This window comes from Egibacteraceae bacterium (assembly GCA_035540635.1).
Taxonomy (GTDB): Bacteria; Actinomycetota; Nitriliruptoria; order Euzebyales; family Egibacteraceae; genus DATLGH01.
Genome location: DATLGH010000012.1, coordinates 1 through 45,220 on the forward strand (window position 1 = coordinate 1; position 45,220 = coordinate 45,220).

41 protein-coding genes are annotated in these 45,220 nt (G+C 73.7%); 17 read left to right on the forward strand and 24 right to left on the reverse strand.

Annotated elements, in window-relative coordinates; all coding sequences use genetic code 11:
* The 6 genes from VM324_02275 to VM324_02300 all read right to left on the reverse strand — a co-directional run.
* The coding region (locus VM324_02275; GenBank protein ID HVL98102.1) for an ABC transporter ATP-binding protein at positions 1–784 on the reverse strand (784 nt) is incomplete at its 3' end.
* 3 nt (positions 785–787) lie between these two features.
* A complete protein-coding gene (locus tag VM324_02280; GenBank protein HVL98103.1) occupies positions 788–1,642 on the reverse strand; it encodes an ABC transporter permease in 855 nt (284 codons plus the stop codon).
* Between the two features lie 59 nt (positions 1,643–1,701).
* Positions 1,702–2,733, reverse strand: a complete 1,032-nt coding sequence (locus VM324_02285) for an S-layer homology domain-containing protein (protein ID HVL98104.1) — start codon at positions 2,731–2,733, stop codon at positions 1,702–1,704.
* Between the two features lie 51 nt (positions 2,734–2,784).
* Complete coding sequence (locus VM324_02290) at positions 2,785–4,377, reverse strand: phospholipid carrier-dependent glycosyltransferase (protein HVL98105.1); 1,593 nt, start codon at positions 4,375–4,377, stop codon at positions 2,785–2,787.
* Positions 4,378–4,387: 10 nt separating this feature from the next.
* Entirely contained in the window at positions 4,388–6,889 is a 2,502-nt protein-coding gene (locus VM324_02295; protein ID HVL98106.1) for a glycosyltransferase, read from the reverse strand.
* A gap of 666 nt (positions 6,890–7,555) precedes the next feature.
* On the reverse strand, positions 7,556–8,983 hold the full coding sequence (locus VM324_02300; protein HVL98107.1) for a glycosyltransferase family 87 protein: 1,428 nt from the start codon (positions 8,981–8,983) through the stop codon (positions 7,556–7,558).
* Between the two features lie 69 nt (positions 8,984–9,052).
* Between VM324_02300 and VM324_02305 the strand changes: the two genes are divergently transcribed.
* Positions 9,053–10,000 carry a glycosyltransferase family 2 protein gene (locus VM324_02305; GenBank protein HVL98108.1) on the forward strand — a complete coding sequence of 316 codons (948 nt, stop codon included), beginning with the start codon at positions 9,053–9,055 and terminating at the stop codon, positions 9,998–10,000.
* A gap of 16 nt (positions 10,001–10,016) precedes the next feature.
* A complete protein-coding gene (locus VM324_02310; GenBank protein ID HVL98109.1) occupies positions 10,017–11,162 on the forward strand; it encodes a glycosyltransferase in 1,146 nt (381 codons plus the stop codon).
* 13 nt (positions 11,163–11,175) lie between these two features.
* On the opposite strand, the gene VM324_02315 is transcribed toward VM324_02310, so the two are convergent.
* The 8 genes from VM324_02315 to VM324_02350 form a co-directional block, all read right to left on the reverse strand.
* Positions 11,176–12,669, reverse strand: a complete 1,494-nt coding sequence (locus VM324_02315) for a septal ring lytic transglycosylase RlpA family protein (GenBank protein ID HVL98110.1) — start codon at positions 12,667–12,669, stop codon at positions 11,176–11,178.
* 111 nt (positions 12,670–12,780) lie between these two features.
* The gene (locus tag VM324_02320) at positions 12,781–13,782 is read right to left on the reverse strand and encodes an NDP-sugar synthase (GenBank protein HVL98111.1); all 1,002 of its coding nucleotides are present in this window, start codon (positions 13,780–13,782) and stop codon (positions 12,781–12,783) included.
* 70 nt (positions 13,783–13,852) lie between these two features.
* The gene (locus tag VM324_02325; GenBank protein HVL98112.1) at positions 13,853–15,172 is read right to left on the reverse strand and encodes a replication-associated recombination protein A; all 1,320 of its coding nucleotides are present in this window, start codon (positions 15,170–15,172) and stop codon (positions 13,853–13,855) included.
* A 56-nt stretch (positions 15,173–15,228) separates the two neighbouring features.
* Positions 15,229–16,083, reverse strand: a complete 855-nt coding sequence (locus VM324_02330) for a glycosyltransferase family 2 protein (protein HVL98113.1) — start codon at positions 16,081–16,083, stop codon at positions 15,229–15,231.
* A gap of 25 nt (positions 16,084–16,108) precedes the next feature.
* Positions 16,109–16,957, reverse strand: coding sequence for a dTDP-4-dehydrorhamnose reductase (gene rfbD, locus VM324_02335; GenBank protein HVL98114.1), 849 nt, complete (start codon positions 16,955–16,957; stop codon positions 16,109–16,111).
* Positions 16,958–16,961: 4 nt separating this feature from the next.
* On the reverse strand, positions 16,962–17,966 hold the full coding sequence (rfbB, locus tag VM324_02340; protein HVL98115.1) for a dTDP-glucose 4,6-dehydratase: 1,005 nt from the start codon (positions 17,964–17,966) through the stop codon (positions 16,962–16,964).
* A 51-nt stretch (positions 17,967–18,017) separates the two neighbouring features.
* A complete protein-coding gene (rfbA, locus tag VM324_02345) occupies positions 18,018–18,887 on the reverse strand; it encodes a glucose-1-phosphate thymidylyltransferase RfbA (protein HVL98116.1) in 870 nt (289 codons plus the stop codon).
* A 14-nt stretch (positions 18,888–18,901) separates the two neighbouring features.
* A complete protein-coding gene (locus tag VM324_02350) occupies positions 18,902–20,587 on the reverse strand; it encodes an LCP family protein (GenBank protein HVL98117.1) in 1,686 nt (561 codons plus the stop codon).
* On the opposite strand from VM324_02350, the gene VM324_02355 reads away from it, so the two are divergent.
* The 5 genes from VM324_02355 to VM324_02375 all read left to right on the forward strand — a co-directional run bounded on the left by VM324_02355 (position 20,586) and on the right by VM324_02375 (position 25,818).
* Positions 20,586–21,905 carry a TIGR03089 family protein gene (locus VM324_02355; protein HVL98118.1) on the forward strand — a complete coding sequence of 440 codons (1,320 nt, stop codon included), beginning with the start codon at positions 20,586–20,588 and terminating at the stop codon, positions 21,903–21,905. The genes VM324_02350 and VM324_02355 overlap by 2 nt on opposite strands.
* Positions 21,906–21,986: 81 nt before the next feature.
* Positions 21,987–23,216, forward strand: a complete 1,230-nt coding sequence (locus VM324_02360) for a magnesium transporter (protein HVL98119.1) — start codon at positions 21,987–21,989, stop codon at positions 23,214–23,216.
* Between the two features lies 1 nt (position 23,217).
* Positions 23,218–24,414 carry a TrkA C-terminal domain-containing protein gene (locus VM324_02365; GenBank protein HVL98120.1) on the forward strand — a complete coding sequence of 399 codons (1,197 nt, stop codon included), beginning with the start codon at positions 23,218–23,220 and terminating at the stop codon, positions 24,412–24,414.
* Between the two features lie 134 nt (positions 24,415–24,548).
* Entirely contained in the window at positions 24,549–24,758 is a 210-nt protein-coding gene (locus tag VM324_02370; protein ID HVL98121.1) for a hypothetical protein, read from the forward strand.
* Between the two features lie 97 nt (positions 24,759–24,855).
* On the forward strand, positions 24,856–25,818 hold the full coding sequence (locus tag VM324_02375; GenBank protein ID HVL98122.1) for a glutathione S-transferase C-terminal domain-containing protein: 963 nt from the start codon (positions 24,856–24,858) through the stop codon (positions 25,816–25,818).
* A 527-nt stretch (positions 25,819–26,345) separates the two neighbouring features.
* Here the strand turns inward: VM324_02375 and VM324_02380 are convergent.
* Positions 26,346–26,822 (reverse strand): hypothetical protein, encoded by a 477-nt coding sequence (locus VM324_02380; GenBank protein ID HVL98123.1) that lies wholly within the window; start codon positions 26,820–26,822, stop codon positions 26,346–26,348.
* Positions 26,823–26,964: 142 nt separating this feature from the next.
* On the opposite strand from VM324_02380, the gene modA reads away from it, so the two are divergent.
* The 3 genes from modA to VM324_02395 are packed head-to-tail and all read left to right on the forward strand — an operon-like array spanning position 26,965 to position 29,650.
* Positions 26,965–27,768, forward strand: a complete 804-nt coding sequence (gene modA, locus VM324_02385) for a molybdate ABC transporter substrate-binding protein (protein ID HVL98124.1) — start codon at positions 26,965–26,967, stop codon at positions 27,766–27,768.
* Positions 27,765–28,601 carry an ABC transporter permease gene (locus tag VM324_02390; protein ID HVL98125.1) on the forward strand — a complete coding sequence of 279 codons (837 nt, stop codon included), beginning with the start codon at positions 27,765–27,767 and terminating at the stop codon, positions 28,599–28,601. Before modA ends, VM324_02390 begins: the two co-directional genes overlap by 4 nt.
* Positions 28,598–29,650, forward strand: coding sequence for an ABC transporter ATP-binding protein (locus tag VM324_02395; protein ID HVL98126.1), 1,053 nt, complete (start codon positions 28,598–28,600; stop codon positions 29,648–29,650). The genes VM324_02390 and VM324_02395 overlap by 4 nt, the downstream gene beginning before the upstream one ends.
* Before the next feature lie 15 nt (positions 29,651–29,665).
* Here the strand turns inward: VM324_02395 and VM324_02400 are convergent, their stop codons facing one another.
* Positions 29,666–30,220 (reverse strand): pyridoxamine 5'-phosphate oxidase family protein, encoded by a 555-nt coding sequence (locus VM324_02400; GenBank protein HVL98127.1) that lies wholly within the window; start codon positions 30,218–30,220, stop codon positions 29,666–29,668.
* A gap of 74 nt (positions 30,221–30,294) precedes the next feature.
* On the opposite strand from VM324_02400, the gene VM324_02405 reads away from it, so the two are divergent.
* The 4 genes from VM324_02405 to VM324_02420 all read left to right on the forward strand — a co-directional run bounded on the left by VM324_02405 (position 30,295) and on the right by VM324_02420 (position 34,673).
* Complete coding sequence (locus VM324_02405) at positions 30,295–30,897, forward strand: LmeA family phospholipid-binding protein (GenBank protein HVL98128.1); 603 nt, start codon at positions 30,295–30,297, stop codon at positions 30,895–30,897.
* Positions 30,898–31,013: 116 nt separating this feature from the next.
* Complete coding sequence (locus tag VM324_02410; protein HVL98129.1) at positions 31,014–32,144, forward strand: UDP-galactopyranose mutase; 1,131 nt, start codon at positions 31,014–31,016, stop codon at positions 32,142–32,144.
* A gap of 98 nt (positions 32,145–32,242) precedes the next feature.
* Positions 32,243–33,562 carry a family 1 glycosylhydrolase gene (locus VM324_02415; protein ID HVL98130.1) on the forward strand — a complete coding sequence of 440 codons (1,320 nt, stop codon included), beginning with the start codon at positions 32,243–32,245 and terminating at the stop codon, positions 33,560–33,562.
* Positions 33,549–34,673: a glycosyltransferase gene (locus VM324_02420; protein HVL98131.1), complete on the forward strand. Its 1,125-nt coding sequence runs from the start codon at positions 33,549–33,551 to the stop codon at positions 34,671–34,673. The genes VM324_02415 and VM324_02420 overlap by 14 nt, the downstream gene beginning before the upstream one ends.
* Here the strand turns inward: VM324_02420 and VM324_02425 are convergent.
* From VM324_02425 to VM324_02460, 8 genes are all read right to left on the reverse strand, one after another.
* On the reverse strand, positions 34,642–35,796 hold the full coding sequence (locus VM324_02425; protein ID HVL98132.1) for an acyl-CoA dehydrogenase family protein: 1,155 nt from the start codon (positions 35,794–35,796) through the stop codon (positions 34,642–34,644). The genes VM324_02420 and VM324_02425 overlap by 32 nt on opposite strands.
* A gap of 116 nt (positions 35,797–35,912) precedes the next feature.
* Entirely contained in the window at positions 35,913–36,077 is a 165-nt protein-coding gene (locus tag VM324_02430) for a hypothetical protein (GenBank protein HVL98133.1), read from the reverse strand.
* Entirely contained in the window at positions 36,077–37,009 is a 933-nt protein-coding gene (locus VM324_02435) for a hydroxymethylglutaryl-CoA lyase (GenBank protein HVL98134.1), read from the reverse strand. The genes VM324_02430 and VM324_02435 overlap by 1 nt, the downstream gene beginning before the upstream one ends.
* Positions 37,006–38,997, reverse strand: a complete 1,992-nt coding sequence (locus VM324_02440; protein HVL98135.1) for a biotin carboxylase N-terminal domain-containing protein — start codon at positions 38,995–38,997, stop codon at positions 37,006–37,008. The genes VM324_02435 and VM324_02440 overlap by 4 nt, the downstream gene beginning before the upstream one ends.
* A gap of 10 nt (positions 38,998–39,007) precedes the next feature.
* Positions 39,008–39,802: an enoyl-CoA hydratase-related protein gene (locus VM324_02445; protein HVL98136.1), complete on the reverse strand. Its 795-nt coding sequence runs from the start codon at positions 39,800–39,802 to the stop codon at positions 39,008–39,010.
* Positions 39,803–39,824: 22 nt separating this feature from the next.
* The gene (locus tag VM324_02450) at positions 39,825–40,061 is read right to left on the reverse strand and encodes a hypothetical protein (protein HVL98137.1); all 237 of its coding nucleotides are present in this window, start codon (positions 40,059–40,061) and stop codon (positions 39,825–39,827) included.
* A 59-nt stretch (positions 40,062–40,120) separates the two neighbouring features.
* Positions 40,121–41,530, reverse strand: a complete 1,410-nt coding sequence (locus VM324_02455) for a cytochrome P450 (GenBank protein HVL98138.1) — start codon at positions 41,528–41,530, stop codon at positions 40,121–40,123.
* Between the two features lie 5 nt (positions 41,531–41,535).
* On the reverse strand, positions 41,536–43,164 hold the full coding sequence (locus VM324_02460; protein HVL98139.1) for a carboxyl transferase domain-containing protein: 1,629 nt from the start codon (positions 43,162–43,164) through the stop codon (positions 41,536–41,538).
* 114 nt (positions 43,165–43,278) lie between these two features.
* Between VM324_02460 and VM324_02465 the strand changes: the two genes are divergently transcribed.
* The 3 genes from VM324_02465 to VM324_02475 all read left to right on the forward strand — a co-directional run.
* Entirely contained in the window at positions 43,279–43,899 is a 621-nt protein-coding gene (locus VM324_02465; protein HVL98140.1) for a hypothetical protein, read from the forward strand.
* Complete coding sequence (locus VM324_02470; GenBank protein ID HVL98141.1) at positions 43,896–44,747, forward strand: LCP family protein; 852 nt, start codon at positions 43,896–43,898, stop codon at positions 44,745–44,747. Before VM324_02465 ends, VM324_02470 begins: the two co-directional genes overlap by 4 nt.
* A 111-nt stretch (positions 44,748–44,858) precedes the next feature.
* Positions 44,859–45,220 (forward strand): thioesterase family protein (locus VM324_02475; protein HVL98142.1); only part of this gene is annotated, 362 nt, incomplete at its 3' end.

The following is a 45,220-nucleotide window of genomic DNA, read 5'->3' on the forward strand; positions in this document are numbered from 1 at the left end:
CCTGGGGGGCGGGCTCCGGCTCGGGGGCGGGCTGGCCGCTCGCGACGATCTCCTCGTAGCGCTCGACGGCCTCCTCGGTGGACCCGTCGAACACGAGACGACCGTGGTCCAGGACGATGGTCCGCTCGCACAGCTCGGTGATCGCGGCGAGGTCGTGACTGACCATGACGACCGTCTTGCCGCGCTGGTTGAACGCCCGCATCCGGGCGAGCGAGCGCTCCTGGAAGGCGGCGTCGCCGACCGACAGGACCTCGTCGACGAGGAGGATGTCGGGGTCGACGTGGACCGCGACGGCGAATCCCAGCCGCACGTACATGCCCGACGAGTAGTTGCGCACCGGCTGGTCGATGAAGTCGCGGACGCCGGCGAAGTCGACGATCGAGTCGAACGCCGCGTCGATCTCCTTCGCGCCCAGGCCGAGGATCGCCCCGTTCAGGTAGACGTTCTCACGCCCCGACAGCTCCTGATGGAACCCCGCACCGAGCTCGAGCAGGGTCGACACGCGCCCGCTCACCTCCACCCTGCCCGCGTCGGCGGGCAGGATTCTCGCCAGGCACTTCAGCAGCGTCGACTTGCCCGAGCCGTTGTGCCCGATCAGCCCGACGCTCTCGCCGTGGCGGATCTGCAGCGACACGCCCTTCAGCGCGTGGAAGTCGTGGTAGTGGGACCGCCGGAACCGGTAGAGGCGCTCCTTGATGCCCGGCGGCCGCTCGGTGTAGATGCGGAAGATCTCGTGGAGGTCCTCGACGACGATCGCCAGCCGGTCGCCGGCGTGCGCGCCCAACCCTCAGACCTCCTTCGCGAACGTGACGGCCAGCCGGTTGAACAGCCAGTAGCCGAGCGCGAACGTGACGACGGCGAGGACCGTGCAGCCGAGCAGCGTCGTCGCGGCCGGCCAGGCGGGTGGCAGGGACGCGGGACCCACGGTCTCCGGCACGTCGGGTGCGACCGCGAGCCCGTACAGCGGCGTCTGGAAGAGCTCGACGAACCACGTCATCGGGTTCAGGCGCACGAGCGTCACGAAGAACTGGTAGGGGGCGGGGACCCCCTCGACGAAGAACATCGGGTAGATGATCGGGGTTCCGTAGAACCAGGCGAGGAAGATCACCTGCGTGAGCTCCTGCAGGTCGCGGAAGGGGACGTTGGCCGCCGCGAACGCCATCGACACCCCGGCGGTGAACAGCGTGAGCAGCACGAGCCCGACGGCCACCGCCGGCAGGTACGGCAGCACGTTGCCGCGCTGCCAGAAGAACAGCGGGGCGGTTGCGAGCAGGGCGAGCAGGAAGTGCACCGCCTGGCTGCCCACGATCGACAAAGGGATGACCTCGCGCGGGAAGTACACCTTGCGGATGAGCGGGCCGTTGCCGACGATCGCGCCCACGGAGGCGTTGACGCTGTTCGCGAAGAACTGCCACACGAGGTAGCCGGCGAGGAAGAAGCTCGCGAAGTGCCGCACGGGGATGCGGAGCACGACGGCGAAGATCGCGGTGAAGATCGCCGTCATGAGTATCGGGGTGAGCAGCGACCACACGAAGCCGAGGGCCGAGTGCTTGTAGCGGACCTTCAGCTCCTTGCGGACAAGGTTGTCGAGGAGCTGGCGAGAGGTCCACAGCTCGCCGAGCTTCGCGGTGGGGGCGGCCATGGTGAGGGCGAGTCTATCCCGCCGGTGCGCCACCCCCCGCGACTGCCGGGTGGCGTGGCTCAGACGAGTCGGAGGGCGCGGGCGAGGAACGAGGCCATCTCCGCGCGGCGGACCGGCTGGCTGGGGCAGAACCGCCCGTCGGCGCAGCCGAGCGTGATGCCGGCGTCGGCGATGGCGTTGATCGCCGGCTGGTGCACGGAGCCAAGGACGTCGGAGAAGCGCTGGTACGTGCTGGTCGGCAGCCGCCACGCACGCTGCAGGAACGACGCCATCTGGCCGCGGGCGACCGGGGCGTTCGGGCAGAAGCGCCCCGGTGCGCAGCCGTTGGCGATCCCGGCGGCCGCGAGCGAGTTGATGGCCGCCTCGTGCGGCGAGCCGTTGTCGTCGCCGAAGAAGTCCCGGCCGGCCGGCGGCAGCTTGAGCGCGCGGACGATGAACGTCGCCATCTGCGCGCGGGTCACCTGCCGCTCGGGGCAGAAGCGCTCGGCGGTGCAGCCCGTGGTGACGCCACGCAGGGCGATCGCCTTGATCGCTGCCGAGTGCGGCCCGGCGGTCACGTCGCGGAACTCACCCGGCGCCAGAGGGGGCAGGCGGACGGCGGCGGCCTGCCCGGCGCCGTGCATGAAGTCGACGGTCGTCCAGAGCTTGCCCGACGCCGTCACCCGCACCCCCACGCCGACCCAGTTGAACTCCGGGCGTAAAACGTTCGCGCGGTGGCCCGGCGAGTTCATGAACATCGCGTGGGTCCGGTCGACGAGCTCGGTCTCCGGCGCGCCCGCCCGCTGGCTCCAGCCGACGTTCTCGCCCAGCCGGCGCCAGTCGCGCTGGACCTGCGCGGCGAGGTTCGCGTTGTGGTACAGGCGGTCCTCGCGCGCCATGACGTCCGTCCAGCCGCGGGCGACCCGCTGGAGCTCCGCGTCGACCGCGAGGGGTGCGAGCCCCGCGGCGCGCCGCTCGGCGTTCATGCTGTCGACGAGCCGCTGCTCCGCCCCGCCCCACGTCGACGCCGAGGCGCTGCCGGCGAGCACGCCGACCGCGGCGAGGGCGACGACGAGCAGGAGACCGAGACGTCGGGTGGTCGGTGACTTCATCGTGGGGCACTCCGGGGTTGGCGCGGCCGGTGGTGCCGGCCCTTGGAGTGCCTATCGACGGCGGCGCGGGGCTCCTTGAGGCGAGCGCTGCGCGGCGGCTCCGTCGAGGAACGCCGGGACGAGCCACGCGACGAGTGCGACCGCTCCGGCGAGCGCGCCGACCACGAAGAGGGCCGGCCACGGCGACCAGGCGAGCACCGCGGCGCCCCGGGCCCCTGGCGGGCCCCAGTAGGTGACGAGCGCCAGGCCGGCCGCCGTGGCCTGCACGACGACCACGACCGCGAGGGCGACGAACGGCAGGCGCCGGCTGCGCGCCCCCAGCAGGGTGAACGCGCCGAGGGCCCCGACGACCGCGATGCCGACCACGGCCCCGTACAGGTAGCGGCCGTGGATGGCGAACGGGGTGCCGGTGCGGGCGTAGACGCGCCAGGCCCCGAACGTCACGATCCCGCCGAGCCCGGCGAGTGGGGCGAGCACGACGGTGAGGTCGGCGGGGCTCTGACCGGTGCGCCGGCAGCCCGCGAACGCCGCGACGCAGAGCATGACGACGACGAGGGTGGCGAGCAGGTGCAGGGGCGGGGCACCGTCGGGGACGATGTTCGGCTCGATCCAGAAGCGGTGGCTCAGCCGCTCGACGTAGAAGGGCAGCCAGAAGCCGACGTCGGGGGTGAACCCCTCCGGTGCCGGCGGGCCCGGCAGGCCGGCCGGCTGCACGGTCCCGTGCACGACGAGATTGCGGATCCACCACCATCCGCCGACGGCGACGGCGGTGGCGACCGACAGCGCCCCGGCGGTCATCCCGCGCCAGCCGGCGCCCCGGAGCACGCCAAGCCCGTACACGGCGGCGAGCCATAGGGGGACGAACAGTGCGAAGCCCTTCGTGAGCAGCGCGAGCCCGCCGAGCAGGCCGGCGACGGCGGCGGTGCGCCAGGACCGGTCCCCGCGCGCGACGGCGAGGGTCGGCAGCGTGAGCAGGCCCAAGAGCAGCACGAGCAGGGTGTCGTTGTTGACCGACGCGCCGACGTGGGTGAGCTGCGGCACGCCGAGGGGCAGGACCGCCGCGGTCACCGCGGCGGGGCGGGGCGCGCCGAGCCGGCCGGCGACGAGGTAGGCGATCAGCGGCAGGGGCAGCACGACGAGCGCGCTGAACAGCCGCAGGAAGCCCACGACCTGATCGAAGGACCAGTCGCCGGTGAAGGGCACGACCGCGGTCACCCCCGACAGGGCCGCCGCGGCGAGGAGGTAGTAGAGCGGCGGGTGCGCGGCCATCTGCTGGCGCACGTCGCCCGCCACGTCGGGGCCGAGGTCGGCGAACCTCGGCCGCTCGCCACGCGCCGGGGCGTCCGCGGCCCGCAGCGGCTGTGCCTCGCCCTCGCGGACGTGCCCGACCACGGCGAACGAGTCGATCACCCGCTGAGAGATCCGCCGCTGCCCCACCTCCGGGTAGCCGGCGCCCTGCGCGACGGCCACCACCATGTCGACGTGGGCGGACTCGTCCGGTGCCCGGTACGTCGGGAACAGCACGCTCGCGAGCACGAGGGTGAGTCCGTGGAGGGCGACGAGCGCCCGCACCGCGACGGGCACCCTGCCGAGCCCCCGGCGGGGCGCTGTGCCCCTCGGGGAGGCGCGGCCCTCGGCCCGCACGCGGCGACCCCTAGCGGCTGAGACGCTGCCGCGCGAAGTTGCGCGCGTGGGTGAGAGCGGTGCGGGGTCCGGCGCTGCGGTAGTAGTCGAGGAAGCGCCGGGCGTAGTACCCGTAGGAGCGGGTGATGACGGGGGGTGCGCCGGTGACGTACTCCCGGGACCGTCCGACGCGGTCGGCAGCCGGCCGCGGAAGCCGGCAGAACTCCAGGATGGGCGCGAGCGCCTTGTCCCACGTCATGTCGGGAGCGAGCTGCTCCACCGCCTGTCGGCAGGTGTCGTAGAGGTCACGGTCGTTGCGCATGCGTCGCAGCGCGCTCGCGAGCGCGCCGACGTCCTCGCCGGGCACGGTGAGGCCGAGCCCGTGGGTGTTCACGAGCCGGGACAGCGAGTCGCCCTCGGTCGCCACGATCGGCAGCCCCGCCCAGAGGTAGTCGAGGATGCGGGTGCGGTAGCTGAACGCCGTCTCGACATGGTCGAAGTGCGTGGACACGCCGAGGTCCGCCTCGAGCAGGTAGTCGGCGCGCCGCTCGTACTCGACCCAGCCGGGGTTGAAGAACACGTGGCGGTCGAGCAGCCCGAGCTCCTCGGCGAGGCGGAAGGCGGCCGACGCCATCCGCATCTTCGGCACGTCGGGGTTCGGGTGCGCCGAGCCGAGGAAGAACAGCTTCATGTCGGGCAGGTCGGCGACGATCTCGCCGAGGGCGCGGATGAGCGTGAGCGGGTCGAACCAGTTGTAGATGCCCCCGCCCCACAGCAGCAGGAAGTCGTCCTCCCCCACGCCGTCGAGCACCCCCTTGACCACCTTGTCGACCTTCTCCGGCGGCTCGCTCGGCAGGCCGAAGGGGGCGACGTCGAGGAGCACGCGCATCGAGGCGTCGGCGTCGTAGGTGGCCGGGTTCACGCGGTTGACCCCCGTCAGCTGGCCGAGCCAGAAGTCGCGCTGCTTCTCGGACGCGCAGACGAAGAAGTCGCCGCGCGCGAGCTGCTCGTTGAGGATCTTCGTGTCGCTGCGCGCGGTCGCGAAGCGCTCGATCGGCGCCTCCTCGCGGCGCAGCTCCAGACCCTCGAGGTGGAAGGGGTCGTAGATGTCGACGAGGACGGGCACCTCCGACGCCGCGATCTGCGGGTAGAAGAACATGATGAAGCCCTGGAAGATCACGACGTCGGTGTCGGGCAGCAGCGCGTCGATGCGCTCGCTGTTGACCTGGACGACCTCGAAGTCGGGATGGGAGAGGTCCGGCGGTGTCGTCGTGCCAAGGGTCACCTGGTGCTCGCGGGACAGCAGCTTGGCCATCTCCCAGCAGCGGATCGCCGGCCCCGCCATGCGCGCTCCCAAGCGGTCGGCGGTGAGGATGAGCACCCGCCCGCGTGGCTTCATGTGCGCGCGCAGGTTCCAGGCGTTCAGCACCGCCTCGAACACGTGCATGAAGTCGGGGTCGGGAACGTTGGGCAGCAGCGCCTCCTCGAACAGCCGCAGGATGCGGCGGTCGTCGGTCCGGCGGCGGGACTGCACGAAGTAGCGCTTCGCGCCGAGCTCGTCGAGGGCGAGGCCCCAGTCGCGGATGGCGGCGAGGTGCGCGCCGGTCAGCGCGGAGACGCGCGCATCGGCGATCGGGCGCGCGTCCTCGCTGATGCGGTAGTCCGGCAGGTCCGTCTTGTCGTCGGCGAGGCCGCGCAGCAGGGCGAGCACGAGCGTGCCGGGCAGCGTCCGCGCGAGCTGGTCGTCCCCGTAGTTCTTGAACACCGTGGCCAGGGCGTTGCGCTCGAGCAGGTAGCGCTCCCTCGCGTAGCCGAAGCGCTCGATGGTGCCATGGTGGCGGTGATAGACCTTCGAGGCGGGGACGTAGACGACCTCGTGGCCGAGCACCCACAGCCGCCAGCCGTAGTCGACGTCCTCGAAGAAGGCGAAGTAGCTCTCGTCGAACCCGCCGCTCTGCACGAACACGTCGCGGCGGGTGATCATCGCCCCGCCGGAGGCGAACAGCGTCGGGCGGTTGCGCCGGTCCTCGCCCATGTCGGTCTGGCGGTTGCCCTTCGCGAACCCGTGGCCGTAGAAGGCCATCTGCCCGCCGGCGTAGTCGATCGTCTCGCGGTCGTCGCGGAGGATCTTGCTCGCGACACACGCGACCCGCTCATCGATCTCGAGCAGCTGCACCGCCTCGACGATCCAGCGGGGGTCGGCCTCGGCGTCGTTGTTGAGCAGCGCGATGTAGCGGCCTGTGGCGAGGCGCGCCCCCTGGTTGACCGCCGGGGAGAACCCCGTGTTCGTGTCGTTCACGACCACCCGGCACTCGGGGAACACCTCCCGGACGTACTCGAGGGAGCCGTCCTTGGAGTTGTTGTCGACGAAGACGACCTCGAGCCGCTCCTGGGGGTACTCGAGCGCCCGCAGGGACCCGAGGCACCGCTCGAGGAAGTCCCGCCCGTTGTAGTTCACGACGACGACCGACACCGTCGGCCATCGCCGCTCCGGCCACCGGGCGGGGGGCGTCGCGGCGGGGTCGACGGGCATGGGCGAAAAGCTCCTGCGGTTCTTGCGTGCCGGGTCGTGTTGTCTACCACACCTGGGTCAGGGCTCCCGACGGTGCGCTGCGCTAGCGTGACCCGCATGCGGATCGGTGTGGCGGCGCTCCTCCTCGTCGGCGCGCTCATGGTGGGCGGCTGTCAGGCGGCGAGCGGCGAGGCCTTCCAGCACTCGTTCAACCAGCCGATCATGCTCGGCGATAAGCCGGTCGGGCAGACGTTCCGCCCGGCCACGAGCCATGTCGCCGGCGTCGACGTCCTCGTGGCGACCTTCGACGAGACCGTCGACCCCGCCGGCCGTCTCCGCGCCGTCCTGCGCGACGGCGCCGGCGGGCCCGTCCTGGCCCGGACGTCCGTGGACGGCGCGGACATCGGCAACAACGAGTGGGCGCCCGTGCGCTTCTCCCCCCCGCCGCCCGCGCCGGCGGTCGCCGCCGTCGAGCTCACGTGGGACGGGGCGAGCCCGCTCGCGGTCTGGGCGAACACGCCCCTCGACGACGGCGGTGGCCTGCGCAACGACCCCTACCCGGGAGGCGAGCTGGTGCGCGGCGGCGAACCGGCGGTCGGCGACCTCGCGTTCCGGGTGGTCGGCACGGGGAGCCCGGCGGACGCGGCCCGCAACCTTCTCCGCATCGCGCGCGACGGTGCGAGCCGGCTAGCGGGCGACCCGCTGTTTGCGGCTCTGTGGCTCGTGCTGGTCGGCGGGGCGGTGTGGCTCGGGGTGGGCAACCTGCGGCGCCCGCCCGGCGAGCTCGGCGAGCGCCGGCGCGGCGAGCAGCCCCGTGAGCACGAGGAAGCCCGTCCGTAGAACGCCGATGAGCTGCTCGGTGAGCGCACGGGAGTTGAGCAGGAGCTCGCGGAGGCTCGGCAGCTCGGTCGCCGCCACGGGCGACAGGGGCTGGAAGAGCCCGAGCACCGTCCGGGGCCCGTTCACCAGGTCGCTGATCGCGAGGATGGTGACGACCTGCAGGAGATGGAGCGCGAGCACGCCCCGCCACCGGGGCCTGCGCGCGAGCGCGAGCGCCACGAACGGCGTGAACCACATGAAGTAGTGGGCCGAGAAGGTCGCGAGGGCGAAGAACGCCGCGTGGACGACGAGCAGCCACACCCACAGCTCGCCGACCCGGACCGCGCCGGCGCCCCACCAGCCGGCGGACCGCCCGAGCAGGTAGCCGTACACGGCGAGGACCGCGGCGAGCATGAGGTAGATGTCCCCGGCTCCCTGGACAGGCAGCGTCAACGCGAGGAAGGCATCGCCCGGGGCGATGTCGCGCAGGCGGGCGAGCTCGCCGGCGGTGCCGCCGAGGATCCGGTTCGTCACCATCGTGAGCGCGAAGGGCAGGAGCGCGAGGCCCGCCCACGCGCCCTGCCGGCGCCAGCCCCGCACGGCGACGAGGGCGAAGACCGGGACGAGCAGGAGCGGGTAGGTGCGCGTGGTGACCGCCAGTCCGAGCAGCAGCGCCCCCGTCCAGGGCCGCCGGCGCTCGCACGCGAGCAGCGCGCCGAGCACGAGCGCGACGGGGAAGGCCTCGTAGCGGGCGAACAGGTAGGTCGCGTAGAGCCCGATCGGGGAGAGCATCCAGAATGCCCACGCACGCCGGATCGCCTGCGGCCTCCCGGCGGCGACGAGAGAGAGCAGGAGCAGGCCGGCGGCGAGGTCGAACGCGAGGTAGGGCAGCTTGAGCACGAAAAGCGTCGAGAAGACGTCCGAGGACGTGGCGAACTCCCGTGTCACCTGCGTCTGCAGCCCACCGGAGTCACCCCACCACCAGGGGTCGGTCCAGACCGCGGCGGGCGGCGGCAGGAGCGGCCCGAGCAGCCGCAGGGCGAGCGCGTGGACATAGTGCGCGCCCATGTTGACGAGGTAGGACCCGAACAGCTGCCCCTCGTAGGCGATGAGGTGGGCACGCCAGTAGACGGCGAGCAGGTCGCTGTGGAACGCGAACGGCATCACCGCGAAACGCACGGCCAGGCCGACCCCGAGCCAGCCGAGCAGCGGGCGGCGCAGCACCGGGTCACGCAGGGGGGCTGGCAGCAGCCGCGAGATCGCCGGGACCCTACCGCTGCGCTGCTTGAGGGTCATTCGGGGACCCTACCGCTGCGCTGCTCGAGGGTCATACGCGTCAGTGTAGGAGTCGGTTAGCCTGACGGGATGCAGCCCTACCTGTCGGCCGTCGTGCCGGTCTACGACGAGGTCGAGGCGCTGCCGCAGCTCCACGCCGAGCTCGTCACCGCTCTCGAGATGCTCGACCGTCCGAGCGAGATCGTCTACGTCGACGACGGTTCCACGGACGGGTCGACCGAGCTGCTCCACAAGCTCCAGCTCGAGCGGCCCGAGCTCGTGCGGGTCGTCGTCCTCCGGCGCAACTTCGGGAAGTCAGGAGCCCTCGCGGCGGGGTTCGACGCCGCCCGAGGCGAGCTCTACGTCACCCTCGACGCCGACGGCCAGGACGTGCCCGACGAGATCCGCGCGCTGCTCGCCCGTGTCGAGAGGGACGGCTACGACCTCGTCGGAGGGTGGCGGCGCGAGCGCGACGACCGCGTCGTGAAACGGCTCACGTCCCGGTGGTACAACGCCGCGACCCGGGCGCTGACCGGGCTCGACCTGCACGACTTCAACACCGGGTTCAAGCTCCTGCGGGCGGAGGTGGCCGAGGAGCTGCCGCTGTACGGCGAGTTCCACCGCTTCGTGCCGGTGCTCGCCCACGACCTCGGGTTCCGGGTGACCGAGGTCGCGGTGCGCCACCGCGCCCGCACCGCCGGCAGGAGCAAGTTCCTGTCCGTCCTGCGGTTCCCGAAGACGCTGCTCGACCTCATGACGGTGCTGTTCCTCACCCGCTTCGCCGACCGACCGCTCTACCTGTTCGGGGGTGTCGGGGCGGCGCTGTCGCTCATCGGTTTCACCGTGCTCGCCTACCTGTCGGGCATCTGGCTCTTCACCGACCAGGGCATCGGCAACCGGCCACTGCTGCTGTTCGGTGTGCTGTGCGTGCTCGTCGGGGTGCAGCTCATCGGCACGGGCTTCATCGGCGACGTGCTGCGGCACACCGGCGCCCGGGACCGCCGGCCCTACCGGGTCCGCGAGATCCTCGAAGACTGACCGGGCCGCCGAGCGGATGCGGATCCTCGCCCTCACCCATGTGTTCCCCCGGAGCGCTGACGACCCGAGCGCGCCGTTCCTGCTCACGTGGGCGCGCGCCCTGCTGGCAGCCGGCGTCGACGTCGGCGTGGTCGCCCCCCACGACGCCGGTCTGCCCGCACGCCAGACCGTCGCGGGGGTGCCGGTCCGCCTGGCCCGGTACGCGCCCGACCGGGCGGAGCGGCTCGCCTACCGCGGCGAGATGCACCAGATCGCCCGGACGCCGGCCGGTCCGCCGCTCGTCGCGTCCCTCGTCGCGTCCCTGGCCGGGCGGCTGCGGGCGCAGGCCCGCCTCGGCCGCCCCGACGTCGTCGCGGTGCACTGGTGGATGCCCGGGGCGATCGCGGCCCGCCTCGCCCGCGTCGACGCGCCGGTGGTGCTGACCGCGCACGGCACCGACGTGGCACTGCTCGAGTCCGAGCCACGCCTCGCGCCGCTCGCCCGGTGGGCGCTCGCGGGGGTCGATCGCGTCGAGGCGGTGTCCTCCGACCTCGCCGAGCGGCTCGCCCGCGCCACCGGGCGGGTCGCCGACGCCGTGAACCCGATGCCGCTCGACGCGGGGTGGCTCGCCGAACCCGCGCCGCCGCGCGCACGGGCCGCCGACCGGCCGTTGGAGGTCCTCGCGGCGGGGCGCATGGTTCCCGAGAAGGGATTCGCCGACCTGCTCGAGGCCGCGCGCCGGGTCCCCGTCCCCGTGCGGGTCACGCTCGTGGGCGACGGCCCCGAGCGAGGGCGGCTCGAGCAGCTGGCCGAGGCGCTCGGTGTCCACGCCCGGCTGCCTGGGCGCCTGGCTCCCGACGCGCTGCACGCCGCCTACGCCGCAGCCGACGTGGTCGTCCAGCCCTCGCACCGCGAGGGGTTCGGGCTCGTGGCCGCCGAGGCCCTCGCCCGGGGCGTCCCCGTCGTTGCCACCGACTCGGGCGGGGCCCGCGACGTCCTCGACGCCGGCGAGCTCGTGCCGGTCGGCGACGTGGCCGCCCTCGCCGACCGCCTCGCGGCCGTCGCCGCGGACCCCCTGGCCGCGCGCGAGCGCGCCGCCCGCCACGGCCCCCGCGTGCGCGCGCTCCTGGCCCCGGCCGCCGCCGCCGAACGCACCCTCGCCGGCTTCCACGCCGTCACCTGACCCGCCCGGCCGCCTACCCTCCGCGGGTCGCCTCCTCGTACGCCTCATCTCCCTCGGGCCGGGCGTCCCCTGCCCGGTCGGGGTGGGTGAGGCCGGGCTTCGTGGAGTCGGGGGGTTCATCACCGGCGGGTGAGCCCGCCGCGGCGGCCCCGTCGAGGATCTCGCCCCGCACCCACGTGACACCCGCGTGGGTGAAGCCGAGGAGCTCGGAGGCGTGGCGCGACACGTCAAGGACGCGGCCGCCGATGTAAGGGCCGCGGTCGTTGACCCGCACGGTCGTCGTCGCACCGTTGTGGACGTTCGTGACGCGGACGCGGGTGTTGCACGGCAGGGTGCGGTGCGCCGCGGTGAGCGCCCCGGGGTCGAACCGCTCCCCGCACGCGGTGGTGCGCCCTGCGAACCGCGCCCCGTACCAGCTCGCCTCGCCCTCGAACGCGCCGACGACCCGCTCCACCGGAGCAGGAGGAGGCGGCGGTGGGGGCGGCTCGGGCGGAGGTGGCCGCGGATCGCCGCGCAGCGCCGCCTCCACCTCCTGGCGCACGAGGTCGCTCACCGCACCCTCGCCGCCGATGAGCACCGCGCCGGCGAGGCGGTGCCGGCGTCCCCGCAGCCACCGGTCGGTGCCGTCGTTCAGCCGGTCCGGGGGCACGAGCAGGACGGGTCCGTGCAACGCAGCGGCGAGCGGGCCGGCGCTCAGCGCGTCGGCGAAGCCTGAGCCCGAGGCGAGCACGAGCCGGAGGGGTTCGTCGCCCATGGCGCCCATGGCGCGCTCGGCGACGTGCACCGACGTGAGGTAACGGCTGGCGCCGGCCACACGCTCGACCGCGTAGCCGAGGCCGCGGAGGCGTTCGTCCACAGCCGGGGAGATCGCGTTCGTGCCACCGACCAGCACCACGGAGAGGGCCTCGAGGTCGCCGAGGGCCACCTCCGTCTCCGGCGGCAGGCGGTCGTGACGGGTGAGCAGCGTGGGCACCCGCTGCGGGGCCGCGGCGAGACTCGCGCCCGCCAGCGCGTCGGGCCAGGCCCGTCCCGAAACCGGATGGCTACCGAGCGCCAGCACGACCTCGCCGGTTGACGAGGGCCCCGCCTCACGCGCGAGCAGCCGCGCCGTGTCGTAGCGGTTGTCGCCGGCGACCCGCTCGACCACGAGGCCCTGCCCCTCGAGCTCGTCGCCCACCGTGGCCGCGATCGCGGCGGGCCCGCCGACGACCCAGACGCGCTCGGTGCCGAGGCGCCGCAGCTCGTCGGCCACCTCGCCCGGCAGCCGACCGGGGTGCGTGAGCAGCAGCGGAGCGTCCGCGCGAGCCGCGAGCGCACCCGCGGCGAGCGCGTCGGGGAAGTCCTGCGCCGTGGCGAGCACCGCTTCGGACGCCGACCCGAACGAGGTCCGCGAGACGGCGACCGCCGTCGCGATCCGGTCGGGCCCGGCGGCGCGATCCACCGCCGGGCTGTCGGCAGCGACCGTGCCGACCGAAGCCCCGGCTATGGCCACGGTGACAAAGAACATCAGGGCAACCCAACGCATCATTTCCTCTCGGATGGGATGGGGAGCGCCTAACCCGTCGCCGGCGCGCCGAAACCTCCGACCGCGTGGCGGCGGGCCGTTCCGAGCGTCGTGTCAGGGGTGGCGCGCGGCGGCCGCGACGGCCTGCCCGTCGCCGAGGACCGCCTCGGGCCCGACCACGGCAGCCACGCCGACCCGGGCGTTCTCGCCGAGGATCGCGCGGCACACCTGCGCCTCCTCCCCCACCTCGACGCCCGCGTGGAGCACGGCGTCGGCGACCCGCGCGCCGGCCCCCACGACGCAGCGGGGGCCGACCACGACGGCGACACCGACGTCGGCGGACCGGTCGACCCTCGCGCTCTCGTGCACCATCGCGAGTCGTCCCACGCTCCGGAAGCCGGCCGCCGCAGGCCACGCACAGCGCCCGTCGAGCACGGCGCGGTGCCCGGCAAGGTAGCGGTCGGGCGTGCCGATGTCCTGCCAGTGCCCATCCGACACGACGCCGCGGAGCACCGCTCCGGCGTCGAGCAGGCCCGGGAAGACCGCACGCTCGAACGACAGCGGGCCGTCGCCGGGGAAGGGGTCGAACGCCTCGGGTGCGAGCACGTAGGTGCCCGCGTTGACCGTGTCGGCGGCCACGGTGCCTGGCGGCGGCTTCTCCACGAACCGGCGCACCCGCCCGTCGTCGTCGCACACGACCACACCGAAGCTCGCCGTGTCCGCCACCCTCGTCAGCGCGATCGTGGCCGCCGCGCCGGCCTCGTCGTGCGCGGCGAGCAGGGCGCCGAAGTCGAGGTCGGTGAGGATGTCGCCGTTGCAGACGAGCACCGGGCCGTGCGCGCGTCCCCGGAGCAGACGTCGGGCCGCGCCGGCGGTGTCGAGCGGCGCCTCCTCGGTGACGACGTCGACGGCCACGCCGGCGTCGCCGAGGCCGCGCCAGGGGGCGGCGGCGTCGCCGACGAGGAAGGTCGCGCGGTCGCAGCCCGCCGCGGCGAGGCGGCGCAGCAGACCGACGGCGAACGGCTCGCCCATGAACGGCAGCAGCGGCTTGGGGCGGGTGTCGGTGAGGGGGCGAAGGCGCGTGCCTTTACCGCCGGCGAGGATGACCGCGTGCATAGGGCTGCTCAGGGTACCGGCGGGCAGTCCGGCGTGGCCGACCCCCGGGCCGCGCCCGGCAGGTGCCAGCTCACCGTTCGGGATCGTCCTCCCGGTCTGCACGCCAGCGGGCGAGGTCAGGCTCGCGGCCGTGGGGGCCGGGCTCGTAGAGCCGTCCGACGCCCTCCGGGGCGTAGGGCTGGGGTACCCAGCCACGCGGGTCGTCGTGGGGGTAGCGGTAGCCGGCACCGTGCCCGAGCCGGGCAGCGCCGCGGTAGTGCGCGTCGCGCAGGTGCGCGGGCACGGGAGCGTTGCCGAGACGGGCCACCGCCTCGCCGGCTGCCGCAAGGGCACGGGTGACGCGGTTGGACTTCGGGGCCAGCGCCAGGTAGATCGCCGCCTCGGCGAGGGCGTAGCGCGCCTCGGGCAGCCCGACGAACTCGAGCGCGTGGAAGGCCGCGACGGCCACCTGCAGCGCCTGCGGGTCAGCGAGGCCGACGTCCTCGCCGGCGAGGACGACCATCCGCCGGGCGAGGAACCGGGGGTCCTCACCGGCGGTGAGCATCCGCACGAGCCAGTAGACCGCCGCGTCGGGATCCGACCCGCGCAGGGACTTGATGAACGCGCTCACCTGGTCGTAGTGGTTGTCGGCGGACTTGTCGTAGCGCAGGTGCGGATTGGCCAGCGCCGTGCGCACCGCGCCGGCCGTCACGGGGTCCCCGAGGGCGGCGGCGGTCTCGAGGCCGGTCAGGGCCACGCGCGCGTCGCCGTCGGCCGCGGCGACGAGGGCGTCGAGCGCCTCGGGCTCCACCGTCACGCCGGGCAGCCCCCGCTCGTCGCTGACGGCGCGGCCGAGGAGCACCCGGATGTCCTCGCCGTCGAGGGGCTCGAGCCGGTAGAGCAGGCTTCGGGACAGCAGCGGCGCGTTCACCTCGAAGTAGGGGTTCTCCGTCGTCGCACCGATGAGCACGACCGCGCCGTCCTCGACGCCCGGCAGCAGCGCGTCCTGCTGGGACTTGTTGAACCGGTGGATCTCGTCGACGAACAGCACGCTGCGCCGACCGGCATGCGCCCGCCGTGTGCGGGCCTCCTCGACGACACGGCGCACGTCCTTCACCCCGGCGGTGACGGCGGACAGCTCGACGAACGCGGCTTTCGTCGAGGCGGCGACGACGTGGGCGAGGCTCGTCTTGCCGGTTCCCGGCGGTCCCCAGAGCAGCACGCTGCGGATCTCGTCGGCTTCGACGGCGGCCCGCAACGGTCCCCCCGGACCCACGAGATGACGCTGCCCGACGACCGCGTCGAGGGTGCGGGGACGAAGGCGGGCGGCCAGCGGCTCACCCGGCAGCGGGCCCTGCGGCCCGGCCGGGGGCGGGGCGGTCCCCGGGTCGTCGAAGAGCCGATCGCTCACGAGGGGACCCTACCGCTCGGTGGGCGCTCACCGCCCGGCCGCCGCCGTCAGGGACGTCAGCCGTGGGCGTGCGTACGGCCCCGGACGATCGACCACGTGATGGTGGCGAGGACCCACCCGGCGAGACCGACCTTGATCGGCAGGCGCAGGACCCGCCGGACGCCCGTGGCGTAGCGGCGGCTGAAGAACCGGTCGAGCGAGCGCGCGTGCTCGACGACCATGCGGAACCGCTTGCGCGACACCGCCCCCCCAATCGCGTGGGTTACCTCCACGACCGGTGAGAACACCACCCGCCACCCCCGCTCGCGCAGGCGGTAGCAGAGGTCGACGTCCTCGACGAACATGAAGTAGGCCGGGTCGAAGCCGCCGACGTCGTCGAACGCCGCACGGCGCAGCGCGATGCAGCAGCCGCTGATCCAGTCGACGTCCCGCTCGCTGCGGTGGTCCCAGTCGGTCAGCCGGTACGCGCGCGTCCACCGGTTGTCGGGCTTCCACAGTCCGAGCACCGCATGCCCCACCGCCTGGCCGATGGACGGGAAAGCGCGGGCGGACAGCTGCAGCCGCCCGTCGGGGAAGCGCACCATCGGCCCCATCGCGCCGACGTCCGGCCGCGCCGCGAGGTGCTCGCCGAGGGTTCGGGCCGACCCCGGCGGAAAGCGGGTGTCGGCGTTCGCGACGATGACGAGCTCCGCGGGCGTCACCGCCACGCCGGCGTTCGCGGCTCTGCCGAAACCGACGTTCGACAGCGCAAGGCGCCGGACGTCAGGGAACGCGGCCGACACCGCGTCGAGGCTCGCGTCCGAGGAGCCCGAGTCGACCACGACGATGTCGTCGGCGTCCGCCTCCGCGAGCGAGCGCAGGCAGGCCAGCAGGTCGTCGCGGGTGTTGTGGTTGACGACTATGACTCCCACCCGCCCGCCTTCGGCGCCTCCGGCGCTAGCTGGCACCCTCGTCCAGCTCCGCGATGAGGCGCGGCAGCGAGACGCGCCAGTCCGGCAGCGGTGGCAGCCCGACGAGGCGCGCGAGGCGGTTGTCGAGCACCCCATAGGCGGGGCGGGGGGCGGGGGCCCCGAACGTCGCGGTGTCCGTGGGTCGGAGGTCGACGGCAACGCCCGCCGCGTCGAAGACCGCGCGCGCGAACTCGTACCAGGTGCAGTGGCCGCTGTTCGTCAGGTGGTACGTCCCATGGCGACCGGACACCGCGAGGCGGCGGATCGCCGGCGCGAGGTCGAAGGTGAACGTCGGCGAGCCGGTCTGGTCGTCGACGACGGCGACCTGGCCCCGGTCGCGGGCGAGGCGCAGCATCGTCCTCGCGAAGTTGTGCCCGTGGGTCCCGTGCACCCACGACGTCCGCACGATGTAGTGCTCGGCAACAGTGCGTCGGACGAGCTGCTCGCCCGCCTCCTTGCTCCGCCCGTACATCGACTGGGGGTTCGGGCGGTCGAACTCGGTGTAGGGCCGCCCCGCACATCCGTCGAACACGTAATCCGTCGACACGTAGACCATGGCGGCGCCGGCCAGCGCGCAGGCGCGCGCGACCCACCACGACCCGACCGCGTTGACCTGCCACGCGGTGTCGGGCTCCGACTCGCAGGCGTCGACCCTCGTGAACGCCGCGGCGTGGACGACGAGCTCCGGCGCATGATCGCGGACCGCCGCCACGACCGCCGGCTCGTCCGTGACGTCGAGCGTGCCGAGGTCCGTGCCGACGACGTCGTCGTCAGCGAAGGCCTTCAGGAGGTCGCGGCCGAGCTGGCCGTCGGCTCCCGTCACGAGCACGCGCATGGGGTCAGCTCACCAGACCGCGCCGGGCGCCCGCGCCGCCGTGCTTGAGGGGCCGCCACCATTCCTCGTTCGCGCGGTACCACGCGATCGTCGCGTCGAGGGCGTCGGCGAACGCGTGCTCGGGCTTCCAGCCGAGCTCGCGGACCCGCGTGGTGTCCACCGAGTAGCGCAGGTCGTGGCCCGGCCGGTCCGGGACGAACTCGATGCGGGCGTCGGCCTCCTCGCCGGTGAACCCGAAGCGCTCGAGGATCGCGTAGGTGAGCGCCTTGTTGCTCATCTCGTTGCCCGCCCCGACGTTGTACAGGCCGCCGGGCTCGCCCTCGGTCAGAACGAGCCACTGCGCGGCGCAGTTGTCGAGGACGTAGGTCCAGTCGCGCACGTTCGCGCCCCGCCCGTACAACGGCACCCTGCCCCCGTCGATGAGGTTCGTGACGAACAGCGGGATGACCTTCTCCGGGTAGTGGTAGGGGCCGAAGTTGTTCGCGGTGCGCGTCACCATGATCGGGTAGCCGTAGGTGACGCGGTAGGCCCGGGCGAGCAGGTCCGCGGACGCTTTCGAGGCCGAGTACGGCGAGTTCGGTTCGAGCGCGTCGCCCTCGACGAACGAATTGGGCTCCGGGATGGAGCCGTAGGTCTCGTCGGTGGAGATGTGCAGGAAGCGTTCGACCTCGACCCGCATGGCGGCGTTGAACAGCGTGTTGGCCCCCGCGACGTTCGCCTGGATGAAGTCGTCGGACGCGGTGATCGACCGGTCGACGTGGCTCTCCGCGGCGAAGTTCACGACCGCGTCGTGCCCGGGCAGCACGTCGGCGAGCAGCGCGGCGTCGTTGATGTCTCCGCGCACGAACGCGTAGCGCGTGTCGTCGGCGAGGTCGGCGAGGTTCGCGAGGTTGCCGGCGTAGGTGAGCTTGTCGTAGTTCGTGACCGCGACGTCGGGCTGGGTGGTCAGGACGTGGCGAATGAAGTTCGAGCCGATGAACCCGGCTCCGCCGGTGACGAAGATGCGCATGGTCCGAGCCTTCCACAATGCAGCCCGGTGGGCGAAAGCGGCCCGCGCTGCTCAACCCTCGGCAGCCAGCCGGCGGACGTACGCGCCGTAGGAGGACGTGCCGTGACGCCGGCCGAGCAGGGCGAGCTGGTCGCGGTCGATGTAGCCCATCCGGTAGGCGACCTCCTCGAGGCAGGCGATGTGCACGCCCTGACGGTGCTCGAGCACCTGCACGAACGTCGCCGCCTCGAGCAGGCTGTCGTGCGTGCCGGTGTCGAGCCACGCCATACCGCGGCCGAGGTTCACGACCTTGGCCCTGCCCGCCCGAAGGTAGGTGTTGTTCACGTCGGTGATCTCGAGCTCGCCACGCGCGGACGGCGAGAGGTTCTTCGCGATCTCGAGCACGTCGTTGTCGTAGAGGTAGAGGCCGGTGATCGCAAGGTTGGACTTCGGCTGTGCGGGCTTCTCCTCGATGGACACGACGCGGCCGTCGGGTCCCGCCTCGACGACGCCGTAGCGCTGCGGGTCGGTGACGGGGTAGCCGAACAGCGTGCAGCCGTCGACGGTTGCGGCCTCCTCCTGGATCATCTGCGGGAAGCCGTGCCCGTGGAAGAGGTTGTCGCCGAGGACGAGGCAGGCGTGGGCGCCGCCGACGAAGTCCGCCCCGATCACGAACGCCTCCGCGAGGCCGCGGGGTTCCGGCTGCACCGCGTAGGAGAACGCGATGCCGAGATCGGCGCCGTCGCCGAGCAGTCGGCGGAACAGCGGCAGATCGGCCGGCGTGGAGATCACGAGGATGTCGGTGATGCCGGCTAGCAGAAGCACCGACACGGGGTAGTAGATCATCGGCTTGTCGTAGACCGGCAGCAGCTGCTTCGACACCGAAAGCGTGACGGGGTGCAGGCGTGTGCCGCTGCCTCCGGCTAGCACGATTCCCTTCATGCATCAACTCCGAGTCAGCAGCGGTCCCTGTGCGCGGTGGCCCCGAGGTACGTCGGCGAGGGCGACGGCTCGGGGCTGGCCGCGCCGCTTTGCGGTGACGGCTCGGGGCTCTCCTGCGCATCCGCCTCGGGAGGCTCGTCGACGGTAGCGGGGTCGAAGTGGCTGCCGACCACGACCGTGAAGCCGTCGTCGGGGTCGCCCGGCTCGAGCACGGCGTCGCCGAACGCGCCGGCGACGAGCTCCGCCTCCTCCCGGAGCCCCGGCGGATGCAGCACGTGGACCCGCTCGTAGTCGAAGCTCTCGGCGTTGGCGGTCGACGCCACCTCGAAGCCCTGCCCCGCGAGGAGCTCCGCGGCGGCTGCCGCGAGCCCGTTGACCCCGGCGCCGTTCAGGACCACGAGCGCCGGCACGTCCTCGGCGACGAGCGCACGCGGTTCCTCGCGGCCGAGGTCGTCCGGGGCGAGCGTGCCCTCGCGGAACGCGCGGAACAGCTCCTCCGCCTCCTCCTCCTTGGCGACCACCATCGCCGCCCCGTTGATCGTCCGGGGCACCGCGGGGACGACCCGCGCGTCGAGCTGCTCCTCGGTGAAGTTGCGGAGGCTGAAGGCGATGCGGCGCATGTCCGCGAGCGACAGCGCCCGGTCGGTCTTCACCGCCCGGCCGGTGGCGTCGACGAGGGCGAAGAGCCGGGGGACGTTGAGCAGCGTGCCCGCGCTCGTGATCTCGTTGACGAGCTCGCGGATGAAGCGCTGCTGGCGGGCCATCCGGCCGAAGTCGTTGTCTATCCTGCGGGCCCGCACGAAACCGAGGGCCTGCGCGCCGTCGAGCCGCTGGCAGCCCGGTGCGAGGTCGAGCCCGGCGTAGCGGTCGCGGATCCCCGGCTTCTCGACGTAGAGCGTCACGCCTCCGAGCACGTCGACGACGTCGATGAAACCGGCGAAGTTGACCTCGACGTAGTGGTTGATCGGGATGCCGGTGAACGTCGTGACGGTCTCGACGAGGCAGGCGGCGCCGCCCACGCCGGTCTCCTCCCCTTTCCCGTACGCGCCGTTGATCCTGCCCCTGCTGCCGTCGCAGCGGGTGACGAGAAGGTCACGCGGGAAGCTCAGCAGCGCCGCGCGCTCCCGGTTCGGGTCGATCTGCAGGAGCATGATCGTGTCGGTCCGGCCGCCCTCGGTCGCGTCGGTGCCGAGCGCCTGCAGCTGCTCGTCGGTGAGCCCGTCGCGGCTGTCGTCGCCGACGAGCAGCACGTTGAGCACCTCGGAGACCTCCTCGACCGCGCCGACGGCGGGACCCCCGGTCACGAGGCCCGGCACGTCCACCCGGCTCACCGCGCGCTCGCCGTACCACAGCAGCGCACCGGCGGTGACCGACGTCGTGATGCCCACGACGATTGCGAACGTCGTGGCGAGCATCGCGACCCGCCGCCATGACCATCCCCCGGTGGGCCGACCGCCGCTGTGCGCCGGACCGAACTGCCCGGGAGGCAGGTTCTGGCCGAGTTCGGACACCGCGACGTCGTCTCTTTCCGTTGGTGCAGCGTTGGTGTGGGGAACAACGGTGCGCGTGCTCACCGCCGGCGTGGCGGCACCCTCGCGTCCCGCGACGGCAACCCCGGAACCGTACACGTTGGCCGACCGGGCCTCCACCATGCCCGACGGGCCGACCGGCCGGTCGAGGCGGCTACGATCGGTCGCCATGGGCTCCCTCGACGAGCTGGCCGGCGCCGCCCGACGGCTGCCCGCAGGCGACCCTCCGGCGGCGAGGAACCTGTCGGCGCTCTTGGCCGAGCGCGTCGCGGCGCGGGGCCACCACCCCTTCCTCACCTTCTACGACGACGCGTCCGGCGAGCGCACCGAGCTGTCCTACGCGACCTTCGACAACTGGGTGGCAAAGACAGCCAACCTGCTCGTCGAGGAGCTCGGGGTCGGACGGGGCGATCGGGTCGCGACGGTGCTCGGCGACCACTGGACGGCCCTCGTCGTCGCATTCGCCTGCTGGAAGGTCGGCTCCTGTGTCGTCCCGCTCACCGCCGGGGACCCGGGCCCGGAACCGGCCCTGGGCCCGGGGCCCAGTGCGGCGGCGGCGTTCGTGCGGGAGAACCTGCTCGGCGGCGACGGTTTCGGCGGCGGCGCCCCGTGCCGCCTCGTCGCCGTCGGCACGGGAATGGGCGCCCGCCTGACCGCTCCCGCGGCGCTGCCCCCCGACGTGCTGCCCTACGGGGAGGAGGTTCCCGCGTTCGCCGACGACTACGACGACCCCGAGGTGCGCCTCGATGACGACGCCCTCCTCGTGCCGGGAGGCGGGGTGTCGCCCGCGAAGGTGCGGCTCACGCAGGGCAACCTGCTCGCGGCCGCAGAAGCCGTGTGCGCCTGGGGGGTCGGGCCCGGCGACCGGGTGCTCTGCGCCCAGCCGGTGCAGCTCGTCGACTCGCTCGCCCTCGGCCACCTCGGGCCGCTGGTCGCCGGGGGCTCCGTCGTGCTCAACCGCGCGCCGGACCCCGCGGGGCTGTGGCGGCGCGCCGCCGGGGAGCGCGTCACGCTGCTGCTCGCGTCACCGACCGTGGTCGACCGGCTGCCCGAGGGCGATCCTCCCGAGGGGCTGCGGGGCGTGCTCGTGGCCAGCGGTGCGGCGTCGGACGTGCTGACCGATGCGGGGCAGCGCCTGCCCGTCGCCGTCGGCCACGGCGTGGTCGAGGCCTGCTGCGCCTCGACCCTGTCCCCGCTCCCCGCCGACGGGGAGACGACGGCGTGGATGCGATCGGCCGCCGGTCGGCCGGTCGGTGCGGTCACGGCGCGCGCGGCGGTGGCCGCACTCGATGCGGACGGCAGCCCCTTCCCGCACGGGCGAACTGGTCAGCTGGCCGTGCGAGGCCCGGTCGTGATGGCCGGTTACGACGGGCGTGCGGACCTCGACGCCGAGGTGTTCGCTGCGGGGTGGCTCGCAACCGGCGACCGCGGCTTCACCGACACCGCCCCCGACGGGCGGGTCCACGCCTTCGTGACCGGTCCCGCCTGACACGCCCCGGCCACGTCAACGCCGGCTGTCGCTCCGTGCGCATGCGTAGACTCCGCCGCTGCGGCGGAAGGATGGCACAGGATGCGATTCAACCCTGGGCTGCCCCGGGAGGTGTTCGGCTACTGGACTCAGGAGCGGCGCACCCTGCGACAGGGCTTCACCGCCCTCGCCATCTCCTCTGGCGTCGGGATGGCCGCCGGCACCGTGCTCGGGTTCATGGACGAGCTGCTGCACGCCCTTCCTGGCCTTTTCCTGCTCATCCCTGCCGCCATCGGGATGCGCGGAGCGATCTTCGGGGCTCTCGCCGCCCGGCTCGGCACGGGCATCCTGACCGGACAGTTCACCACCCAGTGGGACCGCCGGTCGTTCACCGGACAGAACGTCGAGGCGGCGGCGCTGCTCACGCTGTTCAGCTCGGCGCTCGCCGCGCTCGCCGCCCGGGCGCTCGCGGCGGCGTTCGGCCTGCCGAGCATCGCGGTGTGGCGGCTCATGGTCATCTCCATGGTCGGGGGGGTCCTCGCGAGCGCCTTCATCGTCGTGATGGTCATCGCTCTGGCCACCACCGCGCAGCGCCGCGGCTGGGACATGGACGCAATCGGGGCGCCGCTCGTCACGACCACCGGCGACATCGTCACCCTGCCGGCGCTCGTCGTCGCGACCTTCCTCGTGGCCGACGAGACCTTCAGCGCCGTGCTCGGGGCGGTGCTGCTCGCATTCGCGGTCGGGGCCGTGTGGACCGGCCTGCGCAGCCCGGGCCAGATCACCCGGCGCATCATGCTCGAGAGCCTGCCGGTCCTGACCTACGCGGCCATCGTCGACATCCTCGCCGGCGGGGTTCTCGAGGCCCGCGTCGAGGCATTCGTGACCAACCAGGCACTGCTCGTGCTCATCCCGCCGTTCATCGCGAACTGCGGCTCCCTCGGCGGGATTCTGTCCGCCCGGCTCGGCAGCGAGCTGCACCTCGGCCTCATCAGCCCGCGCCGGTGGCCGGAGAAGATCGCCGCGTTCGAGGGGTCCATCACCGTGCTGTTCAGCGTGGCGGCGTTCGCCGGGGTGGGGCTCATCGCGCACACGGTCTCGATCGTGTTCGGTTTCGACTCCCCCGGGCTGGCCACGATGGTCGGCGTGGCACTCACCGGGGGCCTGCTCGCCTTCGTGTTCCTGTTCGCGGTCGCCTACTACGCGGCGACGGCGACGTTTCGGTTCGGTCTGGACCCTGACAACCACGGCATCCCCATCGTCACCGCAACCATGGACTTTCTCGGCGTCCTGTGCTTGGTTGCGGCGATCGCGCTGTTCGGAGTGGGCTGACATGCGACGCAATGTGAAAGACCTCCTCGTGGAGGCGAAGGACGCCTCCGAGCTCATGGTGGACCTCGCCTACGCCGCGGTGTTCTTCGGCGACGACGACCTCGGGCGCGAGGTCATCCGCCTCGAAGAGCGCATGGACGTGGCGATGCACGAGCTGCGGGTGATGTGCATGCTCGCCGCCCGCTCCCCCGACGACGCCGAGCAGCTCGCCGGCGTGCTCGGCATGGTCAACTCCATGGAGGAGATCGCCGACGCCGCCGAGGACATCGCCCGGGTCGTCCTGAAGGGCCTCGACGTACCCGGCGAGCTCCGCGACGACCTGCGCCACGCCGAGGAGGTGACCGCGCGCGTCAAGCTCCGGGCGGACAACCGGCTCGCCGGCCGACCGTTGCGCCAGCTCATGCTCCCGCGCGAGACCGGCATGTGGGTCATCGCCATCCGGCGCGACGTCGAGTACCTGTGGGGCCCCTCGGGCGACACGGTCCTCGCCGAGGGGGACGTGCTGTTCCTCCAAGGCCCCGCGGAGGGCGTGGACCGCGTGCGATCGCTGGCCGGCGGCGAGCCCTTCGGCCTCGCGCCGCCGGCGCAGGCGGCCCGCCTGAGCGACCTCGACCGGGCCGTCGACATCCTCGTCGAGCTGAAGAACGCCACCGAGGTGGCCGTGGGACTGGCCTACTCGGCGATCCTGTTCCGTGACCGCGGGCTCGTCGGCGAGGTCTCCACCGTCGAGGACAAATGCGACGACCTCTACTACGAGCTGCAGCGCTGGGTCCTCAGGGCAGCCGGCGGGCTCGAAGACTCCGAGCTCGGCGAGCTCCGCGGACTGCTGCAGATCGGCAACTCGTCGGAGCGCATCGCCGACGCGGCGAAGGAGATGACCCGGCTCGTCGAAGCGGACGAGGACCCCCATCCGATCGTCGCGGTGGCGCTGCGCGAAGCGGACGAGATCGTCGCCGACGCCGTCGTGTCCGCCGGGTCCGCCGCCGAGCAGCAGACCCTGAAGGACCTGTCGCTGGAGACGGAGACGGGGATGTACGTGCTCGCGATCCAACGTGCCGGCCGGTGGATCTACCGTCCGCGTGGTCGCCGGCGGCTCGAGGCGGGGGACCGCCTCCTCGTCACGGGGCCCGAGGAGGGCGTCGAGCGGCTGCGGAACCTCGTCGGCGACGTGCGCGACTACACCGAGGAGCAGGTGTAGCGGCTGGCCCGAGGCCCCCGGAGCCCTCACCACGCCCGCTGAGCCCGGGTTCCGCCCGGCCCGCTCGTCCCCGGGCGGAGAAATTGCCGCGGTCATACGAGGTTGAACGTAGGTGTTCGGGGAATGGATCGGCCTTGCGACTCCGCGACGGCGTGGAGCCACAGGCCAAGGAGATCACCGTGACTGCACGCAAGACGCTCACCGCGGCCGCCCTCGCGGCCCTGCTCGCGCTTGGCGGCGTCGCCTGCGACCAGGGGGCCGGCGACGGAGGCACGACCGACACACCCGCCGGCACCGACGGCGGCGGCGCTGGTGGCGGTGGCGCCGGCACCGGAGGGTCCTAGCTCCACCTGATCCACCGAGTTCCCGACGGACGCGAGGAGCCTGGCCCCTCGCGTCCGTCGCGCTTGGGGGGCGCGGCGCGAGGGGTAGGAAGCAGCCATGCAGCAGACCACGCTCGACCACAACGGGGACTTCGTCCGGTCCACCGACCTCTTCGACGCCCGGATCACCGTCGACGGCGGCTCGCCGTGGCCCGTGGAGCCCCGGCGCTACCGGCTCGTCGTCAGCCTCGCCTGCCCGTGGGCGCACCGTTCGCTGATCGTGCGCCGGCTGCTCGGCCTGGAGGACGTCATCTCGCTGGCCGTGGTCGACCCGATCCAGGACGCGCGGAGCTGGCGCTTCACCCTCGACCCCGACGGCCGCGATCCCGTGCTCGGCATCCGCTACCTGTCCGAGGCCTACCACGCCGCCGACCCCTCCTACGAGGGCGGCGTCAGCGTGCCGGCGATCGTCGACGTGCCATCGGGGCGGCTCGTCACGAACGACTACCACCAGATAACCCTCGACCTCGCCACGCAGTGGCAAGCCCACCACCGACCGGGCGCGCCCGACCTCTACCCCGAGGACCTGCGCGAGGAGATCGACGAGGTCAACGCGCTCGTCTTCCGCGACGTGAACAACGGCGTCTACCAGGCGGGGTTCGCACAGACCCAGCAGGCCTACGAGCGGGCCTACGAGCGGTTGTTCCGCCGGCTCGACTGGCTCACCGAGCGCCTCGCGCGGAGCCGCTACCTCGCCGGCGACCAGATCACCGAGGCCGACGTGCGCCTGTTCACCACCCTCGTGCGCTTCGACGCCGTCTACCACGGCCATTTCAAGTGCAACCGGGAGAAGCTGTCGGAGAATCCGGTGCTGTGGGCCTACGCCCGCGACCTCTACCAGACGCCCGGCTTCGGTGACACGGTCGACTTCGACCACATCAAGCGGCACTACCACCTCGTGCACACCCAGCTCAACCCGTCGGGCATCGTGCCGGCGGGGCCCGACCTCGCCGGCTGGCAGGAGCCGCACCGGCGACAGGCGCGCGGCTGGTCGGGCTATCCCGCCCGCATGAGCGGCTGAACCCGCAGGTCACCGTCGGACCGCTCCACCTCGACCATGTAGCCTCGTCCACGGAGGGCTCCGCCGCGGGCTCCTCGGCGGCCGGCGGCGTGTCGGCGAAGTCGACGCCGCGCTCGGCCCGCAACGCGAGCAGCGTCGGGGCCACCGCGGCCACCACCGCCACGACGAGCAGCGGGGCCCGACCATGCGCCCGACACCCGCGGAAACCCCCGTTTGCGCAACGGCGGCGCAGGCCCCGGCCGCCGCCCGTCCAGCTGGAGGCCGCCGCCCCGGGTTTCCCGCGCATGCGCCGGATTGGTGCAACGTTGGGGGCCGGCCACCGGCCGTCGCGCCGGTCGCCGCGCACCCCCCGCGCCAAGATTCCCGCGCACGGGCCCGTCTCGTGGACACCGCACGGATGGTGGTGTGCGGCGGGGAGGGTGTGCGAGGTGGTCGTGGACGACCGCGGGGCCGCCCGCCCCCTGTTGTGCGATCCCCCAGAGCAGCCTGATGGCGGCTCGTGGAGGGCGACAGAAGTGCGGGTCCCCCTACGAGCAGTCGCAGGCGACGTAACGCAGCGTGTCGACGACCTCGTCGGGGTCGGGAAAGCGATGGTCGGGCGCCGGGAAGGACTCCACGACGGCGGTGTAGCGGTCCGCGACGAGAACGGTCGGCAGCCTGCCGTCGGGACCGAGCATCCGCTCCCGCGCCTGCCCGTCCTCGTCGACCATGACCCGGTAGGCACCGTCGGCGCAGGGGAAGGGGCCGTCGACCGCCTCCGGCAGCACGACCCGGACCTGGGCGTCGGCGCGTCGGATGGCCTCTTCGCGCTCGGCCAGCTGTGCGACCGTGCGCGCGCACGCGTCGCAGCGCGCGTGCAGGAAGCACAGGACGACGGCCGAGCGCTGCCGCAGCTCCGACGGGCGCCACGGCTCGCCGCTGCCGGCGTCGGTCAAGGCCACTTCGGGCAGCAGCTGCTCGGGCATCAGGGCGGTACCGGCCAGATGGTCCTTGGTCACGACCATGGTGATACCTCTACCCTCCGGCGGGGGGCCTTCACCCCGGAGGGCCCCGTGACTATCGGTGCCGCTATGAAGCTCGCCGTCCTCTCGAGAGCATGAGCGCCCACGGTTGACACCGAACCGCGACCGCTGCCAGCATTCCCCCATGCCGGGGGTGCCGGTCGCGGCCATGGCGCGACGCCTGCTTCCCGTGCTGCGCCCCCTCCTGCTCGCCATGGCGCTGACGCTCGTCGTCTCGGCGTGCGCGGGTGCGACCGGCTCCGACGACACCCCCGACGGGGAGGTCGTCGTGTTCGCCGCCGCGTCGCTCGCCGAGGGCTTCACGGCGGTGGGTGAGGCCTTCCGCGGCAAGCACCCGACCGTGGGGGTGCGGTTCAGCTTCGCCGGCAGCGACACGCTGTCGCGCCAGGTCGTCGAGGGGGCGCCCGCCGACGTGCTCGCGTCGGCCGACCCCGTGCAGATGGCCGCGGTCGAGGCGGCGGGCAGCCTCGCCGCACCGCCGTCGGTTTTCGCCCGTAACGTCCTCGCGATCGCCGTGGAGCCCGGCAACCCGCTCGGGATCTCCGGGCTCGCCGACCTCGGTGAGCCCGGTCTCCTCCTCGCCCTTGCCGGCGAGGAGGTGCCGGCCGGCGCGTACGCCCGGTCGGCCCTCGAGGCGGCAGGGGTGACGGTGAGGCCCGCCACGCGGGAACCTGACGTGCGTGCGGCGATGAGCAAGGTCGTCCTCGGCGAGGCCGACGCGGCCATCGTCTACGCGAGCGACGTCGCCGCTGCGGCAGGCCGCGTCGCGGGCGTGGCCATCCCGCCCGAGCACAATGTCAGCGCGGCCTACCTCATCGCCCGGCTGGACGGCGCCCCGAACCCCCGAGGGGCACGCGCGTTCGTCGACTTCGTGCTCGGTGCCGAGGCCCGGGACATCCTCGCCGAGCACGGCTTCCTGCGCCCATGAGCGGCCTACCCGCACCCGCGCGCCGTGCCGGCACGGGCACCGGCGACCCCGGTCGGCGCGGCCTGCCCCGGCCGGTGGTGCCCCTCGCCGTCGCGGGTCTCGCCCTGCTGCTCCTCCCGCTCGCCGGGCTCGTGGCACGGACACCGCTGCGAACGGTGCCCGAGATCCTCGCCGACCCCGCGGTCGGCGAGGCCCTGCGGCTGTCCCTGCTCTCCTCGCTCGCCGCCCTCGTCCTCGCCACCGTCCTCGGCCTGCCCCTCGCGCTGCTCTTCGCCCGCGCCGACTTCCCCGGCAAGAGCCTCCTGCGGGCGCTGGCGGTCCTGCCCATGGTGCTGCCCCCGGTGGTCGGCGGCGTGGGGCTGCTCCTCGCGTTCGGGCGCAGGGGCATCGTCGGCGGGCCGCTCGCGCAGGCGACGGGGATCGTCATCCCGTTCACCCCGGTGGCTGTCGTGCTCGCCGCGACGTTCGTCGCGATGCCTTTCCTCGTCGTGACGGTCGAGTCGGGCCTGCGCCTGCTCGACCGCCGCTACGAGGACGCGGCGACCACGCTCGGGGCGGGTCCCTGGACGACGTTTCGTCGGGTGACCCTGCCGCTCATCTGGCCCTCCCTGGCGGCGGGCATGGCGTTGTGCTGGGCGCGCGCTCTCGGGGAGTTCGGCGCGACCATCACCTTCGCCGGCAACCTGTCCGGGCGCACGCAGACCATGCCGCTGGCAGTCTACGTCGAGCTCCAGCGCAACCCCGAGGCGGCCTACCTGCTGAGCCTGCTGCTGCTCGCGGTGTCCGTCGCGGTCCTCGTCGCGTTGCGCGACCGGTTCCTCGGCGGCCGATGAGCCTGCACGCGCACGTCGTCGCCGACGTCGGTGCCCTGCACCTCGACGTGCGCCTTCACGCGGCCGCCGGTGAGGTCGTCGCCGTGCTCGGGCCGAACGGCGCGGGCAAGACCACGCTGCTGCGGGCCCTCGCCGGGCTCGTGCCGCTGTCGGCCGGCCGCGTCGTCCTCGACGGGCGCGTGCTCGAGGATCCCGCCACCGCCAGCCGTCGTACCGCCGAGGACCGCGACGTCGGGTTCGTCTTCCAGGACCACCTGCTGTTCCCCAACCTGTCCGTCCTCGACAACGTCGCGTTCGGCCTGCGCTGCCGCGGGGTGCGCAAAGGGCGCGCACGCGAGATCGCCGCCGCATGGATCGGTCGCGTCGAGCTGGCGAGCCTCGCACAGGCCCGGCCCGGCGCGCTGTCGGGCGGGCAGGCGCAACGGGTCGCCCTCGCCCGGGCCCTCGCGTGCTCGCCGGCGCTGCTCCTGCTCGACGAGCCCCTGGCGGCCCTCGACGTGCAGGCCCGCCAGTCGATGCGCCGCCTGCTTCGTCGCCACCTCGACGCCTTCGGTGGCCCGTGCGTCATCGTCACCCACCAGCCACTGGAGGCGATCGCGCTCGCGGACCGCCTCGTCATCGTCGAGCAGGGCGTGGTCGTGCAGGACGGCGCAGCCGCGGAAGTGGCCCGCCGGCCCCGCTCCAGGTGGGTCGCGCGTCTCGTCGGCCTCAACCTCTACCGGGGGACGGCCCGCGACCACACGGTCGCGCTCGAGGGCGGAGGATCGCTGCGGACGGCCGACGCGGCCGGCGGCGAGGTCTTTGCGACCGTCCATCCCCGGGCGGTCGCGCTCCATCCCGAGGCTCCTCGGGGAAGTCCCCGCAACGCCTGGCGCGGCACCGTCGCCGAGATCGACCTCCACGGCGACCACGTCCGCGTGCACGTCGAGGGACCGATACCGATCGTCGCCGAGATCACCCCTGCGGGCCTCGCCGACCTGTCCCTCAGCGAGGGTCAGCCGACGTGGGTGTCGGTGAAGGCGAGCGCCGTCGACCTGTTCCCCCGGTGAGGCGCGGCGGGGCCGTCACGCCTGGGCCGGCGGGTAGGCGGGCAGGCCGTCGATGCTCCGCGCGTTGCGCTTGGCGCGGTAGTCGCGCAGCCCCTCCGGGCCCTTCTTCGCGCTCCACCTGTCGAGCACGTCGCGGCCACCCCGCAGCTGCATGAGCGGGACCGCGTAACCGCAGGAGCTCGACACGCGGCTCACGTCCACGCGCACGTACGCGCGGGTGCCAAGGTGGTCGGGGAAGCGGCCGTCGAGATCGTCGAAGCCCGCGTCTCCGGGAAGTACGACCGTGCCCCGCCCGTGGAGCCGAACGATGCGTGGCGGCCCGGAGAAGGCGCAGAACATCACCACGATGCGGCCGTTGTCCCGCAGGTGCGCGACGGTCTCCGCGCCGCTGCCGGTGAGGTCCTGGTAGACGACCGCGCGCGCACCCAGGACGCGGAAGGTGTCGAGCCCCTTCGGGGAGACGTTCACGTGCCCGTCGACCGCGGTCGGCGCCGTGGCGACGAAGAACACCGGCTGAGCCTCGAGCCACTCACCGAGAGCAGCGTCGATGCCGTCGGACTCCTTTGCCATGCCGCGACCGTACCGCACGCCCGGGGCGGCGCGGACTACCCTCGCGCGTGAGTCTGTCAGCGAAAGGCACGTGGATGAAGAAGGTGCTCGTGGGGTTGCTGCTGCTCCTCGCCGTCGTCGCGCTCGCCATCGAGGTGGTCGCTCCCCAGCTGGCGGAGGCCCGCATCGAGGAGCACGTGCAGGCGCGCACGGAGGGCGCGGTGGGGGTTTCCGCCGACGTCGGCACCTTCCCCGTCGTCACCCGACTGCTCGCCACCGAGCGACTCCCCCGGCTCGCCGTCACCCTCGACGAGGTGGCCGGCCAGCAGCTCACGTTCACGTCGGTGCGCTTCGAGCTGCGCGGCGTGTCGCTCGACCGCGACGCTCTGCTCGCCGGCAACGTCCGCGTCCGCGGGATGCAGTCCGGTCACGTCACCGTGACGGCCGACGCCGCCGCGCTGCAGGAGGCGATCGGCGCGCCCGTGCGCCTCGAGGGCGGCAGCGTGATCGCGGACGTGGCCGGGCGCCAGGTGCAGCTGCCGCTCGCGCTCGAGGGCGGGGCGCTGCGCCTGCCCGGCGGGTTGCCGACGCTCGCGCTGCCCGACGTCGTGCCGTGCACGACCGCGGACACCGCCGTGCTCGACGGTCGGATCGAGCTCTCGTGCGCCCTCGAGGAGGTGCCCCTCATCCTCACCTGACCCGCAGGCCGTTTGCCCTGGCGGCCGCGCGGGGAGGAGGCCGTCGCCGGCGTCTGGCGTAGACGCCGCTCGCGCCGGAGCGTCCACTCGCCGCAACCCTCACGGAAGGCTCACTCATGCCGCAGCGCGTCGCGATCGTCGGCGCCGGTTGGACGGGCGCGGTCACCGCCCGGCTGCTGGACGAGGGCGGGGTCTCGGTCGAGGTCTTCGAGCGGGCGGCGGTCGTCGGCGGCCACTCGCGTGTGGAGACGATCAACGGCGTCGTCTACGAGCCGAACGGCGCCCACATCTTCCACACCTCCGACGAGGAGGTCGCCGCCTTCGTGAAGCGCTTCGGGATGGGGCGGCCCTACGAGCACAAGGTCCTCACCGAGGTGTTCCTGTCCGACGACGACGACGAGGCCTGGATGCTGTCGTGGCCGCCGCAGGTCGCCGAGCTCGAGGCGCTGCCGATCTGGTCGCAGATCGCGCGCGAGCTCTCCGAGCTGCCGCCCGAGCCGCACGGCGACGACTTCGCGACGTTCGCGGTGTCCCTCATGGGGCCGACCCTGTACCGGTTGTTCATCGAGGGCTACACGGTGAAGCAGTGGGGCCGCCAGCCCTCGGAGCTGTCGAGCCGGTTCGCGCCGAAGCGCATCGACCTGCGCCGCGACGGCAACCGGCGGCTGTTCCGCGACCGCTACGAGTTCTTCGAGGCCGAAGGCGTCAACGAGGTGATCGGGGCCGTCCTCGCCGACGTACCCGTCACCTGCGGTGTGACGATCCTGGCCGATGACCTGCCCGAGCTCGCCCGCCGGTTCGACGCCGTCGTCATCACCGCGCCGCTCGACGACTTCCTCGGTCGCTCCGGCGAGCTCGAGTGGCGGGGGATCACGATGCGTTCGACCTACCACCCCGTCGACGACGAGGGGGCCACGCGCACCCCCGCGTACGTCGTGAACCGCCCGTCGCTGCGGGTGCCGTACACCCGCACGGTCGAGACGAAGCACGCGACCGGTCAGCGCGCGCCGGGCACGGTCGTCAGCGAGGAGTACCCGGGCGCGCCCGCGCGGCACTACCCCGTCCCGACCGTGGACCGCGTGAACGAGCGCCGCAACGCCGAGCTGAAGGCGGAGATCGAGGCTGGCGCTCCGCTGCCCGTGCTCTTCGCGGGACGGCTGGCGAACTACCTCTACATCAACCAGGACGAGGCGATCAGCCAGGGCATGGCCTGCGCCGACCGCACCGCGGCGCTGCTCGCTCGTTGACGCCGCGACGCGACGTTTGCGGGCCCTCCCGGCGAGGGTAGGTGGCAGCGGAGCCCGGCCACCAACTCGCCCGGCGAACGAGCGAGGAAGGGCTTCCTGTGGGCATCGAGTTCGTCGGGGGTTTCGAAAGCACGTACCTGCCGGCGCACGACCGTGACGTCTTCGAGACGTCGGGGCACGCCACCGCGTGGGCGCAGGACGTCGAGCTGCTGCGTTCGGCCGGCGTTCGCCGGCTGCGCTACCCGGTGCGCTGGCACCGCGTCGAGCCCTCCCCCGGCGCGTACGACTGGCGGGTGACCGACGCGACGCTCGGTCATCTGCGCGAATGCGGGATGGGCGTGATCGTCGACCTCGTGCACCACACGAGCTACCCCGCCTGGCTCACCGACGGCTTCGCCGACACCCGCTTCGGGACCGCGTACCTGCGTTTCTGCGAGGCGTTCGCCGCCCGCTACCCCTGGACCCGTGAGTACACGCTGTTCAACGAGCCGTTCTCGACGCTCTTTCTGGCCGGGCACGAGGCGATCTGGCCGCCCTACGGGCGCGGCATGGCGGACCTCGTGCGGCTGTTCCGCAACGTGCTCCCGGCGGTCGCCGAAGCAGGCCGCATGTACGCCGACGCGCTGCCCGACGCACGCCACGTGTACGTCGACACCTGCGAGCGCCACACCGGCGAGCCGGGCCAGAGCCACCGCTACGCGACGATGGCCAACGACCGGCGGTTCTTCGTCGTCGACGCGCTGCTCGGCCGTGATCTCGACCCGCAGCGGCCGTTCGTGCGTGACGTGCTCGCCGCGGGGGGCGAGGATCTGCTCGACATCGCGCCGTTGTCGATCGACGTGCTCGGGCTCGACTACTACGCCCACTGCCAGTGGCACTTCACCGACGCCGGCGGGGTCATCCCCTCACCGCACCCGCCGCCACTCGCGTCGCTGATCGTCGAGTACGCCGACCGCTACGGGCTGCTTTGCATGCTGAGCGAGACGAACCTGCGGGGCTACGCCTCGGACCGGGCGAGCTGGCTGCGCTACACGCTCGAGCAGTGCGAGCTCGCCGAGGAGGCCGGTGTGGACATCGACGGGTACTGCTGGTTCCCCGCCGTCGACTCCTGCGACTGGGACTCCCTGCTCTTCCGGTGCGACGGCAACGTCGACCCCGTCGGCGTGTGGTGGGTGGACCGCGACGGAGCGCGCAGGGGGTCGTCGATGTCACGCGCGTACGCCCTGGCGGCTGGGGGAGCACCGGCCGCCGAGCTGCCCGCCTACCGGTTCCGCAAGCCGGTCAGCGACTGGCTGCGCGGCTACCTGCCGCAGCTCGCGCACTGGCAATGGCGACCCCCGCCCGAGGGGGAGGGCTGCTCCCAGACCTCGTCCGATGACGACCGCATCGAGTTTCGGATCGCCGATGTCCAACACTGAGCTCGTCGTCTTCTCCCACCTGCGCTGGACCTTCGTCTGGCAGCGGCCGCAGCAGCTGATCTCCCGCCTCGCCGCGGACCGCAAAGTCTTCTTCGTCGAGGAGATGACGCGCGGCGACGTCGACGCCCCGGTGCTCCGCCACGAGCAGGCGGGGCCCGTCACCCGCGTGTGGATGGAGGTCCCGTTCGGCGAACCGGGCGAGCCCGTGGGGTTCGACCTCGCCGGCCAGAGCGGCTACGGCGAGGCGGTCGCCGAGCTCGTCGGCCCGTCAGAGGGCCGTGTGGCCTGGCTCTACACGCCCCTCGCCCTCGACATGGCGCGTGCGGTGGAGCCCGCACTGCTCGTCTACGACGTCATGGACGACCTCGCGTCGTTCAAGGGCGCCTCCCCCCAGCTCGTCCTGCGCCAGCGCCAGACACTCGCGGGAGCGGACATCGTCTTCACGGGTGGCCGGTCGCTGCACCGGACCGTGACGCGCCACCGCACGCCGGGCGTGCACCTGTTCCCCTCCGGGGTGGAGACGCAGCACTACGCGACGGCGCGGCAGCGCCAGCCGCGCACCGGCTCCCGACCCGTCGCCGGCTACGTCGGCGTGGTCGACGAGCGCCTCGACCTGGTGCTCGTCGCCGACCTCGCCGCGGCGCTGCCCGACTGGGAGATCCGCATGGTCGGACCGGTCGCGAAGATCGACCCCTCGTCGCTGCCGCAGGCGCCCAACCTCTCATGGCTCGGCTCCCGCCGCTACGAGGAGCTGCCGGAGGTGATGGCGGGGTTCGACGTCGCGCTCATGCCCTTCGCCCTGAACGACGCGACCCGGTCGATCAGCCCGACGAAGACGCTCGAGTACCTCGCCGCCGGCCTGCCGGTCATCTCCACCCGCGTGCCCGACGTCGTGGCGGACTGCTCGGAGCTCGTCGACCTCTGCGACGACGGGCCGGCGTTCGCCGAGGGCTGCGCCCGGGTCCTCGGTCACGACCGGTTGGAGCGCTACGGGCGCGCGGCCCGGCTGCTCCACGACCGCAGCTGGGACACGATCGCGGCGCGGATGAACGGTCTCATCGGCGCCGGCCTCGAGCGGTTCAGCTCCCCAGCCCGAGCGAGCGGGCGATGAGCAGCCGCTGGACCTCGCTGGTGCCCTCGCCGATCTCGAGGATCTTCGCGTCCTGGTAGAAGCGGCCCACCGGGTACTCGGTGGTGAACCCGTAGCCGCCGAACACCTGGCAGGCCTCGCGCGCGGCGGTCACCGCCGACTCGGTCGCGTAGAGCTTCGCGATGGCCGCGGCCCTCGTGAAGGGTTTCCCGGCCTGCACGAGCCGGCAGGCGTGGCGGTACTGGTTGCGGGCGAGCTCCGCTGCCGCCTCCATGTCGGCGATCTTGAACGCCACGGCCTGGTACGAGCCGATCGGCCTGCCGAACGCCTCCCGCTCGCGCGCATAGCGCACGCACTCGTCGACGCAGCCCTGGATGAGTCCGACGGCGAGCGCCGCGATGGCGATGCGGCCCTCGTCGAGCACGGCGAGGAGGTTCCCCAGACCCCTGCCGGTCTCGCCGAGCTGGTGGTCGGCCGGGACGCGGCAGTCGACGAAGGCGAGGTCGCGGGTGTCGCTCGCGTGCCAGCCGACCTTGCGGTACCCGCCACCGACCGTGAAACCCGCCGTGCCCGTCGGCACGACGAAGTTCGTCACCCTCCGGGGCGGCCCCTCGTCGGTCACCGCGGCGACGACGACGAGCGCGGTGATGGCCGTGCCGGCGTTCGTGATGAACTGCTTGGCGCCGTTTATGACCCAGTCGTCGCCGTCACGCACCGCGGTGGTGCGCAGCGCCCCGGCGTCGGTGCCGCCACCGGGCTCGGTGAGTCCGAAGGCGGCGAGCCGCTCCCCGCGAGCGAGGGGCGGGAGCCAGCGCGCGCGCTGCTCGTCCGTGCCGAACCGGGCGATGGGCATGGCGCCGAGCCCCACCGCGGCCTCCAGGGTCACACCGAGGGACTGGTCGACCCGTCCGATCTCCTCGATCGCGAGGCAGAGCGACAGCAGGTCGCCGCCCATGCCGCCGTCCTCCTCGGCGAACGGCAGGCCGAACAGACCCATGGCCGCCATCTCGCGGACGAGGTCGAGGGGGAACTCCCCTTTCGCGTTCATCTCCTCCGCGCGCGGGGCGACGCGGTCGGCCGCGAACTGCCGGACGACGCGCCGCAGCTCCTCCTGCTCGTCGGTGAGCTCGAACGACGCGGTCACGTTCGTCCTCTCGCGGGGCGATAGGGGGCCGGTTTCGCCGGTCCGGCGGTGCGGCCATGGTCGCATGCCGTGCGAGCGGTGCGGCGGTCCTCGGGGACGCGGCCCTACGCGCCTGCTCAGCGCCGGCGCAGGACGTTGACCGTGAGGCCGGCGATGGCGGCGGCGAGCAGCACGACGGCCGCGACACGCGGCAACCCGTCGAGCGCGGTGACGGCCAGGTAGGCGACGAACGTGAGCACCGCGATGAACAGCAGCCCGCCACCCCGTCCGGCTCCTCCCATCAGGCGTCCTTCCACGCGCGGACGACCCGTGACGGGCTCGGCCGGCCGAGCCGGCCCTCCATCCACCGGCTCGTCGCGACGAGCCGGCCGAGGTCGACGCCGGTGGTGATCCCGAGCCCCTCGAGCATCCACACGAGGTCCTCGGTCGCCAGGTTGCCGGTCGACGACGCCGCGTACGGGCAGCCGCCGAGGCCGCCGGCGGCGGCGTCGACGACGGTCACCCCCGACTGGAGCGCGGCGAGGGTATTCGCGAGCGCCTGGCCGTAGGTGTCGTGGAAGTGCACCGCGAGCCGGTCGGCGCCGACCCCGGCGCGACCGAACGCGGCGATCAGGGCGGTGACGTGGCCGGGGGTGGCGACCCCGATGGTGTCACCGAGGCTCAGCGCGTCGCAGCCGAGCTCGAGCAGCCGCACACCCACCTCGACCGCCTGCGCGACGGGGACCGGGCCCGCCCACGGGTCGCCGAAGCACATGGACAGGTAGGCGCGGACACCGACGCCCGCTGCCCGGGCCTCGGCGACCACGGGACGGAACATCGCGATGGACCCGTCGACGCTGCGGTTGAGGTTGCGCCGCGCGAACGCCTCGGTGGCGCTGCCGAAGATGGCGACGTCGGTGACGCCGGCTGCGAGGGCGCGCTGCAGTCCCCGGGCGTTCGGCACGAGCACCGGGTAGCGGGTGGCACCGCCGTGGGGCAGGCCGGCCACGACCTCCGCCGCGTCCGCCAGCTGGGGGACCCAGTCGGGATGCACGAAGCTCGTCGCCTCCACGACGGCGAGGCCCGCGTCGGCGAGCCGGCGGATGAGCTCGATCTTCACCGGCGTCGGGACGGTGCCCGCCTCGTTCTGCAGGCCGTCACGGGGCCCGACCTCGTAGACGGTGACGCGGGCGGGAAGCCCGTCGAGTGGCACGCGCTGCGGCCGGGGGCTCACGCGGTTCCGCCGGTCTGCTCGACGACCGCGAGGACCTGCTCGAGGTGGACCCGCTCGCCGAGGCGCACCGCGATCGCCGTCACCGTGCCGTCGACCGGCGCGGTCACGGGGTGCTCCATCTTCATGGCCTCCACGACGACGAGCGTCTGTCCCACCCGCACCGCGTCCCCCGGGGCGACGTGCACGGCGGCGACCGTGCCGGGCATCGGCGCGACGAGCGGTCCGCCGGCCGCGGCCGCGGCCGCGTGGCGGGCGGCGGCCAGCTCGTGCTCCTCGGCGAGCGCCCAGGTCCCGAGCCCGGGAGCGGCGAGCCACACGACGCCGTCGCCGAAGGCGGCGGTGAACACGACCTGCTCGCCGGCGACCTCGGTGACGAGGACGTGACCGTCCCGGCGGACGCGTGCGGGCAGGACGGGCCCGTCGTCGACGCGCACCTCGGCGGCACCCGGTCCCCCGCGGGTGGCGACGTCCGCGATGCGCCCGCCCGCACGGACGCGCCAGCGCGCCCACGCCCGCTCACCGACGCGCCAGCCGCCGACGAGGTCGAACGCGTCCACGGTCGGGCCCACCGCCCCGAGCTCCGCGAGCTTGGCGAGGCCCGCCGCCGCGAGGACGGTCTCGGGGACGACCGTCGCGCTGACCAGCTCGTCGACGGCGCGCTCGACGAGGAGGGTGTCGAGGCGGCCCGCCTCCACGTCGGGGTGGGCGAGGAGCGCGGTGAGAAAGCTCGCGTTCGTCACCACCCCGAGGATCGCGGAGGCGTCGAGGTGGCGGCGGAGCCGGCGCAGCGCGGACCCGCGGTCGGGACCCCAGGCGATGACCTTGCCGAGCAGCGGGTCGTAGGCGCTGCCGACCGACGCGCCCGCATCGACGCCCCGGTCGGTCCGCACGTCCTCGGCTGGCGGCTCCCACCAGCCGAGGACGGTGCCCCCCGTCGGCAGGAACCCGCGGGCGGGGTCCTCGGCGTTCACGCGCGCCTCGATCGCGTGGCCCCGTGGCCGCAGCTGCTCCTGCGTGACCGGCAGCGGGTGACCGGCGGCGACCTGCAGCTGCCAGGCGACGAGATCCACCCCGTACACCATCTCGGTGACCGGGTGCTCGACCTGCAGGCGGGTGTTCATCTCGAGGAAGAAGTAGTGGAGGGCGCCGGCGTCGACGAGGAACTCCACCGTGCCCGCGCCGACGTAGCCGCACGCCTGCGCGACAGCGACGGCGTGCGCCGCCATGCGGTTGCGCAGGTCCTCGTCGGTCAGCGGCGACGGGCACTCCTCGATGATCTTCTGGTGGCGGCGCTGCAGGCTGCACTCGCGCTCGCCGAGGTGCACGACGCCGCCGTGGGCGTCGGCGAACACCTGGACCTCGACGTGGCGGGCCCGCCGCAGGTACCGCTCGAGCAGCAGCGCGTCGTCACCGAACGCCCCGAGGGCCTCGCGGCGGGCGGCGGCGAGGCCCTCGGCCAGCTCTCCGGGCCCCGCGACGACCCGCATGCCCCTGCCGCCGCCCCCGGCGGCGGCCTTCACGAGCAGCGGGTAGCCGACGTCGCCGGCGGCCGCGATCAGCGCCGCGTCGTCCATGCCGGGCCGGTGCACCCCCGGCACGACCGGCACCCCGGCGGCCTCCGCAAGAGCCTTCGCCCGGGTCTTGTCGCCCATCGCCTCGAGCGCGTCGGCAGGCGGCCCGACGAACACGAGCCCCGCCTCGGCGCACGCGCGGGCGAACCCCGCGTTCTCCGACAGGAAGCCGTAGCCGGGGTGCACCGCCTGGGCGCCCGTGCGCCGCGCCGCCGCGACGAGCCGCTCGGCGGACAGGTAGGACGCTGCCGGTGGCTCGGCGCCGATGCGCACCGCGACGTCGGCCGCCCGCGCGTGCGGGGCGTCCTCGTCGGCGTCGCTGTACACGGCGACCGACCGGATGCCGAGCCGCGCGAGGGTGCGGATGACGCGCACCGCGATCTCCCCGCGGTTGGCGACGAGCACCGTGTCGAACACGCCGCGCCCTTCAGGAACCCGGCGCCCAGGGCGGGGCGCGCCTGTCGAGGAACGCCGCCATGCCCTCCTGGGCCTCTGCGCCGACGCGCAGGTCGGCGATGACCTCGGCGGTGGCGGCGGCGGCCTCGTCGAGCGGCCGGAGCGCCCCCTCGGGCAGGCGCTTGGCGGCGGCGACGGCACGCGGCCCGGCGCGCAGGCAGCGCTCGACGCACGCCGCGACGGCGGCGTCGAGGGCCGCGGCGTCGACGGACACCTCGTGCACGAGGCCCACCTGCCGGGCGCGCTCGGCGCCGAAGCGCGCTCCGGTGACGAACGCCGCCCGCGCGAACGAGGGGCCGACCTTGCGGACGACGTAGGGCGAGACGACCGCCGGGGCGAGGCCGAGGACGACCTCGGGGAGCCCGAACGTCGCGTCGGCGACCGTCAGCGCCACGTCGCACACCGCGACGAGCCCGACGCCGCCGCCGAGCGCGGCGCCGTTCACCCGGCCGACGAGGGGCTTCGGCAGGTCGTGGAGCGCGCGGAGCATGGCGGCGAGGCGCTTGGCGTCGGCGAGGTTGTCGGCGTGGGAGTAGCCCCGCGTCGCGCGCATCCAGCCGAGGTCGGCGCCGGCGCTGAACACCCCGCCGGCGCCCGTCAGCACGACGACGCGCACGGCGTCGTCGGCCGCGAGCGCGTCCGCGGCGGCGAGCAGCGCCGCGACGAGGCCGTCGTCGAAGGCGTTGCGCACCTCGGGCCGGTTCATCGTGACGGTGGCGACTCCACGCCCGTCCCGGTCCACCGCGAGCGTCCCGTCGACGGCCATCTCCTTCTCGCCCCGCCCGTCCCTAGACGGGACCGGGATGGCCGCCCTCGAGTCCGGGCGTGAGGTCGGTCGCGGCGAGGCACGCGGGGCACGCCTTGCCGCCGTCGACGTGCTCGGCGGGGATCCAGCGCACCCTGCCCTCGGCGCCGCAGACGGTCGTGGCGTCCCAGGCCCGCACGACGTCGTCGTCGGGTGCCGGGCTGAGGTGCTGGGCGTCGCGGTCGTCGTCGAGCCACACCCGGACCCGCTCACCAGCCATGCGTGCCTCCTTGCCCGCGGTCGCTGTGTGTCATCACAGGATGGCATCCCGGGGGCTCCTCAGCCGCCCGGCACGCGGCGCGCCGGGACCATCCACAACCCGTCGCGGGGGCGCAGCGTGAGCAGGGGGTCGAGGACGAGGGGGCGCTCGGGCAGCGCGCGCAGCCGCCACGAGCGGGCGATGGCCGCGAGCGCGAGCACGCCCTCCGTCCAGGCGAACCCCTCGCCGATGCAGCGGCGCACCCCACCGCCGAACGGGAAGAACGTCCACCGCGGACGCCCTGCGACCGGGTCGGCCCAGCGGTCGGGGTCGCAGCGCTGCGGGTCGGGCCACCAGCGCGGGTCGCGGTGGACGACCCACTGCGGCGCCAGCACGAGGTCGCCCTTCGCCACGAGGTGGTCGCCGACCGCGTGGTCCTCGACCGCCTGGCGACCCATCGCCCACGACGGGGGGTACAGGCGCAGCGCCTCGGCGATGAGGCCCCGGCATCGCGCCAGCCGCCCGACGTCGGTGGACTCGGGCGCCCGCCCGCCGAGCACCTCGTCGATCTCGGCGTGCACGCTCGCGTCGACGGCGGGGTCGGCCGCCATGAGGTGGAAGGCGAAGGTGAGGGCGTTCGCGGTGGTCTCGTGTCCGGCGAGCAGGAGCGTCAGGGCCTCGTCACGGATCTCGTCGTCGCTCAGCGCGTCGGCGCCGTCCTGCAGGACGAGGGCGGACAGGAGGTCCCCGGCGTCCTCGCCGCTCGCGCGACGCTCGGCGATCATCCGGCCGACCAGCCGGTGCAGCGTCGCCCTGCCGCGCTGGAGGCGGCGCATGGGCCCGACCGGCAGGCGGTGCAGGCGCCAGCCGAACGGCACGAAGGCGAGCTTGTACGCGCTCAGCAGGTCGGCGATCGCGCCGTCGATCGCGGCGACGTCGGACTCCACGTCGGTGCCGAGGAGGGTCGCGCCGGCCACGGTCAGCGTCGTGCGGACCGCTTCGGCGTGTACGTCGACCGCCTGCCCGGGCACCCACCCGGCGGCGGCCCGCTCCGCCTGCGCCACCATGACCGGGGCGTAGCCCGCGACGCGGCGGGGGTGGAAGGCGTGCTGGAGCAGGCGCCGGTGCCGGCTGTGCGTGGCGCCCTCGGCGGTGAGCAGCCCCTCGCCGAGCACGAGCCGCGCGCGCTGCAGGACGGGGCCCTTGCGGAAGCCCCGGGCGCCGGCGCCGAGCACGCCGGCGATGTCGTCGGGGTGGGCGAGCTGCCAGACGCGGTAGGGGCCGACGCGGAACGCCGCGACGTCGCCGTGGTCGCGGGCGAGACGGGTGAGGAACCCGAGCCGGTCGGCGCGGAAGGCCGGCAGGTCGCCCACGAGCGGCAGGGGCCGGCGGCGGGCGGGGCGCCGTCCGCGGTGGCGGTCGGTGACCGCGGGGGTGTCGGGGCTGCGTCGCTCCCCGGATGACGCAGTCCCGACACCGTCGCTCGTCAACCCCCTCACATCCTGAAGACGCCGTAGCGGGGCGGCGCGACCGGGGCGTTGGCGCACGCGGACAGGGCGAGCCCGAGGACCATGCGGGTGTCGGCGGGGTCGATGACCCCGTCGTCCCACAGCCGTGCGGTCGCGTAGTAGGGGTTGCCCTGATGCTCGTACTGGGCGCGGACGGGCGCCTTGAAGGCCTCCTCGTCCTCGGCGGACCAGGGCTCTCCCGCCGCCTCGGCCTGCTCGCGGCGGATCGTGGCAAGCACCGCCGCGGCCTGCTCGCCGCCCATCACCGAGATCCGCGCGTTCGGCCACGTCCAGAGGAACCGGGGCGAGAACGCCCGGCCGCACATGCCGTAGTTGCCCGCGCCGAACGACCCGCCGATCACGACCGTGAGCTTCGGGACCGCCGCGCACGCGACCGCGGTGACCATCTTCGCCCCGTCCTTGGCGATCCCACCGGCCTCGTACTCCCGGCCGACCATGAACCCGGCGATGTTCTGGAGGAAGAGGAGGGGGATGCCGCGCTGGTCGCAGAGCTCGATGAAGTGGGTGCCCTTGAGCGCGGACTCGCCGAACAGGATGCCGTTGTTGGCCACGATCCCGACGGGGTGACCGAGGATCCGGGCGAAACCCGTGACGAGCGTCGTCGCGTACAGCGCCTTGAACTCGTGGAACCGGCTGCCGTCGACGACGCGGGCGATCACCTCGCGGACGTCGTAGGGGGTTCGCGGGTCGGTCGGCACCACGCCGTAGAGCTCGCCCGGGTCGACGGCCGGCTCGGTGACCGGGGCGACGTCCCAGGGCGGCTCCGGCCGGCGCCCGAGCGTCGCGACGATCGATCGCACGCGCAGCAGAGCGTCGGCATCGTCGGCGGCGAGGTGGTCGACCACCCCTGAGGTGCGGGCGTGGAGGTCCCCCCCGCCGAGCTCCTCGGCGGACACGACCTCGCCGGTCGCCGCCCGCACGAGCGGCGGCCCGCCGAGGAAGATCGTGCCCTGACCGCGCACGATCACCGTCTCGTCGCTCATCGCGGGGACGTAGGCGCCGCCGGCGGTGCACGACCCGAGCACCGCCGCGATCTGCGGGATCCCCCGCGCGGACATCCGCGCCTGGTTGAAGAAGATGCGCCCGAAGTGGTCGCGGTCGGGAAAGACTTCGTCCTGGCGGGGCAGGAACGCGCCGCCCGAGTCGACGAGGTAGACGCACGGCAGGCGGTTGTCGAGGGCGACCTCCTGCGCGCGCAAGTGCTTCTTCACCGTCATGGGGTAGTAGGTCCCGCCCTTGACCGTCGCGTCGTTCGCGACGGCGACGACGAGCCGGCCGGCGATGCGGCCGACGCCGGTGATGAGCCCCGCCGCGGGCGCGTCGCCGTCGTACAGCTCGTGCGCCGCGAGGGGCGAGAGCTCGAGGAAGGGGCTCGACGGGTCGAGCAGCTTGTCCACCCGGTCGCGTGGAAGGAGCTTCCCCCGTGCGGCGTGGCGCTCGCGGGCGCGCTCACCGCCCCCACGGGCGGCCGCCGCGAGTCGCTCGCGCAGCTCGGCGACGAGCCCCCGGTGCGACGCGACGTTGCGCGCGAAGGTCGCCGACCGGGGGTCCGCGGTCGTGGGGAGCACGTCACCGGACGGCATCGCAGCCGTCATGCGGGGTGCCGCCGTCCGGCGTTGCTGGCCATGAGGGAAGCGTAACGCCGCCGCTGCTCGTCCCTGTCCGACCGGCCCCTGACGCGGCGGGGGCTGACCGGGCATCCTTGAGCGGTGCGCGGGGCCCCTCTTCGGACGCTCGTCGCCGCCGCGTGTTGCGCGGTGGCGGTGGCCGCCTGCCAGGCGGCGCCGGAGGCGAGCCCCGGTGCCTCCGATCGCGGTGACGGGGCGGGGGCGCCCTTCGACCTCACCGTCGAGGACATCGTCATCGTCGGCATGGACAACGCCGGCATCCTCGGCGTGGCGGGCACCCCGCCGAGCGACGCGGCCGCGGCCGCGGCGGTCAGCGCCGCGCGCGACGCGCTCGGGGCGTTCCTGAACGCCCAGCTCGTCGACGAGGCGACCCGGTTCTCCGCAGCGCCCGTCGACCAGCTGCTGTCGGCGCGCGCGCGCGCGACGGCGAGCGAGAACGACCGTGCGGGACTCGGGCAGGTGGACCTGCCCGTCGCCCGCACGATCACGGGGCCCGCGTCGGCCGTCGCCGAGGTGCTGCTGCACGGTGAGGAGGTCCACGCCGTGACGCTGTCCTTCAACGCGCTGCTCACCGTCGAGCTCGCGGGCGGCACCGCCTCCGCCGCAAAGCAGTCCGGCGCCATGACGTTCCTCCCGACGGAGGAGGGCTGGCGGGCCGACGCCGTCGAGGTCACCATCGAGCTGCCGGAGGGGGCCCCATGAGGCGGCTGGCGCTCGCCGTCGTCGTCGCCGGCTGCCTGCTCGGGTTGGCGGCGTCAGCCTTCGCCACCGCGGCCCTGCGGGCCTCGGTGCACCCCGCGCACGCCCAGGACGGCCTGCTCACCATCCTCGCCATCGGCTCGGACATCGGCCCGCCGCACCGGCCCGGCGATCCGCTGCACGGGCGCGCCGACGGTGTGCACCTCATCGCCGTGGACGCGACCACGCGCCGCGCGACGATCGTCAACATCCCCCGCGACGCGTCCGTCGGGGGGCAGAAGCTGTCCGACCTGCTCTACTACCTCGGACCCGACGCCTTCACCGCAAGGGTCGCGGAGTTCGCCGGGGTGCGCATCGACTACTGGGCGCTCATGACCTTCCGGTCCATCGAGGACGTCGTCGACGGGCTGGGCGGCGTCGACGTGCACATCCCCCAGCCCATGCACGACGCCTTCTCCGGGTCGAAGTTCCCCGCGGGGCCCCAGCGGCTCGCCGGGCACCAGGCCCTCGCCTACGTGCGCGACCGCAAGTCCGTGGCCGGCGGCGACTTCGGGCGCAGCGCCAACCACGGCAACCTCATGCGCTTCGCGCACGCGCAGGTGCGCGGAAACGTGACGAACCTGCCGGAGCTCGGCCGCATGGTCGCCCTGTTCGCCCGCAACACCGTGACGAACATCCCCCGCTCCGAGCTCCTGCCGCTCGCGCGGCTCGCGCTGATGATCGAGCCGGGTGACGTGCGCCAGACCGCCCTGCAGGGCACCTTCGGGTTCGGCCCCGGCGGCGCGTCCGTCGTGCACGTGCAGCCCGGCGACGCGTTCGACCGCATCCGGGCGGGCCAGGTCGGTCCCTGAGGGACCGGCGAGCTCGGCGCTGCGGACCGGGCGCCGCGGCGCACTATCCTTGCGCCGCAATCCGATGAGGGGGCCTCACGGCCCCCGCTCCCGCGGCAGGAAGACCCGACGATGCACTGCACCGAGGTGAAGGTCCGGTTCAGCGAGCTCGACCCCTACGGCCACGTCAACCACGCGGTGCACCTCACCTACTTCGAGACCGCCCGGATCGAGGCGCTCGGGAGCATCGGCCTCGGGCTGGCGCGGCTGCAGGACGAGGGCTTCCACCTCATCGTCGTCGAGGTCCAGGCGCGCTACCTGCGGCCGGCGATGTTCGGCGACGTGCTGACCGTCGAGACGGCGATCGCCGAGGTCCGGGCGGCGTCCGCCCGCTGGAGCCAACGCATGACCCGGGGCGACGAGCTCATCGCCACCTTGGAGCTGCGCGGCTGCGGGTGGAGCATGTCCGAACGGGCGTGCGGTCCGCCGAATGG

Coding starts and splice junctions, on each gene's coding strand:
- VM324_02360 (HVL98119.1), top strand. CDS start 21,987: ATGCGATTCAACCCTGGGCTGCCCCGGGAGGTGTTCGGCTACTGGACT.
- VM324_02300 (HVL98107.1), bottom strand. CDS start 8,983: ATGACCCTCAAGCAGCGCAGCGGTAGGGTCCCGGCGATCTCGCGGCTG.
- VM324_02460 (HVL98139.1), bottom strand. CDS start 43,164: ATGACGGCTGCGATGCCGTCCGGTGACGTGCTCCCCACGACCGCGGAC.
- VM324_02320 (HVL98111.1), bottom strand. CDS start 13,782: ATGCACGCGGTCATCCTCGCCGGCGGTAAAGGCACGCGCCTTCGCCCC.
- VM324_02280 (HVL98103.1), bottom strand. CDS start 1,642: ATGGCCGCCCCCACCGCGAAGCTCGGCGAGCTGTGGACCTCTCGCCAG.
- VM324_02450 (HVL98137.1), bottom strand. CDS start 40,061: ATGGCTGGTGAGCGGGTCCGGGTGTGGCTCGACGACGACCGCGACGCC.
- VM324_02410 (HVL98129.1), top strand. CDS start 31,014: ATGCCGCAGCGCGTCGCGATCGTCGGCGCCGGTTGGACGGGCGCGGTC.
- rfbB (HVL98115.1), bottom strand. CDS start 17,966: ATGCGCATCTTCGTCACCGGCGGAGCCGGGTTCATCGGCTCGAACTTC.
- VM324_02445 (HVL98136.1), bottom strand. CDS start 39,802: ATGGCCGTCGACGGGACGCTCGCGGTGGACCGGGACGGGCGTGGAGTC.
- VM324_02380 (HVL98123.1), bottom strand. CDS start 26,822: ATGGTCGTGACCAAGGACCATCTGGCCGGTACCGCCCTGATGCCCGAG.
- VM324_02405 (HVL98128.1), top strand. CDS start 30,295: ATGAAGAAGGTGCTCGTGGGGTTGCTGCTGCTCCTCGCCGTCGTCGCG.
- VM324_02355 (HVL98118.1), top strand. CDS start 20,586: ATGGGCTCCCTCGACGAGCTGGCCGGCGCCGCCCGACGGCTGCCCGCA.
- VM324_02305 (HVL98108.1), top strand. CDS start 9,053: ATGCAGCCCTACCTGTCGGCCGTCGTGCCGGTCTACGACGAGGTCGAG.
- VM324_02400 (HVL98127.1), bottom strand. CDS start 30,220: ATGGCAAAGGAGTCCGACGGCATCGACGCTGCTCTCGGTGAGTGGCTC.
- VM324_02420 (HVL98131.1), top strand. CDS start 33,549: ATGTCCAACACTGAGCTCGTCGTCTTCTCCCACCTGCGCTGGACCTTC.
- VM324_02310 (HVL98109.1), top strand. CDS start 10,017: ATGCGGATCCTCGCCCTCACCCATGTGTTCCCCCGGAGCGCTGACGAC.
- modA (HVL98124.1), top strand. CDS start 26,965: ATGCCGGGGGTGCCGGTCGCGGCCATGGCGCGACGCCTGCTTCCCGTG.
- rfbD (HVL98114.1), bottom strand. CDS start 16,957: ATGCGCGTGCTCGTGACGGGAGCCGACGGCCAGCTCGGCCGCGACCTC.
- VM324_02285 (HVL98104.1), bottom strand. CDS start 2,733: ATGAAGTCACCGACCACCCGACGTCTCGGTCTCCTGCTCGTCGTCGCC.
- VM324_02350 (HVL98117.1), bottom strand. CDS start 20,587: ATGGCGACCGATCGTAGCCGCCTCGACCGGCCGGTCGGCCCGTCGGGC.
- VM324_02470 (HVL98141.1), top strand. CDS start 43,896: ATGAGGCGGCTGGCGCTCGCCGTCGTCGTCGCCGGCTGCCTGCTCGGG.
- VM324_02365 (HVL98120.1), top strand. CDS start 23,218: ATGCGACGCAATGTGAAAGACCTCCTCGTGGAGGCGAAGGACGCCTCC.
- VM324_02430 (HVL98133.1), bottom strand. CDS start 36,077: ATGGGAGGAGCCGGACGGGGTGGCGGGCTGCTGTTCATCGCGGTGCTC.
- VM324_02295 (HVL98106.1), bottom strand. CDS start 6,889: ATGCCCGTCGACCCCGCCGCGACGCCCCCCGCCCGGTGGCCGGAGCGG.
- VM324_02315 (HVL98110.1), bottom strand. CDS start 12,669: ATGTTCTTTGTCACCGTGGCCATAGCCGGGGCTTCGGTCGGCACGGTC.
- rfbA (HVL98116.1), bottom strand. CDS start 18,887: ATGAAGGGAATCGTGCTAGCCGGAGGCAGCGGCACACGCCTGCACCCC.
- VM324_02375 (HVL98122.1), top strand. CDS start 24,856: ATGCAGCAGACCACGCTCGACCACAACGGGGACTTCGTCCGGTCCACC.
- VM324_02395 (HVL98126.1), top strand. CDS start 28,598: ATGAGCCTGCACGCGCACGTCGTCGCCGACGTCGGTGCCCTGCACCTC.
- VM324_02390 (HVL98125.1), top strand. CDS start 27,765: ATGAGCGGCCTACCCGCACCCGCGCGCCGTGCCGGCACGGGCACCGGC.